Raw genomic sequence first — 57,671 nt, forward strand, 5'->3', positions numbered from 1 at the left:
ATATCGTATGCCGGAAAAAGGGAAACGGTGACTTCCATTATTTGTTCGGTTAGTATTTCTATTTCCGGCTTGTTGCCTCAGCCAACTCGCTCAGATAGGCCCACCGTTCCACTAATTCGTCCAGCCGCTGTTCCAACTGCCGCTGGGCTATAATGAGTTCCTGTAAAGCGGCAAAATCACTGCCGGCGGCGTTTATTTCGTTGCCGATACGTTCTAATTCCCGCTCAGCCCCGGCAATCACATCTTCAATCTGCTCATACTCCCGCTGTTCCTTAAAGGTGAGCCTGCGTTGGCGTTCCCGCGTCCTATCCCCGCCTGTCTCTTTGGGAATAACAGGGCTTTGTCTCTTTTCTTCCGCCGCCGCTTCCGCCAAGTAGGCTTTTTCACGGTAATCGGAATAGTTTCCGGCAAACTGTTTGATACTGCCATTCCCTGTAAACGCAAAAATTTTATCCACAACCCGGTCCAAAAAATATCGGTCATGGGACGCAGTGATAACCGCTCCGTGAAAATTATCCAAATAATCCTCCAGAACGGTTAGGGTTTGAAGGTCAAGATCGTTGGTAGGCTCGTCCAGCAGTAAGACATTCGGCGCTCCCATCAGCACTCTCAGCAGATATAGCCTTCGCTTCTCACCGCCGGACAGCTTGGCAACGGGCATCCACTGCAATGCCGGCGGGAACAGAAACCGTTCCAGCATTTGTGAGGCGCTGACCGTGCCGCCGTTATCGGTCGTTATAAACGGGGCCACTTCCTTAATCGAATCAATAACGCGCACATTCTCATCCAACGCTTGGTTTTCCTGCGAAAAATAACCGATCTTCACCGTCTGGCCCACTTCTACCTGACCGGCGTCCGGCGCCAACTGTCCGGCAATCAGATTCAGCAGGGTAGATTTACCACTGCCATTGGGTCCAACGATCCCCACCCGGTCATTTTTTAATACCAGATAACTGAAATCATTTATACAGTTACAGTCACCAAAACTCTTAACGAGATGCTGCAATTCAACAATTTTCCGTCCCAGCCGGCTGGCGCCGGCCGTCAGCTCCAGTTGTTTGCCGCCCGCCTCCGTTGGAACCGCGCTAAGTTCTTCAAACCGTTCAATCCGCGCCTTCTGTTTCGTCGACCGCGCCTTGGCTCCTCGCCGTATCCAGGCAAGTTCCTGACGCAAAAGATTTTGCCTTTTCTGTTCACTGGCCTCCTGCTGCGCTTCCCGCTCCGCTTTTAATTCCAGAAAGCTGCTATAATTGCCGGTATAAGTGTACAATTTTCCTTTATCCAGTTCGATTGTACGGGTTACCACCCGGTCAAGAAAATAACGGTCGTGAGTAACCATTAATAAGGCACCCTTATGGTTCATAAGATACTGCTCCAGCCAGGCTACCGTGTCATTGTCAATATGATTGGTAGGTTCATCCAAAATAAGCAAGTCCGCCGGATTAATCAGAGCCGCAGCTAACGCAACCCGCTTACGCTGTCCGCCGGAAAGAGAACTGACAACGGCAGTATAGTCCTGAATACCCAGCCTGGTCAGGATAATCTTCGCATCGCTTTCCAGCTTCCAGGCATTATAGACTTCCATCTGCTGGGTCAAGGCTATCAGTCTTTGCTGTAACTTAGCATCTTCCGGCTGACGGTATGTCTGGTATAAAACCGCTTCATATTCTCTAATAATTCGCATAACCGGCAAATCTCCCCGGAAGATGTGCTCCAATACGGTAGCTTTGCCGTCAAATTCGGGGTTCTGTGGTAAATATCCGGTTTGTACACTGCTGCCGATGGTAATCTTGCCGCTGTCGGTCGTTTCCAGACCGGCAACCGTTTTCAAAAATGTGGATTTTCCCGCTCCATTCACGCCGATCAAACCGATTTTATCGCCTTCATCAATACCAAATGTGACGTCGGCAAACAGCACCCGCTCGCCATAGCTTTTGGCAATGTTCTCTACGGACAGTAAATTCATAAATATAGCCCTTCTTTTAATAAATCTGTTTTAAAATTTAATTCTCTCCTTTTGTTTCACTATCCTGCCGTATTGGGGATAAAGCATAAGAGCCGCAGAGCTGCGACTCTTATGCTTTATTCCGGTTTACTTCGGACAAAATGGCCAATACTGCCTCATCCGGCGTCTGGGAAAAATCTTCGTAATACATGCCAACCGCCCGGAATAACTCCGGTTGAACAGGACAAATTACCGCATTAACCTCTTTTGCCAGCAACTTTACCACATCCGGCGGCGCTACCGGCACGGCAATGGTAATTTCCACCGGACTCAGTTTTTTTAACCACTGTACTGCAGCCCGGGCCGTATAGCCCGTAGCAATTCCGTCGTCAATAAGAATCACGCTTCGATTTTTTACTGCCGGCGGCTTATCGCTGCCCGTATAAGTCAACAGCCGGCGTTTAATTTCGGCATATTCCTCCCGCAGCACCGGACTGAGCTCTGTCTGATCAATTCCGGACCGGTCCAGGAGACTCTGGTCCCAAACCGCGCTGCCGTCCGGCATAACCGCACCGACGGCGACTTCCGGATTCAGCGGATGACCAATTTTTCTGGTGATTAATAGCCCCAGACTACAATTTAATCTCCGGGCTATGGGAGCCGCCACGACCACACCGCCGCGCGGCACTGCCAGCAAACGTACGTCTTCACCATAGCGGCCGGCAGCCAGCCTGTCCGCCAGCATTTGACCGGCATGATTACGGTCTTTAAACATGCTCTTCCCCCCTTAACCGTTCTGACCCGCACTTTTTGCTTATTCTTTCGCAAGGGAGAAGAAGTTATCCGCAACTTAGCAGCATGGCGCGGTATACGGTATCGTTAATCAGATTTCTGCCGGTATGGATGAACGAAACAAAGGAAAACCAGACAGGACCACTTAGCTCTGCAAAATAGTATCGATAACTTTCAGTTCTTCCGCGCTGAATTCCATACAATTCAGCGCACCGGCGCAATCGTCAATTTGACTAACCTTGCTGGCGCCGATCAATACGGACGTTACCGCCTTCTTGCGCAGCACCCAGGCTAAAGCCATCTGAGCCAAACTCTGACCGCGATTTCCGGCGACTTCACACAGCATTCTGACCTTTTCCATTAAATCTTCCTTTAAATCGGCCGGATTTAAAAATTTGCTTTCACCGGCCGCGCGCGAATCGGCCGGAATTCCATTTAAATACCGGTTGGTAAGCACACCTTTTCCTAGCGGTGAAAAGGCAATACACCCCACTCCTTCTGCCGCCAGAAGATCAAGCAATTCCGGTTCAACCCATCTGTCCAGCATGGAATACCGGGCCTGATGTATAATGCAAGGGGTACCCAGTTGCCTGAGAATGGCAATGGCCGCTTTGGCTTGTTCCGGCTTATAGTTTGAGATGCCTGCATATAATGCTTTTCCCTGCCGTACTGCCAGGTCGAGGGCGGTCATGGTTTCTTCCAGGGGAGTCTCCGGATCGGGACGATGATGATAGAGAATATCCACATACTCCAGTTTTAAGCGTTTTAAACTTTGATCAAGGCTGGCGGTAAGATACTTTTTTGAACCCCAATCGCCATAGGGACCCGGCCACATTGTATACCCCGCCTTGGTTGCAATAACCATTTCATCCCGATACCCTTTAAAATCGTCCTTTAAGATTCTCCCGAAAGTTTCCTCCGCTGCTCCCGGCGGAGGACCGTAATTATTGGCAAGATCAAAATGGGTAATCCCTAAATCAAAAGCCCGCCTGATCATCATCCGGCTATTCTCATAACAATTAACATCACCGTAATTATGCCAGAGTCCCAATGAAACCGCCGGCAACATTAACCCGCTTTGCCCGCAGCGGTTATATTTCATTCCGCTATATCTGCCGTCCTTTGGTATATATGCCATTCTTTTCTCCCCTTTCTTCTAATGCAGTATTGGAACCCACAGAAATCTACTTTTATTATAAATTAGCTTGGCTTTATCTTTCTATGCTAAAATAAAATAAATAGTCAAACGTCTCCTGAAAGGATAAGGACATGCTAATTTTCTTTACAATGTTCGGCTTAGGCTTACTGCTCGGCTTTATCGGCGCCGGGGGCGCCGGTACCGTTATCGCTCTTTTAGTTACCGTATTCGGTGTTCCAATCCATACGGCGCTGGGAACCTCCCTCAGCGGAATGATCTTTACTACCCTGTCCGGCGCTTTCAGCCATTTTCGCGAAGGCAATATTGTAACCCGCATTGGGACGGCCGTGGGAATTTTCGGAGCGGCCGGAGCATTCACAGGCGCCAAAATCGCGGTTTTTTTGCCGTCAAACGACCTCAAATGTCTGACAGCCGGTATGCTGTTCCTCTGTGGCATTTTGTTTTTCATCCGTTTTTATTTTGCCTCTACAGGCATTTTTTCCCGGTTGGAACCGGATTCCCCGCCGGCTGGATTCCGGTTCTGGACCGCTGCCTGCGGCTTGGGAATTGTTACCGGCATTTTATCCGGCACTTTCGGCATTGGCGCTACCCCGTTCATCCAAATCGGTCTATTGGTCTTCTTTGGGATGTCGATTCAGCAAGCAGCCGGAACGACCATGCTTATCATTTTGCCAATTGCTTTGCTTGGCGGTTTAGGTTATTTAACAGAGGGGTATCTGGATGCCGGATTGTTTCTTAAGGTGACGGCGGGATTAATGTCCGGGAGTTATATGGGCGCTAAATTTACCAACCGTCTTCCTTTGCCGTTTCTAAAAGCAGCGATGGTCTCCGTCCCCATCCTGGGTGGCTTTTTGCTGTTGTGGGGATCTTGAAAAAGAGACTCGCCTGATTAACCAGGCGAGTCTCTTTTTCAGGACCTGATTTGATTCCAGAAATCGTCGGCAAATACCCCTTTACTGACCGGCGTAACCGGACCGGTCATAAATACATGTCCGTCTTGCCGGATATCAATTTTAATTATGCCGCCGGGCATATGCACAGTGATCTCATTATCAACCAGGCCCAGTTTATAAGCGGCGCTGGCGGCGGCACAACTGCTGCTGCCGGAAGCCAGGGTATAGCCCGCTCCCCGTTCCCATATCTCAATCCGAATATTTTTCCTGTCGATTACTTTCAGAAATTGAACATTAATCCGGTTGGGAAACTGCGGATGCGTCTCAATAACCGGTCCCAGTTCCACCGCCGTCTCACGGGATGGTTCGTCCGCCATTACCACGCAATGAGGATTGCCGATAGACAGGCATGTTACGGCCAGCCGGCGGTTGTGAATGAGCATTGTCTCATTCACGACTTCCCGGGGCGCTCCGGTTACGGGAATCTGCCCGCTTGCAAAGGTCACCGTTCCCATATCCACGCGAATTTGGTCCCCCTTGTCGTCCAGCAATTCCACTTGAACGGCGCCGCCCAGGGTTTTTAGCGTAAATTCTTTTTGCGTAACATAGTTTGCATCAACAAGATAACGGGAGAACATACGGATTCCGTTGCCGCTCTTTTCAGCTTCGCTGCCATCGGGATTCAATATTTTCAGAGAAAAAGTATGATCCTCCTCCAACACCGGCCCATACAAAATGCCGTCGGAACCGACCCCGAAATTACGGTGGCAGATTAGCCGGATGTTTTCGGCCGATAAATTGACCTTTGTTTTATTAGGGTCAATCACAATATAATCATTTCCCAGGGCATGGTATTTATAGAATTGAAATTCCATGCAAAATCCCTCCTTTAGTTTCTTCGTCTCTCCGCCAACTAGCGGAACAGGCAATTTACAAGTATTTTTTAAATCCCTGAACAAGGCCCGGCTTGTAGCCGACGGACTCATAAAAAGCATGAGCCTCTTTCCGCTTGGCCAGGGATACCAGCATGGTATAACTACAATTCCGCTCTTTGGCGCAATTTTCAATATACCGGACCAGTTTACCGCCAATGCCCTGCCGACGGCTTTTTTCGCCGACAATGACGTTTTCAATTACCATAAAGGGGCGGCATTTTCCCACCAGATCGGTGCAAACAATTCCCGTTACCGATCCCAGCAAGCGCTGTTTCTCATCCTTTACACCGACTAAAATATAATTTGCGTTGCCGGCAACTTTTTTAAATAAATTTTTCATCAGATTTTTATCTGTTTTAATCCCGGTCAGTTCTTCATAAAGCAGGGCCAGTTCCCCTAAATCGGCAAAGGTTACGGGTGATATGGTTAACACTTCACTCCCCCCAAGGTGCTAAATTCAACTTAATTATAATAAAAATGTACTATCCGTACATTGCCGAACCTGCCAAAAAAGGTTGCAAAAGGTGCTATAGCGAATACCTCATTTAGGTATCACGGATGTTTAACCGGGCAAACAAATTTTTTGGGGGCTCCCGCAATGGACAATCATAATACGCATCTTTCCCATATAAAACGGGGTTATCTAAATACGGACTTTAGTTTTTTTAGCCTGGAAGATACACAGGCAATGCAAATTGAATCCCACTATCACGATTTTAATAAGATTGTCATATTTATTTCCGGCCAGGTTACTTATTGTATTGAAGGCACTGCCTACAAGCTGAGACCCTGGGATATACTGCTGATTAACCGGAATACCATTCATAAGCCGGTCATTGATGCAACATCGCCTTATCGGCGGATGATCATATGGTTTCAGCCTTCCTTTCTGCAAAAGTATACCAATCCAAACTATGATTTATTGACTTGTTTTGAATTGGCCGACCGACACAAATGCAATTTACTGCGAATGACACCGGAAATGCTGACAATGATACAGTCCCTCCTCTTTCAGATCAACGGCGCCTGCCAAAACCGGAGCTTTGGCGACGAACTGTTGCGCAGCTCGTTATTTTTGCAATTTCTTGTCTATCTGAACAGAATGGCTTTGGAGATAAAAAAAGATGCCGCTCCTGCCGGCATGGAATCAGACGAAACAATTGGCAAAATACTGTATTATATTGATAATCACGTTGCCGAAGACTTAAGTATTGAACGCTTAGCTTCCCTTTTTTTCCTCAGTAAATATCACCTTATGCGTAAATTCAAACACCATACCGGTTATAGCATTCACAATTATGTTCTGCAGAAAAGACTGATCAATGCCAGTCAATTTCTGCGGGCAGGACAGTCGGCCACGGCAGCGTGCCTGGAAAGCGGCTTTCACGACTATGCTAATTTCACCCGTGCCTTCAAAAAAACGTATGGATTAACTCCCACTCAATATCAGAAATTACCGGAATACGAATAGTCGTTTTTTGCCTCGCATATCACCGGAAAAATAGGATAAAGGGGAGTATCATCAAATGCCAAGAAAGACGTTGTTTATTGTCGCTTGTATTTTTATCGGTCTCCTTTTCTCCGCTCTTTGCACGGCGCAGGAGCGCAAAGAGGAATGGAAAAACCCCATGTTCGATTTTAATCAGATAAAAACAGTAGCAGTCCGGCTTTCGCTTGATAAGTCAATTTGCCCCGATGAAATTGAGCAGCGTAAATTGAATGATTTAATCAAAAATCAAGTTCTTAAAGCGGCAAATACACGGCTTAGACTTATCTCTAATGAGCAATTTGAAACAGCAATCGAAAAGTATTCCGGCCTAAACCTCAACCAACTGCGGGTTGATGACGTCAAGCAATATGAAGCCGCTATGCGGGAGTGGGCTCCGCTCATAACCGACGCCTTCTTAAACGTAGATATTAAACAGTGGGGCTATACTAAGGTCTTTGTCCCGGAAAGTACGTATACATACACTGATTATGTAACAAATTATATTACCGTACCGTATTATGATCCCCATGGGAATTTGCTTTATAGAACCCAGCCAATTCAGGTCCCTGTCGAACGGACGCAGACCATACCGGCCCATTACGACTCGGTAGCTCACGCCGGAGCACAATTTTCCCTTATCACGGCCAAAGGCAGGCAAAAAGTATGGATGCTGCTTGATCTGAGAGATGCCGGCGGCAGTAAAGAGCCAATTGAAATGACCGGGCGCATCGTTACCCGGGCTATGGAGCGGCTGCGGGAAGTAACTAAGAAAGACCGCTAACGCGGTCTTTCGGTCCATGGCGCAGGGCTCGGGGCGCAAGGAAACCCTTTGGAAATCATTTTGGGCGAACAATCCAGGCAGAAGGATCGTCTTGTCATAAGTCGTTAACGGCTTCACTCAAGACCCCTTAGCCGCCAGAATCAGCGGGAGGCCGGCTGATAGTACTGCAATAGTTCGCTCACTGTTACAAATTCATACCCCCGGGACTTCAGACTGTCAATTATACAATCCACCGCTTCCGGCGTCGGTGACGGATATTTGCCGTCATGCAGCAAAATAATGCTGCCCGGCTTAACATTCTTCAGCACGGAATCCACAATGTCTCCTACGGGGGGGCACCGCCAGTCCTTTGTGTCAATCGACCAAAGCACAATAATATATCCCCGTTCCCTGGCATCTTCCAGAACTGTCTTGCTATACTTGCCTTCGGGCGGCCGGAAAAGGGTCGGCCGGGGCGCAACTTGCGAAATTAATGTTTCATTCTTTTCTATTTCCTTATCAATTTCTTGTCGGTTCAATCCTCGCAATTTAGGATGACTGTAGGTATGATTGCCCACTTCATGGCCTTCGGCTGCTTCCTGACGCACCAGCATGGGATATTTCTCCACCCGTTCCCCTACTACAAAAAAAGTGGCTTTTACTCCTTTTTCCCGCAAGATCTGTAAAATTTTCGGCGTAGAAGTATTAAGCGGACCATCATCAAAGGTAAGGGCGACAACTTTACGGGAAGTCGGCACTTCCCGGATAGCCGGCTCGGTATCTATAATATGGTCCTCGACCTTTAATCCCACAAAGGCAACAATTAAGCAGAAAACGCCAAAAACGCTTTTCTTTGCTTTCATAGGCACCTCCCGACATGGATCCCACATTTCGCACCCTGAATTTGCGCCAACAATATTGGGACTGCAAAAAAATAATGCTTTTACGTTTCTTTTAAGATTTACTCATTTCATCTTTCTTTAGGAGAATTATTGACGAGTAACTGCAAAAGTGGGATTATTGCATCTCTTGAAAGAATATGCCACCGCCAAAAACCATATCACCTAAAAATTAAACCCTGTACACCAGTTGTACAGGGTTTAGCACTTTCTTGATCGGGTCACCAAGCAAGATTCCGGTTAAGTAAACAGTTTTAGCGAAAAACTTTAATTCGCTGCTCCAGTGGCGCAAATTGCTTAGGATCGGGCGTAACGGTCGGTTTGCCGAAAGGCATTTCTGCAATCAGCTTCCAAGTATCCGGTATTTGCCATTGCTTTTTTACGACGGCGTCTATAAGCGGGTTATAATGCTGCAGCGATGCGCCAAAACCCTCCCCTTCCAGGGCGGTCCAGACAACAAATTGCAGCATGCCGGAAGAATGCTGGGACCAAAGGGGAAAATTATCTTTATATAAAGCAAATTTATGCTGCAACCCCTCAATTACGCTCTCATCCTCAAAGAATAAGACTGATCCATAGCCATTTTTAAAGCCGTTGATTTTTTCTTCTGTGGCAGCAAATTGTTCAGTTGGAACAAGCTGACGTAAAATTTCCTTGGTTGTCTCCCATAATTTATCATGGTGCTCGCCTAATAAAAGCAGCACTCGTCCGCTTTGTGAATTAAACGAGGACGGAACGTGCGTAACGGCATTCTCGACGATTGCCCTAATTCTTTCATCAGAAACGACTCTTTCTTTACTGATGCCATATATGGACCGCCTTTCTTTAATGGCCGTATAAAAATCTTTTAACATAAATAATCCCTCACTTTTCATGATTTTACTTATAATCTATGTAATTCCATTCCAACTGCAACTGAATCAGTTACAACTGGAATAAAAATTTATTCCCCATTGATTTTTTCCACTAAACAGGCAACTAATTCCTGCATCGTAACTTGAGCCAATACTTCTTCCATGGCTGCCTGGGCCCGCAAGAATGTCAATTGCAGGATCATGTTAATATTGGCTCCGACCGGGCATTTCGGATTGGGCTGCTCATGCAAGTGAAATAGTTCTTTTTCTTTTACCACTTCCACAGCATGGTATACATCCAGTAAGGTAATCTGAGCCAAATCCTTAATCAGATAAGCTCCACCACTGCCAGGGCGAACCTTCAGGAATCCGGCTTTTTTCAATTTGCCAATTACCCTGCGGATAATAACGGGATTGGTATTGACACTGCCCGCTATCCATTCGGAAGTATTATGAGCGCTTTTTTCCACCGCCAGTAAGGATAGTATATGAACAGCAACAGCGAAACGACTGCTAATTTTCATTGTCTTCAGCTCCCGTTGTAACCATTATAGTTCCAACAAAAAATTAAGTCAAGGTTTTTCTGTTTAGAAGGATCGTCTTGTCATAAGCGGAGGTTGTCCCACATTTCGCAACCTGAACTTATAACGACAATATTTCTCCCCATCCGTAGCCACAAAGTAAATAATGATCTTATATTTCGCTTAAAATTCACTAAGTTTATCTTTTCCTGGGAGAATCATTGTCGAGTGACAGAGGACTGCGAAAAATGGGATTAGTGGTAACGGCGGAGCGTTGATAAGGCGCTTGCCGTTAATGGCTATTAAACTTATCCTTTCTAGTGCTTCAAGAAAGACCCAAAGGGTCTTTAAGTGGAAAGAAAGTATTTTACTTCTCGGCTTTCTTAAGAAGAATGTGTTATTTTTAGAAATAACCCGAAAAGTTATAATTTCTGATCCCATAAGAAAAACTGCTGCGCGGTCTTTCGGCTCGTGGATCATAGCAAAAAAAAGACCGCTAACCGCGGTCTTCCGGTAACAGTGATTATTCCTACTTTATAACTGTATTAAATGTCTCATCCCGGATTTCAATGTGGTTCTGACAAGAATGACAGGTAATCATGCCGTCTTCCGGCATTTCCACCACCCAGGCCCCGCAGTAAGGGCAAATCCCTTTGACAAAAGCGGAAGCGCCCAGCCAGGGCCCCATAAAAATGAACATGGCCCCGAAAGCCAGGAAAACCCATCCGACCAGTCCGAACTGGATATATAAGAAAAACGCTCCGCCGATGCAAAGCAGTCCCCCAATCAAAATTCCCTGCATCAATGCTTGCGAAAAACTCATTAGAGGACTTTTTACACATTTAGTACTATGATTCTTGGGCTCTACAGGGGTTGCACATTGAGGATACCGTTCCCCGTTGGTAAACCGTTCCTGACCAATTTGCGGACAGAACATAACGACCCCTCCCGAAGATAACATATTTTTGCGGGTTCTTTCACCTTGGTCTACGCCAAAGTATGAATAACAGGACCGTCTCTTTACTATTATTATATTACAAATTAGCATAAAAATAAACATAATCTTCTGATAATTATCATTGCCAATCACCCTTCACTTAGCACGGTTTTTAAATAGGCTGCAAAATGGTATAATTATTTAATAGAGACTCTTAAAGAAAAATTTAAAGGAGGGTGAATACGGGGCAATTTGCCCTGTACGTATATGAAACATAACTTACAGCTAAAAGTGCTTAAACTTGACGCAAACATGTTGAATGCACCAATGAGCATATACCCTGTTCTTATCTGGGATGATAAGGAAGCCACCCTTATTGATACCGGTTTTCCCGGCCAGTTTGAACAACTAAGGCAATCTATTGAAGAAGCGGGGGCTTCCTGGGAAAAAATTAAGCATATCATTATCACCCACCAGGACTGGGACCATATTGGTACCATACCCGATATACTTACCGCCCGTGACGGAAAAGTAACCATTTATGCCCACATTCAGGAAAAGCCGTATTTGGAAGGGAAAATTCCTTATATAAAAATGACTCCCGAACGAATCGCCTCGCGGCTCGCGTCATTGCCTGCAACAATACGGCCGCAAGCCGCCGCCCTTTTTGCGAAAATTCCTACCTTCCAGGTGAACCGGACACTGCAGGACCGGGAAACAATTCCTCTTCACGGCGGCCTTGAGATTATTCATACCCCCGGGCACACACCGGGACATATCTGTATTCTTGTAAAGTCCCTTTCCTTACTTATTGCCGGCGATCAATTACGCATTGAGAAGGGTACCTTGGTAGGTCCCGCCCCGGAATTTACTCCTGATATGCCTGCCGCCTTACAATCGATGAAAAAATTGGCTGACCACCCGATTGATCAGGTAATTTGCTACCATGGCGGTTGGTTCGGCCCTAATGCTTCCTGCCGGATTAAGGAAATCGCTCAAGAAAAACGCTGACACGGTTTTCGGTAATTGGTAAAAGATAGGGCACGAAAAAGAGCTGCAAAGCTCTTTTTAATTTTGGAAGTCTCTTCTTTGGCTCCCCCCCCTCTCCAGATAACTGGATGGGCTGCACGGGGTCGAAAAATGTCCCAAAAAATTTAGCAAAGCGTAAAAAACAAAAGGATTTTTCAACTTTCTGTCGAAGAATGTTAAAAACTGATAAAGGAGGGAATTTTGTACAACGTATTTTCAGTCACATCTTCATACCTTGTATGACAATATGTTAATTAAGGAGAGGATGGATATGAAATCAAAAGAATTCATTCGCGCCGAAATCGAAAAATTGCGTTCTAAAATGCATTCTGTGGCTTTATTGTATGGTCTCTCACACCCGAATGTTCTTAAAGCAAGTAGGCGTTTAGATAAAAAAATAAATCAATATATTAAAATATGTCAAAATTAAAAAGAGCCGTAAGGCTCTTTTTTTAATGGACGGGAAATATCCGGTTCAACTGTTTCAGGGGTTGGGCATCATTGGCGGCATAGGTCCAAAAGGGCCATGGTGCGGCTGTAGCGCGTCGGCCACAGCTTTTGCCTGAGTATCGGACAAATCGGCGGCCTTCTTTAATTCACCGATAAAGTCGGGCCGCCTTTCCCCGTGCTGCTGAAAATAGGCCTGACGTTCCTCAGGGCTCATACTCCGGACCTTTTCCATTTCCGCCCGGCGTTGGCTCTCCTTTTCCCGGAAGAAGCTCAATACCTTGTCGGCCTGATCCTGCGTAATCGTTCCTGTCTTGACCAGTTTAGCCAGATCTTCGCCAATTCTTTGCTCCGGCCGTGGCGGACGCACCGCTTCGGCCACAGCCTCCGCCTGGTTTGCTGACAAACCGGCAGCCGTCTTTAATTCACCAACAAAGTCGGGCCGCTTTTTCTCGTGCTGCTGAAAATAGGCCTGACGTTCCTCAGGGCTCATACTCCGGACCTTTTCCATTTCCGCCCGGCGTTGGCTCTCCTTTTCCCGGAAGAAACTCAGTACCTTGTCGGCCTGATCCTGCGTAATCGTTCCTGTCTTGACCAGTTTAGCCAGATCTTCGCTAATCCTTTGTTCCGGCCGTGGCGGACGCACCGCTTCGGCCACAGCCTCCGCCTGGCTTGCCGATAAACCGGCAGCCGTTTTTAATTCACCGACGAAGTCGGGCCGTTTCTTCTCGTGTTGCTGAAAATAGGCCTGCCGTTCTTCCGGACTCATGCTCATGACTTTTTCCATCTCCGCTTCGCGTTGACGGTCTTTTTCCTGTAAGAAGTTAAGTACCTTGTCGGCCTGATCCTGCGTAATCGTTCCTGCCTTGACTAACCGGGCCAGACCATCACTGATATGTTGTCTGATTATCTGCAGATCAGGCCGGCCGGCTTCCATAAAACCAGGCCCTCCGGGTCCCGGTCCTTCCTGCCTGTCTGCGGCCAGTGCCAAAGCACCTAATGATATTAAAAAACAGCCTATAGCCAAGCCACTGGTAACTTTTTTTATGAGTTTTATTTTCATGTAAATTCTCCTTCCTTAGGTCCCCTGTTGATTGTCATTATGAAGGAGAATTGTTACAGCCCTGTTACAAAAATTTATACATATATTATACGTTTTGGACCCGGTCCAATTCGAACCAGAAAATCACCCCGTCCGGCACATTTTCAACTCCATAGCGGTTGCCGTGCAATTCCTGAATGGCGCGGACAATTGACAAGCCCAGGCCATAACCGCCATATTCCCGGGTACGGGCCTCATCTACTTTGTAAAAGCTCGTCCATATTTTTTCCAGACTCTCCGTGGGAATCGGCCGGCCTGAATTATAAACATAAATACGGCTTTTCTCATTGTAATTCTCGACATATATTTTAATCTTTCTGGCAAATTCAGTGTGGTCAATGGCATTATTGATTAAATTGAGCAAAACCTGTTCCGACCGCAGTATATCTCCGTTAACGAGGCAACTTTCTTCCGTATCCAGCTCAAGGGTAATTCCTTTTTCCGCCAAAACAGTCCTGTATTTTAAAACAATCTCCTTCAGCAGTATGGAAAGGTCGAAATCGGCGCGACTCAGTTTAAAGAAGCCCGAATCAAACTGAGACAGATTGAGTAAATCCCTTACTAATTTATCCATCTTTTCCGCTTCATCAATGATGATTGAACAATAATAGTTTCTACTGTCTTCATCCTGCGCGATATTTTCCTTTAATCCCTCGGCGTACCCCAATATAAGTGCGAGAGGGGTTTTCAGTTCATGCGATACATTGGAAACAAACTCCTTGCGCATCTTATCCAGTTTTCTTTCTTTCTCCACATCCGCCATAAGCTGCTGGTTTTTCCGGTTCAGTTCCGAGATAGCTGTATCCAGTTGATCGGACAAGTGATTAATACTGTTGCCGAGTTCGCCGATCTCATCACGGCGGTTGATTGTACATTTTTGCGAAAAGTCAAGCTTCGACATACTTTGGGCAATCCGGTTCAGTTCCCGCACCGGCCGGGTAAAATTCCCGGCAAAAAAGAAGGCCCAAATACCTCCCGCCAGGATTGCCAGTACGCCTGTCAATGCCATAAACTGGGCAGCCACAGTAGCACTCTCCGAAATCGGTGCCAGCGGCAGCCTTATAACCAGAGCGTCATTATTCTTTAATTGGCGCCGTAAAACCATAAAGTCGATTTTCAGATCCGTGTCACGCTGCATTTCTAAAACGGAGTTATTGTCAATGGTCTCTTTCGAAAGTGTCTGGTTATGATGGGGTGGATCAGGAAACGGATGGGGCCGTGGAACCGGCTCATCTGCTTTATGGTCCGGAAAAGGCAAAAACGGCGGCGGCATCCGGTCGGAAATTTTATCGTTAATAACCGGGAAGAAAGAACTGTATTTGATGCGGCCGTCCGCGGAGAAGATCAATATTCCCGCTCCCATCGTATTGCCTAGCCGCTCCAGTTCCAAAGACATTGCCTCCGGATTGCCTTCATAGAGGTCATAAATCTTCTTGCTGCTGGAAATCAGAATTTCCTTCTTCTGCCAAATATAAAACTTCTCCAGTCCTAGCAGGGTCATTCCCAGCGAGATAAATACAAAAAAAAGCATCAGGGCGCTTAAGCCCAAGAAAAGTTTTGTTCTAATTGACCGTTTCATCATTCACCCTCAAACCGGTAGCCATAACCCCGGATTGTCTGAACAAGACTGCTCTTGTTTCCCAATTTCGTTCGCAATCTGTTAATATGAGTATCCACCGTTCGTAAATCGCCAAAATAGTCATAGTTCCATACCTGGTTCAAAATTTGCTGTCGGCTTAAAGCCTTACCCTTATTTTCCGTTAAGTAAATAAGCAGTTCATATTCTTTGGGACTTAAATCAAGCAGGCACCCGTCCACTAATACCTGACGGGCATTTGCATCAATTTCCAGGCCGCCGTATGCAGCCGTTTTTTCCCGTTCCAGGCGGCGGAAGAGCGCATTCACCCGGGCGGTTAGGATTTTGGGACTAAAGGGCTTCGTAATATATTCGTCGGCCCCGATCTCGAAAGCAAACAACTGGTCTATTTCCTCTCCCTTGGCCGTAAGCATGATAACCGGAATATTCATTTCCTTGCGAATTTCCCGGCATACGGTCCAGCCATCGTGGCCCGGCATCATGACATCCAAAATGGCCATATCCACCTTTTCCCGGGATAGAATATCCAAAGCAGCCTTGCCATTTTCCGCTTCTTTGATGGTATACCCCTCCCGCATCAGAAAGTCGGCAACCAACTTTCTGATGCGCATTTCATCGTCAACAATTAAAACGGTTTTATTCATTCTTCCGTCCCCTTATCAAAAATAATTTCAACTGCAAAATGTGGCTGTATATACAAATTTCTGTAACAGAACTGTAACAATTCCCCTTCATAATGAGCATAAAAGGCAGAAAGAGCATTATCATCGGCCGGACCTGCCGGAACTCTTCCGGGATATCTCCTCTCTAAGGCATCTTATAGGCAATTGTCAGTCAGGGATGTTCTCTGCTGTTTGTCACTAACATCTCATCAGCAGGGGCTTTCATAAATAGTCATTTACTAATAAATACATATTTACCGTAAATATGTATTTATTTTATTATAAATAACTATTTGTACATAGTCTAGCGAATAGCCAAAATCAATCAAAATCCAAGCTTTTTTCTCAGTAACAGAAAGTATAACTTTTCGGGTTATTCTTATACAAGCTGTTTTTTGTGTACCGAAAAGTAAAATACTTTCTTCCTGCTTAAAGACCTTTTGGGTCTTTCTTGGTACTAAATGTTTAGGAGGTTCTGTTCATGCAAAAAAATAAGCGGCTTATTATCAAACTGATGCTGCCAATTGTCACTCTGGTGATGCTCAGTTGTCCGGCACTGGCAGCGCCCGTTGAATTATCGCTGGCCGACAGTATTGCGCTGGCCTTAAAAAATAACCGGAATATAGCCATAGCCAATTCCGAGAAAGAAAATGCCTATTGGGCCGTAAAACAGGCCGAGGCAGGCAAAGGTTTTACCCTCAACCTCACTCACACCGACGAACGTTATAATACGCCGCCTTCCTATCTGACCAATTACAAGTATGTATGGACCACTAAATTTGACAATGAGCTTGCCGCCAGTTTCCCTGTTTACTCCGGCGGCAAGCTGGAAAGTCAAATTGATCAGGCCAAACTGAATCTTAAAGTATCCGATCTCAGCCTGGACGCCACCAAACAGCAATTAAGACAACAGGTCACTAGCGCTTATTTCAATTTATTGCAATACCGCAATGAATTGCAGGTAAATCAGGAGACGGTGGATAACTATACGGCTCATCTTAAGAATGTTCAGGCTCAATATCAGGCCGGCACTGTAGCCAAATCGGATGTGCTCGCAAGTAAAGTTTCCTTGGCCGACGCCCAGGACAACCTGATTAAAGCCCAAAACAATTGCGATCTAGCCGTAGCTACTCTCAATAATCTGATAGGCCTGCCTCTGGACAGCGAATCAACGCCAAAGGAAAGCCTCCGGTATGAAAAATATTCTCTCACCCTCGCAGAATGCAATCAGTACGCTTTGGCCCACCGGCCGGAAATAGCCCAATATCAGGCCCAAATCGCCAGTGCGCAGGATGATATCAAAATTGCTGAAAGCGGTTATCGCCCGAGTGTGGATCTTTTTGCCACCGAAGACTGGTATGACAAGGATCTTCCCGGTGCTGACAATAACAACTGGTCAATAGGTCTTACCGCCTCTTTCAACGTATTCGACTCGGGTCTTACCGGTTCCAAACTTAAACAAGCCCAGGCAAATTTGAAAAAGGTGCAGGAACAATCCAGTCAGGAGAGCGAATCTATATTATTGGAGGTGCGTCAGTACTATCTGAGCCTGCGGGAAGCGGAGAAACGGATTGAAACGAATCAGGTCGCGGTAGAACAGGCACAGGATAATTTTAGAATTGCCGAAGTCCGTTATCGTGCCGGCGTCGGTACCAATCTGGACGTCCTCGATGCCGTTTTATCGTTAAGCCAGGCTAAAATCAACGATATTCAAGCTTTGTACGATTACAATACCAGCAAAGCCCAGCTGGATACAGCGATGGGTATAGCCGTGGAATAAGTTTTGTTACAACCGTTCCTCCCAAGTAAAAAATAAGCGAGGTTATGTTATGCAATTTTGGAAAAAAGTTGCGCAGTACAAGAATTGGATTATCTTTCTGCTCCTTGTGGCGTTAGCGGCTGCTGGAGGAACGTTTTATTTTAAACACAAAAATAATTCGGCCGTTGTGAAAGAAACGACGGTTACTGTAGAACAGGGCGACATTCAGTCGACAGTGTCGGCTACCGGAACAATTCAAGCAGTCAATTCGGTTGATATTGCCTCCCGGGTGACAGGTCTTATCACAGATGTGAGGGTAAAAGAAAATGACCATGTAAAAGCCGGTCAGGTTTTGGTCGTCCTTGACGACACCAGTGTAAAAGCCCAGGTTGCCCAGTATCACGCCGAAGTGGAGAATTACGCCGCCGTATATGAACGCAGCAAAAAATTAGCGGCCATTGGCGGCGAATCACAGCAGCAGCTGGATTCGGACCGTACGAATTACCTGACGGCCAAATCGCAATATGACAATTACGTTACGCAGCTCGACTACTATGTTATTAAATCGCCCATTGACGGCGTGGTAATCGGCAAACCCACTCCAGCCGGCGAGACGGTAGTGCAGGGCATCTCTTCGGCGCAAACCTTGATGTCGATTGCTGACATGTCCAAAATGCAGATTAAAGTGTTGGTGGACGAGACCGATATCGGCAAAGTCCAAATAGGGCAAGCGGTTTCTTTCACCGTGGATGCCTATACGGACAAAACTTTTACTGGTAAAGTAACCGGCATTTCCAAGAGTGCCACTACTTCTTCCAATGTAGTGTATTATCCCGTATATGTCGATGTTGATTCACCACAGGGTCTATTGTATCCAACCATGACTGCCCGGGTTACGATTACTGTCGGGGAACGCAAGAATGTGCTCGTTGTCCCGCTGGCCGCCATCAAGGATAACAAAGGTCAGCAGTATGTCCAGGTGATGGTTAATGGAAAACCGCAGGATACCCCGGTTACGCTTGGTTTGCGGGATGACGAAAAAGTGGAAATCCTGAACGGTCTCAGTGAAGGCAGCAGCGTAGTAGTGCCCGATGTTAAGCCAAAAACGTCTACGGGTAACCAGCGTCAGGGCCCGCCGCCTCCCATTTAAACCTGGGAAAAAAGGGAGGAAATAACCATGGCAATTATTGATTTGACCAATATTACGAAAATATATACGATGGGCGACACTACCGTCCATGCCCTGGCCGGTGTGACGTTAGCCATTCATAACGGCGAATTTGCCGCCATCATTGGCCCGTCGGGATCCGGTAAATCAACGCTCATGAATATTCTGGGCTGTCTTGACCAGCCGACGGGAGGTTCCTACCGTTTGGACGGAGCCGAGGTGGCAACTCTGAACGATACCCAGTTGGCTGCTACCCGCAACCAGAAAATCGGCTTTGTCTTTCAAAACTTCAATCTGCTGCCGCGGATGTCTGCTTTACAGAATGTTGCCCTGCCGCTTATCTATGCCGGGGTAAATAAAAAAAGCCGGCTGGAAAAAGCCGCCCGGAATCTGGCCGCAGTCGGCCTTGCCGACCGCAAGGATCACCGTCCCACCGAACTCTCCGGCGGGCAGCGGCAGCGGGTAGCCATTGCCCGTGCCTTAATCAACGCCCCCCCCATTATTATTGCCGATGAACCAACAGGCAACCTCGATACCAAATCGAGTAATGAGATCATGGAAATCTTCTGCCGCTTAAATCAGCAAGGGCGGACGGTCATTATGGTCACGCACGAACCGGATATTGCCGCCTATGCCCGCCGGGTCATCCATGTACGGGACGGCAAAATTACGCAAGATGAAATGAAACAGGAGGTGGACGGATGTTCTGGGAAAGTATCCTCATTGCTTTAGAAGGCTTAAAGGCCAACAAACTCCGTTCCGCTCTCACGATGCTGGGAATTATCATTGGCGTTGGCGCCGTTATCACCATGGTTTCCCTTGGCTTAGGCGTACAGCAAAAAGTACAGAACTCCATTGCCAGTCTCGGCAGCAATCTTATCATCGTCATGCCGGGGGCCTCCAAATCGGTCGGCGGCGTACGCTCTGAGGCGGGAACCAATATTACGCTGACCAATCAGGATGCCGAGGCCATTGCCAAAATTGACGGTGTCCTCTATGTAGCACCGGATGTCAGCAGCTCCTATCAGGTCGTTTATGGTCATCAGAACTGGAACACTAAGGTTGAAGGAACCACCACGGATTTTTTGACAATTCGCAATTATAGTGTTGATATTGGGTCCTTTTTTACGAATAGCGACGACCAGACCCGCTCCCGGGTGGCAGTGATCGGTCAAACCGTAGCAACGAATTTATTTGGCGGCATCAGTCCGCTTGGTCAAACCATCCGCATTGGCACGGCTCCTTTCCGGGTGATCGGGGTGCTGGCCAGCAAAGGACAATCCTCTATGGGCCAGGACCAGGACGACCTGATCCTGGTGCCGCTTCATACCGCGCAAGACCGGCTTCTCGGTCAGACTTACGTAAACAGTATCACCGTCCAGGCGGAAAATGACCAGGTGATTGATAAGGTTCAGCAAAACATTGTCACCTTACTCAGGACGCGCCACCATCTGCCGGCCAAAGCCGACGACGATTTCACCGTACGCAATCTCACCGCCATTATGGAAACAATGAAAGAAACGACCGGCACCTTAACCTTGTTTTTGGGTGGTGTGGCCGCCATTTCGCTGTTAGTTGGCGGTATCGGGATTATGAATATTATGCTGGTCTCTGTAACCGAGCGTACACGGGAAATCGGGGTCAGAAAAGCATTAGGAGCCACTTTCAATAATATTCTTATGCAGTTTTTGATTGAGGCGGTGGTCGTCAGCGTAACCGGCGGCTTAATCGGAATCCTCCTGGGTGTGGCCGGCGCTCATATTATATCCCTTATAGCCGGCTGGAAAACGGTAATCTCTTTCCTGGCTATTCTGGCAGCCTTCGGAGTATCCGTATCAATCGGCTTATTTTTCGGCATTTATCCGGCCCGTAAGGCGGCGTTGCTTGACCCCATCGACGCTCTCAGGTATGAATAGAAAAACCGCTTAGGCGGTTTTTCGGCTCATGGCGCAGGGCTCGGGGCGCAGGAAAGCCATGAAAATTATTTCGGACGAACAATCCAGGCAGAAGGATCGTCTTGTCATAAGCGGAGGTTGTCCCACATTTCGCAACCTGAACTTATAGCGACAATATTTCTCCCCATCCGTAGCCACAAAGTAAATAATGACCTTATATTTCGCTTAAAATTCACTAAGTTTATCTTTTCCTGGGAGAATCATTGTCGAGTGACAGAAGACCGCGAAAAATGGGATTAGTGGCAACGGCGCAGCGTTGATAAGGCGATTCTTCTGCCGTTATCGGCTATCTAAAACTTATATTTTCTATAACTTATAAGAAAGACTGCGTTCTTGGCGCGGTCTTTCGGCTTCTGTAGCAATGCTCAGAAAGAAACAGCGATTGCACCTGATCGAGGTGCAACCGCTGTTTCTTTCCCCCGCTTTCAGCCAGGAAGAAAGGTTTCAAACATAGAGGAACCAACCCGGCCCAGATAGACGGCACAACCGGTGGACGCCAGACTAAGGCCGACGATAATCCAAAGCGTATTCCCCGTAAAACCGTGGGTCAAATACAAAACAAATACGGCGATGGATAAGACCTGAAAGAAAAGGCCCACAATTATTTTTTTGATCAAGAGCGGGGTAGTCACCTTTTTAAATTTTAATTTTCCATCTACGAGTCCCGTCAAAAAACCGGCAAATACAACAAATGGCAATGCTAGAATGGCTAATTTGGTCACAATCAAAAATTCCGAACACCAAGGTTCACTTACCAGCAGAGACATAACCGGCATAACAACGATGAGAATGATAAAGACTTGGGGAAAGTGAACCATAATCGGATGCAGATGCTGGTCCAGAATCAATTTGCGGCGGGGTGAAATTTTCCTGGTATACGGCTCAAACACCGTTTTGGGCAAACCGCAGGCCGGACAAACTTCGCCTAAATGGGCCGCATCCATTATATACCCGCAGGCCTTGCAACGAATATACGTCTTCACCATAACGACCTCCTTAGTTCAGCATATTATCATTTTTAGTTTTCCTTATAAAGACCAGTTACAACGGTCTTGCTGTAACTTCCACATCTCATAAAATAATCCCTGCCTGGACAACAGCTCCCTCATATTGCCCTGTTCCACCAGTTTTCCTCGCGAAAGGACCAAAATTTTATCCATGCCGGCAAGGCCGGTAAGTTGGTGGGTAACTAAAAGTGTCGTCCGGCCGGCCATTAATTTGTCAATCCCGGCCATGACCTCTCTGGCGGTTAACGGGTCCAGACCGGCTGTGGGTTCGTCCAGGAACAAAAGAGGCGCATCCTTTAAGAGCGCCCGGGCAATGGCAATGCGCTGGCGTTCACCGCCCGACAAAGCTCTTCCATTTAAACCGGTTAAAGTATCATATCCGGCTGGCAGCCGTTCGATCAGCTCCGTCAATGCCGCATCCTCGGCCGCCTGCTCCAGTTCGTTCCATCCGGCTTCGGGGCGGGCTAAAAGAATATTGTCCCTGATGGTTGTATTAAATATATGAGTATGCTGAGTAACCACTGCTATGTGCCGGCGGATTTCCCCGGGGTCGCAGTCTTTCAGTTCAAAATTCCCCAGCCGCAGCGATCCGGACTGGTACGGCCAAAAACCCAGCAGCAGGGACACCATCGTACTCTTGCCGGCACCGCTCGGACCAACAAGGGCTACCCTTTCCCCCGGAGCTAAAGTAAAAGACAGATTTTCTAACGTCCAAATCCGGCTATCCCTATAAGAAAAACACAAAGAACGAGCCTCTACCGGCACCGGATAACGGGGTTTCAACCCAGGCTTGCGGCTAGCTGCGGGTGCCGTCCAGGCCTGCACCGCTTCCAGACGCCGGGCCGCCGTCCGGCTTTCCGCCAGGGAATATAGGGCATTGCCCAGCGGCAGTACGGCTTCAAAGCTGCTCTGAACGACCAGTAAAATGACGGCTAAATCAATGCCGCTTATTTTTTTTGCATACACCAGGGGAACGGCAAGGAATAAAATAGCCCATAAAGTATAAGATGTAATAACTTGACTCCCCGCATCAGCCAATCCGGTAAGCCGGACTTTTTTCTTTTGCAGGCGCGCCAGATTACCGCCGGCGGCGGCAATCTGTTCCTGCTGCCGGCCGGCGGCATCATAGGCCGTCAGTTCCGTAATTCCCCGTATTGTATCCACCAGCAGACAATGAAACCGGCCCCGGGCCCTGTCCCGCCGGCTAACTGTACTTCCCGCCAAATAACGGATCAGGACCGGCCAGCAGATACCAGCCGCAACAAAGCCCACTATCAGGGCATAGACCATAGGGGATGAAAACAGGGCCAGAAACAGGGCGGCGGCAATCAGGACAAGGGCGGCAACGCTATAAGGATTAAGCACTCTAAGATAGACATACTTTAATTCTTCCACGGCACTAACCAGCCCGTAAAGCATTTCCCCGCTTTTTCCCCGGCCGGCAGCGGGAATTTGCGGTTCCACGGCGGCATACAGGAAAACCCGGATACGGCTAAGCAGCCGGAAGGTGGCATCATGGGAAATATAGCGCTCCGCATAACGAAAAACGGCCCGGGACAAGCCGAAAAACCGCACCCCCACAATGGCTACCGATAACGCTTCCATCGAAGGATGCAGCGCCGCCGCGGCAATGATATAAGCTGCCGTTCCCATCAGTCCGGCACCAGAAAATACCGTAAAAAAAGCGAGTAGAATACCGGCGGCCATCGTTTTCCAGGCAGGCAGCACCCAGGAAAATAGTTTCCGGCTCATAGTTCATCCTCCCCCCGGTAAGCCCCCACCATGCGGCTGTACAATCCCTTTTGCCGCACCAGTTGAGCATGGCTCCCCCATTCAGCTACCCGGCCTTCATTCAGCACAATAATCCGGTCGGAGCGGAATACCGTGCTTAGCCGGTGAGCAATCACCAGCACCGTTCTTCCTGCCATCAGACGTTTCATGGCCTGCTCTACGGCTGCTTCATTAGCCGGATCCAGTCCGGTTGTCGCCTCGTCAAAAATCAGCAAGGGGGCATCCTGCAAAAAGGCCCGTGCTATGGCAAGGCGCTGCGTCTCTCCGCCGCTTAACGGGCGGTTGCCTTCACCGACCAGCGTATCATAACCCTCCGGCAGTTGCCGGATAAATTCATGGGCACCCGCCAGCCGGGCCGCCGCCGCCACTTTTTCTAAGGATGCGCCGGGACGTCCCAAAGCAATATTGTCACGGACCGAAGCGGCAAATAAATAAGGCTGCTGCGGCACAAATGCCAAATGGCGCCGCCAACTGGCCATATCCAGATTTCGCAGATCCATTCCGTTCACAACAACCTTACCACTGCCGGCGGCAATGAATCCCAGCAGCAGCCCGGCGACAGTACTTTTACCGGCACCGCTGGGACCAACCAGCGCCGTTATTTTGCCCTGCTCAATAACAAATGAAACTCCGTCCAGAGCGGGGCTCCGGCCGCCAGGATAGGTAAAAGACACTTGCTGCAACTCGATCTCGATATCCGAAAAAGCAACGGACCTGCCGCCGGCTGCCGGTCCGGTTATTTGCGGCAGCCGGTTTAGCAGGGCATAAATGGCATCGCCGGCTGCCTTGGCATTCATACCGGCATGAAAATGGCTTCCCAGCTGGCGGAGGGGCAAATAAAACTCAGGCGCCAGCAATAGCACGAAAAAGGCTTGATAAAAAGACAGGTGACCATACAAAAGCCGGATTCCGACGGCAACAGCCACCAGGGCCGTACTGATCGTTGCAAATAGTTCCAGTACCAGGGAGGACAAAAAGGCAATCTTCAATACGTCCAGGGTGGCATCCCGGAATTCGGCGCTCATTCGGGCGATTACTGTAATTTGTTCCTTACTGCGGCCAAATAGCTTAAGCGTTGTCAGACCCTGCATGACATCCAGAAAATGAGCGGACAACCGGGCCAGCGCCTGCCACTGACGGCTGTTCTTCTCATCGGCCAGACGGCCGATGAGAATCATAAAAAGGGGAATCAGGGGCGCCGTAGCCAGCAAAATCAGGCTGGAAACCACATCCAGCGGAAAAATAAACCCGGCAATCAGCACCGGCACAAGGGCGGCAGCGATTAGCTGCGGTAAATAGCGGGCAAAATAGGGTTCCAGATTTTCGACGCCCTCGGTCAGCAGATTGACTGTTTGTCCGGCTTCTTCCCCGGCCAGATACGGCGGCCCCAGAGCCAGCAGGTGCGCAACCAGACGGTTTCTAATTTTCTCTTCCAGGGATATGGCGAGCGTTTGGGCTATAAACTCGCCAAGCCAGAGGAATAATCCTCTGGCCAGCGTGATGATAAACAGCAGCGTCAACCACTGTCTTACCCCGTATAAATCCATGCCCGCAAGAAATACGGCGTCTATAATCCGGGCCAAAAAATGCGCCTGCAGTACGATTAAAAAACCGCTCCCCAGACTTAAGACTGCCAGTAACAGCAAAAGCGGCCGCCTGCTTAACGCTTCCCTGACCAGATTTTTATTCAGCATAGCCATGAAAAAACCTCAATATTCCAGTTGTTTGGCACTAACCCGCTTCCGGAATATCCAATAGGTCCAGCCCTGATAAATGAGCACTACCGGCACCAGTGTCAGGGCGGCCATCGTCATAATCTTAAGCGTATAAGGCGTGGAAGAAGCGTTATATACCGTCAAATTCCAGGCCGGATTCAGACTGGACACCATCAGATTGGGAAATAAACCGGCAAAAAACGCTGCCGTGGTTAAAAGAATCGTAAAGCCACTAAAAGCAAAGCCCCAGCCAAATTTTTGTTTCCAGGTCAGAAGATAAGATAAAACAAAGGTAACGACGGCTCCCAGTAAGGCCGAACCGCCTAAAGCACTGTCAAACAGTCTGGTATTTGTATAAGTCAGACCTACCATAGACAGGCAGAAAATAGCGGCCAAAACCCCGGCCTTCAGGGCCGCACTGCGGGCTCGCTCAATCAGTTCGCCTTCCACTTTCAATGTTAAAAACAAAGCCCCATGAAAAATAAAAACGAAGAGAAAGGTCAGTCCCCCGCTCAAAGTATAGGGGCTTAGCAAATCAAAAAAACCACCCGTATAATGCTTCCCGGCATCAATGGGTACGCCCTGGATCAAATTCGTAACGGCGACGCCCCATAGCAACGCCGGAATCAGACTGCCGGCAAACAGCGTCCAGTCCCAGGACCGGCGCCATCCCGGCCCGGTGTCTTTGCTGCGGAATTCCATGGCTACGCCGCGCAAAATCAGGGCCATAAGAATTAAAAACAGAGCCATGTAAAACCCGCTGAACAACGTGGCATACACATGAGGAAAGGCGGCAAACAGGGCACCTCCGGCCGTAATCATCCATACTTCATTCCCGTCCCATACAGGACCGATGGAATTGATGATCATCCGCCGTTCCAGATCATTTTTACCCAGAAAGGGCAGTAAAATACCTACACCGTAGTCAAATCCTTCCAGGAAAAAGAATCCCGTAAATAATACGGCCACCAGGATAAACCACAACACATTCAGCTCCATAATGTCGCCTCCTTAGCCGGTTTGGCCGGTACCGGACCCGGTCCGGCAGCTACGGTTTGCACGTGCTTTTTCATTAAATAAACGGCAACCACGGCCAGAATCCCGTAAATCAGGGTAAATCCCGTCAAAGACGTCCAGATATTCAGAGCGGATACATTCGGCGACGCCGCTTGCGACACCTTTTGCAAACCGAAAACAATCCACGGCTGTCGACCGGCCTCAGCCATAAACCAGCCGCAGGAGTTGGCGATGTACGGCACCGGCAGACTATAGAGGGCGGCTTTCAGAATCCAGCGGTGCTGCTCCAGCTTTTTCCTGGCCAGCAAATAGGCCGAAAGCGCGCAAAGCACTACCATCCACATACCGGCCAGAACCATCAGCCGGAAACTCCAAAATACGGGTGTTACCGGTGGAACATAATTGCCCGGACCGTACTTGGCCGTATACTCCGACTCTAAATCCTTAATGCCCATAACTTTTCCATGTAAAGAATCATGCGCCAGCAGGCTGAGCAGACCGGGAATCTCAAGTTCCGCCGTATTTTGCTGGTGTTTCTCGTCAATCACCGCCGCTACGGCGAAAGGCGCCGGATCGGCTGTATTCCATAATGCTTCGGCCGCAGCAATCTTCATCGGCTGCGCTTTAATAATAAACTGGGTTTGCAAATGACCACTGAGCGTGCTTAGCAAAACAGCAATCAACGCACAGCTGACACCGATACGGAAAGAAGAACGGAACAGTTCCGCCTGGCTGTGCCGCAGCAAATAATATGCGCTGACCGCCATGATAAAGATTCCCGCCGTAACCAGACCGGACAAAACCGTATGCGGAAACTGGAACATTACGTATTTATTGGTAATTAGGGCTAAAAAGCTGGTCATTTCCGCCCGGCCGTTGTGCAGCGTATATCCCACCGGCGACTGCATAAAGGAATTGGCCACTAAAATCCAGAAGGCGGATAGATTGCTGGCAAAGGCAACAATCCATATGCAAGCGGCGTGAAGCTTCCCGGGAAGCTTATCCCAGCCAAAAACCCATAAGCCAAGAAAGGTGGATTCCAGAAAAAAGGCGGTAAGAGCTTCCAGGGCCAGGGGCGCGCCAAAAATGTCACCCATGAACCGCGAATACTCCGACCAGTTCATACCGAAGTGAAATTCCTGCACGATTCCGGTTACCACCCCCATAGCGAAGTTAATCAAAAAAAGGTGGCCCCAAAATTTGGTCATTTCTTTATATTTTTCGTTGCCTGTCCGCACATACAGTGTTTCCATTACCGCCACCAGGACCGATAAACCCAGCGTAAGCGGCACGAACAAAAAGTGATACACTGAAGTAATTCCGAACTGCCAACGGGCTAACAACACTTCACCCATGCTTTTTCTTTCCCTCCTGCCTTTGTATTTTCACTTTCCCCGGCCAGAGTTGCAAAATGAATCTTGCTTAGAGAAGCCGTAAACTCTTCTTGGATCTTTCCCAGCGCCTGGTGCACAGGACACTCCGGCACACAACCCCGGCTGCATGCGCTTTTCTCCGCCAGACAGCGGTGGATTGCAATCTCGCCTTCCATCGCTTGAATTACATCGAGCAGGGAAATTTCTTGGGCCGGTCTGGCCAAACTAAATCCCCCTTCCACTCCCCGCCAGGATTGAAGTAAACCGGCCTGAACCAGCGGACGGGTGACCTTTTGCAAAAAACCCTGAGGAATGCATTGCTCTTCCGCCAGTCTCTGACCACTTATCACTTCTCCGGCCGGTTGGGCCGCTAAAAATAATATAACCCGGAAAGCATAGTCCGTTGCCTGGTTTAGCTGCATTCATACGCCTCCTTCCTTTAATTTATACCAAACCGGTATAGTATTAATTTCATTATAGTCATCCATTCTAAACTTTGTCAATCCATTTTTCGGCTCTTGGCGCAGAGCGCCTTTCGTAAGTAAATCCTGCGCTATAAAATAAATGCAAAAAAGTGCCGCATCCGCCTCTTAGCGGCAGCTTTCCCGCAGCGCAGGCAATACCTTATTATAGAGCATCAGTACAAACAGGGAGAGTACGACTCCTTTGAGGATGTTGAACGGCACAATGGCCATAACAATAAAACTTTTCAGGTCCACAATTCGCGGATTCGCAGCCGTACCCAAAGCGACCATCCGGTCCGGAGGAAAGTGGAGAACAGTCTGATAGAGCGGTATAAGCGCATAATAGTCGAGTACGGCTGCCGCCAGCATCATCGAAACAGTGCCGGCAACCAGCCCCAGAACAGCGCCGGAACGGCATAACCGGTGGCGGTATACATAGGCCGCCGGCAAAACAAAGGCTGCGCCAACCAAAAAATTAGCCACTTCGCCGATCATCATCGTCTGGGAATTAAACGCATGAATCAGATTTTTTATTAGTTCAATCGCCACACCAGCCCACGGACTAAGCAGAAATGCCCCCACTACGGCGGGCAGATCGCTGATATCCAACTTTAAAAATACAGGCATCAACGGCACGGGAACTTCAAAAAACATGAGCAGCGCAGCGATGGCGGCAAGAATACTTACTTTTGCCAAATAATGAATTTGAGAACCCATGGAAAATTCCTCCCTAAAAACACAAAATCCCGAATTGCTTCGGGATGAGACTAAACAAATCAAATTTATCTTCTCACATCCAGACTGTCACTGTCGGCTTTGGAATCTCACCAAATCTGCCTTACGGCTCGTGGGCTTACAGCTTACTCAGGCTATTTACCACCGGCGGGGAATTACACCCCATCCCGAAGATATACATTTTCTGTTACTAATTTAATTTTATTGTAGTAGAAAGACGCTTTTAACGCAAGTTAAATTTTTATTTACTTGACCACAACGGGTTTGACGTTCCAAATACCGATGGCATACTCCATAATGGTCTTATCACTGGAAAACTGACCCGAATGGGCAATATTGGCGGCCGCCATCCGGCCCCATGCCTCCTCATTCTGGTAGAGCTTGCTCACCCGGTTTTGGGCTTCCACATAGGAGGCAAAATCCTGCAGCACGAAAAATTCATCGTTGCTGTGCAGCAGCGTATCGTAAAAAGTCCGGAATTCCTCCTTGGCCACGGGAAAGAAAAGATTAACAAGCTGATCCATAATGACCTGGATGCGCTCGTCACTGTTATATACATCCCAGGCGTTGTACCCGCCGTGAGCATAATAACTCAGCACTTGCTCCGCCGTGAGACCAAAAGAAATGAAATTCTCCGCTCCCACCGCATTCCGGATTTCAATGTTGGCGCCGTCCAGCGTGCCCAAAGTTATGGCTCCGTTCATCATGAACTTCATATTGCCCGTACCCGATGCTTCTTTGCTGGCTGTGGAAATCTGTTCGCTGATATCGGCAGCCGGAATAATCATTTCAGCCAGGGAAACACCGTAGTTTTCCATAAATACGACTTTAAGCTTATCACCAATACTCTGATCCTGATTTACCATTTCCGCCAGCGTGTTAATCAGCTTGATTGTCCGCTTGGCCATAAAATAGCCCGGCGCCGATTTGCCGCCAAAGATAAACGTCCGGGGCATTACATCCAGATCCGGATTGACGCGCAGCCGGTTATACAGGTCCATGATATGAAACACGTTCAGCAGTTGCCGTTTATAGGCATGAATCCGTTTCACATGCACATCAAATATAGAAGCAGGATTGATGGTTATATCATATTTACGCTTGATATACTGCGCCAGCCGGTTCTTATTCGCCAGTTTCACCTTACGGACATTGTCCCGCCATGCCGCGTCCCCGGCATAATGTTCCAGACGCACCAGATCACCGGGGAACGTAATCCAGCTGGCGCCAATGGTATCGGTAATCAGTTTGGCCAGGAGGGGATTGGCTTTCAATAGCCAGCGCCGGTGAGTAATCCCATTGGTTTTATTACTGAATTTGTGCGGTGATAGTTCATAGAAATTGCGCATAACTTGCTTCTTTAGAATTTCTGTATGAATATGCGCTACTCCGTTGACATGGTCGCTGCCGACAATAGCCAGGTGTGCCATATGTACGTAGCCATTGGCAACAATAGCCATTCTGGCGATACGGTCCCAGTCTCCGGGATACTTATCCCATAATTCCCGGCAAAATCGCTCGTTAATTTCGTGGACAATCATATAAATGCGGGGCAGGAGCTCCTTAAACATCTCAACCGGCCATTTTTCCAGCGCTTCCGGTAAAACAGTATGGTTGGTATAGGAAATCGTATTGGAAGTGATCCGCCACGCCTCGTCCCAGCCCAGCCCCTCATCATCCATAAGAATGCGCATAAGTTCCGGCACGGCCAGCGCCGGATGCGTATCGTTGATATGAATGGCAATTTTATCTTCAAAATCATACACCGAACCGTTTTTGCGCTTATAACGGCGGACAATGCTTTGAATGCCGGCGGAAACAAAGAAATACTGCTGTTTCAGGCGCAGTTTTTGTCCTTCCTGATAGCTGTCGTCAGGATACAGGATTTCCGAAATGGCCTCAACAGAATATTTATATTCAATGGCCTTTAAATATTCGCCGCGGTTGAAAGAAGAGAAATCAAAGTCCTGCGGGGCCGCCTCAGCGCTCCACAAGCGCAGCGTATTTACCGTTTTATTTTGATAGCCGACTACAGGCATATCATAGGGAACAGCCCGTATGGCTTCATACCCCTCATGGATAAACAGCCGTACACCCTCTGCAACCGCTTCCCTGACATAACCGCCAAACCGTACTTCCACCGACTTTTCCGGCTTTCTGTATTCCCAGACGTTGCCGTCCTGCAGCCAGTTATCAGGCAGCTCCACTTGATATCCATTAACAATTTTCTGTTCAAACAGACCATACTTATAGCGAATGCCGCAGCCATGCCCCGGCAGATTGAGCGAGGCCATGGAATCCAGAAAACAGGCCGCCAGCCTGCCCAGGCCGCCGTTACCCAGTCCGGCATCGGGCTCCTTTTCCTCCAGCCGCGCCAAATCAATATCAAGTTCCTGCAGTGCATCCCGCACCACATGATTCTGGTCGATATTCAGCAGATTGGAATGTAACAGCCGGCCCAGTAAAAATTCAATGGAGAAATAATAAATCTGCTTTTCCCCGCGCTCGAGATAGGTATTATTGGTGGCGGCCCAGTTTTTACTGATGTATTCCCGCACCAGATTGCTTAAAGCAATATATTTATCCGAATCGGAAGCCCCTTCTAAAGTAACCCCCCGCAAAGTTTGCAGCTTCTCCAAAAAGGCCTGTTTAAATCGTTCCTTGCTTTGAAACATCGAACCCTCCAAAATTCATATATTTTCGCTATGAATCACCGGTAAATTATTCTACTTCTTTCGCCAAAATCTCCGCGGAATCCTGCTCAGTTAATAATAAATCTTTTTTAACTGTCAGTTGTTCATAAAGGTCCCGGTACTGCATGACCGATTGCCGCCAGCTATAATCGCTGAGCATGGCATTTTTCATGATGTTGTGCCACAATTTTTTGTCGGCATAAAGGCCTACAGCCCGCTGAACAGTATACAGAAGCTCATGGGCATTATAATTGGCAAAACGAAACCCGGTTCCTTCCCCGGTAATTTCATTGTACGGCTGAACGGTGTCCTTCAGCCCGCCCGTTTCCCGCACCACGGGCAGGCTGCCATACCGCATGGCTATGATCTGCCCGATGCCGCAAGGTTCAAACTTAGACGGCATGAGGAACAAATCGGAAGCGGCATAGATTTGATGCGCCAATGTATTATCAAACTTAAGATTGGCTGATACTTTATCAGGATACTTGGATTGGGCCCAGGAAAATAAATGATGATACCGTTCTTCCCCTGTACCCAGCACAACCAGTTGCAAGTCCATTGACAGAATTTCTTCCAGCACCCGCTCAATCAAGTCAAGCCCTTTTGCACTGACCAGGCGGGAAACCATGGCCAGCATTGGTACATCCCGGCGTACGGGCAAACCAAGAAATTCCTGCAGTTTTAGCTTGTTTTCCTGCCGCTTGCGTGTCGCCCGCCAACTATAGGGGCTGGCAATCAAGGGGTCGGTGGCCGGGTCATATTCATTATAGTCGATCCCGTTTACAATCCCATAAAGACTGTTATTACGGGCCCGTAAGAGTCCATCCAGGTTTTCTCCGAAATAGGGCCGCTGAATTTCTTCGGCATAGGTCTTGCTGACAGTCGTTACGATATCGGAATAAATGATGCCGCCCTTCATAAAGTTAACATTGCCGTTGAACTCCAGTTTATCATTAGTAAAATAGTCCATTCCCAGTCCCAAAATGTCCTCCAGCACCACGGCGGGAAAAATGCCCTGATAAGCGAGATTATGAATGGTAAAAACCGTCTTTATATTTTGATAGAAGGGAATATGCTGATAATGGGTATTCAGAAAGACGCTCACCATTCCGGCATGCCAATCATGGGCATGAATGATATCGGGACGGAAGTCCAACTTCGGCAAGGCTTCCAATACAGCCCGCGTAAAATAGGCGTACCGTTCCGCTTCATCATAAAAACCGTAGATTCCGGGGCGCTTGAAGTAGTATTCGTTATCAACGAAATAAAAGGTTACACCGTCATGCACCAGTTCCTGCACCGCACAAAACTGCTTGCGCCAGCCTACATAAACATCAAAATCCCGGATAAAAATCATTTGCTCCCGAAACCGGGCAGGGATATCGGCATACTTCGGCAGGATGACCCGTACATCTACGCCCTGCCGTTTCAGCTCTTTTGGCAAAGAACCCGCCACATCTCCCAGTCCGCCCGTTTTAATAAAGGGTACCGCCTCAGCGGCTACAAATAAAATTTTCATCTTAGATCACTGTTCCTTTCGCAATCACAAAGGGATAACTTTTTTCGCCTTTCAGATTTTTCCCGCCGGTGATATGAACGTCTTTGTCGCAAATAACATTTTCCACCACGGCGTTTTCGCAGATCTCACTCTTCTGCATGATAATACAATCTTTTATATAGGCTCCCCTATGTACCTTAACGCCGCGGAAGAGAATACTGTTTTCCACCTGACCTTCAATAATACAACTACTGGCCACCAGGGAATTGACCACCCGGGAGCTTTCCTTATATTGAGTCGGCGCTCCATCCTTGACTTTGGTATAGATGATACCGGAACGGAGAAACAAATCCCGCCACACTTCGGGAGCCAAAAGATTCATACTGTGCCGGTAGTAGTCCTGGGTAGAATGAATCCTCGCCAAATATCCCTGGAAAGCATACCCGTAAATTTTCAGGCGGCCGATATTTCTCATAATTCCATCCTGCACCATACTGTGTTCTCCCCGGGAAGCGCAAGACTCAATGAGCTCGATCAGCAGGTCTCTCTGCATTAGATACATCTCCAGGCACGACTTGGTTTGCCGGGAAGTGGCCGGATTGATCTGCATGTCCGTTACCCGGCCGGTACCATCCGTTTTGATGACATTACACAGCCGGCAATCCTCCTCCGGTGATTCCCATTCTTTATACACCAGCGTAATGTCGGCATCTTGCTGCTGATGAAACGCAAGCACTCGATTAAAGTCAATATTACAAACCATGGCGGTGCCGGTAACCAATACATATTTTTGCCGGCTGTTGCGAATATAATCCAGATTGCTGTAAAAATTGCCCATTTCCCCTTTAACCGACTGCATGGCCAGCGAGTTTTGAAACGGCGGCAAAATGTAAAGGCCTTCCCATTTACGGTCAAGATCCCACTCTTTACCCGACCGCAAATGGTCCATAAGCGCCCGGTATTTATCCTGTACCAGAATCCCCACATTGCGGATGCCGGCGTTCACCATATTAGACAGGGCAAAATCGATCAGGCGGTACCTGCCGGCGAACGGCATAGCGGCCAGCGGCCGGTGCAGGGTTAGTTTTTCCATATACATTTCATTTTCATTGAGATTGATAATTCCCATTACATCTTTCATCGACCATTCCCCCCTTCTCTTTTACAGCGAACCGGCTTCCCGCTCAATCACCGTATTGCGGGCAAGCAGCCGGTTGTCCCCGACTACCGCTACCTTAGCATTACTGCGGCATCCGACCCGGCAACCCTCCTCCAACACCGTTTTACGGCCGATAATGGCCTTTTCCACTACGGCGCCGGGCCCGACGCGCACCCCGGCCATAATGACCGAATCCTTTACACTGGCTGTAGCATCAATATACACATTAGGAAACAGTACGGAGTGGTCCACTTCACCGAACACCTGGCAGCCTTCGCCGATGAGTGAACTTACCACTTTGGCCTCTTTGCCGATATAGTGCGGCGGCTGCGTGGGATTCACGGAATAAATGCGCCATGTTTGGTCCGCCAGGTCCAGTTCCGGCTCATCTTTTAAAAGGTCCATATTAGCTTGCCAAAGACTCTCAATCAGGCCAACATCCTTCCAATAGCCTTTAAAGGGATAGGCATACAGGGAAAGTCCGGCCTGCAGCATTTTGGGAATGATGTTCTTGCCGAAATCCTTACTGGACTCCGGGTCTTGCTCATCCTCTATGAGAAACTGCCGCAACCGGTCCCAGTTAAAAATATAGATACCCATAGAAGCCAAATTGCTCTTGGCTTGTTTTGGTTTTTCCTCAAACGTTTCAATCCGGTTTCCCTCGCCGGTATTCATAATGCCAAAATGGCTGGTGTCCTTCCAGGGCACTTCAATCACGGCGATGGTAGTGTCGGCCTGCTTTTCCTTATGATAATCCAGCATAATGGAATAATCCATCTTATAAATGTGGTCGCCGGACAAAACAAGTACGTATTCCGGCCGGAACTGATCAATAAAATTCATATTCTGATAAATAGCGTTGGCTGTACCGGTATACCATTGCCCGCCTTTTTCCTTAACGAACGGCGGCAGAACAAAAACACCGCCGTTTTTCCGGTCCAGGTCCCACGAACTGCCGATACCAATGTAAGTATGTAAATACAATGGCTGATACTGTGTCAATACGCCAACCGTGTCCAGACCGGAATTGTAGCAGTTGCTGAGCGTAAAATCAATAATCCGGTATTTGCCGCCAAAGGGAACTGCCGGTTTGGCAATATTTTTGGTCAGTACCCCCAGCCGGCTGCCTTGTCCGCCTGCCAAAATCATCGCAATGCATTCTTTCTTAAGCATGAAACCACCTCCCGTATTTAATCTGATTCTTCCTGCAGCCGTTGCCAGTAAATCGTCGCCAGCGGTGGAATGCGAAGAACTAAAGAATAGGCCTGATTCTGCCAGGGTATGGGTTCGGCGGTAAATACGCCCTCGTTTTTCTGTCCGGAACCGCCGTACTCTTCCCGGTCGCTGTTAAAAACTTCCCGATACCGGCCCGGCCCCGGTACACCAATGCGGTATCCTTCATGCACCGCCGGCGTGAAATTGGCCAGAATAATCACCGTATCCGCAGCCGCCCGTCCCCGGCGCATAAAGGTTACAATGCTGTGCAAATAATCGTTGCAATCGATCCACTCAAAACCTTGCCAATTGGTATCCTCCTGCCAAAAAGCCCTGGCTGAAAGGTAAAAGTGATTCAGTTCCTTCACATAATGATGCAGTTTGCGGTGCATGTCATACTCAAGCAAGTGCCAGTCCAGGCTGTCATACTCCTTCCATTCAATGAACTGCCCGAACTCGCCTCCCATAAACAGGAGCTTTTTGCCCGGATGCGCCATCATATAACCGTAAAAAGAGCGCAGGCCGGCAAACTTTTGCCAGTAGTCACCGGGCATTTTGTTAAGAAGGGAACGCTTGCCGTGCACCACTTCATCATGGGACAACGGCAGAATAAAATTTTCCGAGAAAGCATACATCAAAGAAAATGTCAGTAACTGGTGCTCCCACTTGCGATGAATGGAATCCATCTCCATATACCGCAGCATATCATTCATCCAGCCCATATTCCATTTATAATTGAAGCCGAGTCCGCCAAGATAGGCAGGGCGGCTGACCAGCGGCCAGGCCGTCGATTCTTCGGCGATCATCAGCACCTGGGGATGCTGCTTGAATACGGTCTCGTTCAATTTCCGGAGAAATTGAATGGCCTCCAGATTTTCCCGGCCGCCATACTGATTGGGAAGCCATTCCCCGCCTTCTTTGCCGTAATCAAGATATAACATGTTGGCTACGGCGTCCACCCGGAGACCGTCCACATGATAGACATCGAGCCAAAACATGGCGTTGGAAATCAGAAAACTCAACACTTCCGGCTTGCCGAAATCAAAGTTGGCAGTTCCCCAGCCCGGATTTTCACTGCGGGCCGACCAGCCGCATTCGTAAAGAGGCGTACCGTCAAACATTCTCAGCCCATGATCGTCTTTGCAAAAATGTCCCGGAACCCAGTCGAGAATAACGCCAATCCCGTATTGATGACAGGTATCCACCAGAAACATGAAATCTTCCGGTGTCCCATAACGGCTGGTGGCGGCAAAAAAGCCCGTAACCTGATAGCCCCAGGATGCATCCAGCGGATGCTCCATTACCGGTAAAAGCTCAATATGGGTATAGCCCATGCCGGCCGCATACTTTGCTAATTCTTCGGCCGTTTCCCGATATGAAAGGAACGTCCCCTGCCCGGTGTGTCTCCACGATCCGAGATGCACCTCATAGATGAGCATAGGACGTTCATAACTCGATTCCTTCTGTTTTTGGGCTGTCCAAAACTGATCATGCCAAACATATTTCTCCAGGCTGGCGACCCGCGAAGCCGTACCCGGCCGGCATTCGGCACTAAAGGCGAACGGGTCGGCCTTTAAGAACACTTGACCTTCCGGGGTATGAATTTCGAATTTATATAATTCCCCTTCCTGTACGCCCGGAACAAACAACAACCAGATTCCCGACTCAGCCACCCGACTCATACCGTGGTCTTGTCCCCGCCAGCCGTTAAAATCGCCGGTTACATAAACAGCCTGGGCATGTGGCGCCCAAACGGAAAATTGCACTCCCGGCGTTCCCTCCGCTTCCGTCAAATGAGCGCCTAACATTTTGTAGCTGTAATAATGGCTTCCCTCATGAAACAGGTAGGTATCAAAGGCGCTAATCGTCATATGCATGTCCTCCTGTCCTGCTTGGATCACATTGATTTTTGTTTTGAAAATTCGGTAACAAAAAGGAAAATCCTGCATAACTACCGATAAATTCAGCGTAATTATTTCGTATCCACCTTACTAATCCGAAAAACAGAAAACTTTGATTTCGGCCGGGAAAAATTTATTCTTCCTCCGGAAAGGATGTCGTTTTCTTTTGTCGAAGTGATAGGAAATTATTTACACTCTCTATTCATTTTTTAGTTGAACGGAAAAGGGGGCTTTGCCATGAGTGTCACCAAAACGTATGAAGAGATTAATGCCAAAATCAGGCAGGGAAAAGCCGTTGTCGTAACTGCCGAGGAAATTATTCCCATGGTGGAGGAGATGGGGCCGGAAAAAGCGGCCCAAACGGTGGACGTCGTCACCACCGGCACCTTCGGCCCCATGTGTTCGTCCGGTGTCTTTCTTAACCTGGGTCACAGCGACCCGCCGATTCGCATCAAGAAACTATGGCTTAACGATGTGCCGGCTTATGCCGGGATCGCGGCCGTAGACGCTTACCTCGGCGCTACCGAAGAGGCGGAGCATTGCGGGGAGCGCCTGTATGGCGGCGCTCATGTCATTGAAGAACTGCTTATGGGAAAAGCCGTCCGGATGAAGGCAATCGGCACCGGCACGGATTGTTATCCCTGCAAAGAAATAGAAGGCTTCATTACCCTCAACGACATCAATGAAGCGGTGATGATGAATCCCCGCAACGCTTATCAGAATTACGCCGCCGCCGTCAATTCCACCGACCGGCCTCTATATACCTACATGGGCATCCTGTTGCCCCGGCTGGGTAATATCACTTACTCCACCGCCGGTGCGCTCAGTCCGCTGCTGAATGATCCCGAATACCGGACTATCGGCGTCGGCACCCGGATTTTCCTCGGCGGGGCGGCCGGCTACGTAGCCTGGCACGGCACCCAGCATAATCCCAACCGGGACCGCAGTGAAAACGGCGTGCCCGTTGGCCCTGCCGGTACGTTAAGTGTCATTGGCAATCTAAAAGAGATGAGTCCGGAATATATTAAAGCCGCTGTTTACGAACGGTACGGTGTCAGCATGTTTGTCGGCATAGGCCTCCCCATTCCCGTCCTGGATGCGGACATGGCGGCCAGACTGGCCGTAAAAGACGAGGACATCCATACATGGTTAATTGACTACGGCGTACCCGCCCGCAACCGCCCGGCCCTGGCCAAAGTCAGTTACGCCCAGTTGAAGTCAGGCTATATTGAATTAAACGGACGCAAAGTTCCTACCGCTCCACTCTCCAGCCTTAAAACGGCCCGTAAAATTGCCACCCTATTAAAAGAACGGATTCAGCAGGGCCGTTTTTTCTTGCAGGAGCCGGCCGAACCGCTGCCGCGCCATACCCAGGGAGTTCATCCTATGAATGTAAGGGGGTCCGTCGAATGAAACGGCGTTTCACCATTAAATTCCGGTCCGAAGCGGCAACCAAGCCGCTTACCTATCACTTGATTAAAGATTATAACCTGAAAGTTAATATTTTACGGGCCCTGATTAACGAAGGCCAGGAGGGCATGCTGCTTATGGAAGTGGATGCCGATCCGGCCGACCTGGAAAAAGGTCTGGCTTTCATGCAGGCGGAAGGAATTACCATTATTCCCGTCGGACAGCAGGTGAAACTGGACAAAGAACGATGCATCCATTGCGGAGCATGTACCGCCGTCTGTTTTTCCGGCGCCCTGCAACTGGACCGGACGGCCTGGGAAGTCACCATGGACTCGGATAAATGCGTCATGTGCGGTCTGTGTGTCTCGGCTTGCCCGCTTAAAATCATCACGGTAGAATTCAAATGACCTTCCAGCCGCGTACTTACCGCCGCTTGATGAAGACCAAAGGACTGACGTCTTTTGCCGTGACTTATAAGGAAACCGACCTTTGGCTTAGTCTGGACAATGAAGCGGATTCCCCCCAACTGGCGCTGGAAATTTTCTACTGGCTAAAAGAATGGCGGCAAGCACTGGAAGCCTATATTGCGGAAAATCCGGCTTTTCTGACTAGCCTCGAACCTCTTCCCCCGGACCCGGAAGCCCCGGAGCTCGCGCAAAAAATGCTGGAAGCCGCGGTTTCCGCCGGTGTCGGTCCCATGGCCGCCGTCGCCGGCGCTTTTGCCCAGGCAGTCGGCGAGCGGCTGCTGCAAACCAAAAAGGTAACGGAAGTGCTGGTTGAGAATGGCGGCGATATCTATCTGAATGCCAACCGGGAATTGACGGTGGGCATCTACGCCGGCGCCTCTCCCTTGTCGCAGAAAGTCGGCCTGAAACTTCATCCCGCCGGGCATCCGCTGGGAGTCTGCACCTCCGCCGGAACGGTAGGTCCCTCGCTCAGTCTGGGCAACGCCGATGCGGTGGTTATACTATCCTCTTCCCCGGTTTACGCCGACGCCTATGCTACCACCCTCGGCAATCTGGTCGGGACTCCGGCGGACATCCCCCGGGCTTTGGAACTGGCCCCCACCCTACCCCAGCTGACCGGCGCCGTTATCATCGCCGGGGATCAACTAGGGGCCTGGGGCGATGTCCATTTGGTGCCACTGCAATGAGAAAGACCGCACCAGCGGTCTTTCGGCTCATAGCGCAGGGCTCAAGGGCGCGGAAAACCCGTCTGAAAATCACTTTGGGCGGCCGCCCAGGCAGGAGAATCGTCTTGTCATAAGCGGAGGTTAAGTGGCAACGGCTATCTATGTAGTCCTTAAAACTTATACTTCAAGTAATTTGAAACCGGGGATAAGGAGGTTTTATGGATAAAACGGAAACAACCGTCAAGGCATACAATGCCTGCGCGGCTGATTTTACAGCCAAATTCATGGATTTAGCATTATATAAAGATAGTCTGAATCATTTTATTAACTTAGTGCCCGCGGGAGCAAAGATATTGGACGCGGGTTGCGGCCCCGGCAATATTGCCCGTTTATTGCTGGAAAAACAGAAAGGCTTTCGCGTATCGGGCTTTGATCTGTCACCGGAAATGGTTAAACTGGCGATAAACAATGTTCCCGGCGCTTCCTTTCAGATTGGCGATATACGAAATCTCTCCTCCTGGGAACCCGGTTACGACGCGATCATTGCCGCATTTTCCATCGTGCATCTGTCCAATGACGAGACGTTGCAGTTCATCAGGAATGTCTCCTGCCTGTTAAAAGCAGAAGGTCTTTTCTATTTAAGCTGCATTCAGGGGGACCATGCCGGTTACGCAACCACCAGCTTCAGCCGGAAAGAAATTTATTTCAACCGTTTTTCCCGGAATTTTATTCTTACGGCCTTAACCGGCCACAATTTCAATATCGTAAATACCTTTAGCCAGGCTTACCCGGAGCCGGATGGAACAACCTCAACGGAGCTCTTCTTTTATGCCCGCAAAATGCCGTTATAACCTAATTTGCTTCTTTCTTCCTGGCTTTTTCCTCCAAACAGCCAAGCTCCGCCCAAGCGGAGCTTTTTCTCGCTTCTAGGGGGAATATTCCCCGGCCGGCAACAGTACATATTAATAAAGATTAAATAAGGGAAGCAGGTTGAAAACATATGGTAACCAGACACCAAAAGGAAAGCCATCACCAGCCAAATTGGTGTTCCGCCCCTGAGCCATATCCCGTGCCCAGGGCGGAACGACCGAATCTATATTATGCAATGCTGCTGCTGGAAGACTATACCGGCGTTATCAGCGAGTTTACTGCTGCAACTCAATATTTTCATCATTCCCTCCGCTTTCAGGAAGGTTATGATGATTTAGCAGAGTTACTGGAGTGCATTTCCATTACCGAAATGCTGCACATGCAGTTGCTGGGAGAAACCATCCAACTGCTTGGTTCAGACCCCAAGTTTCGAACAATTACGGAAAATCGCCCCGATTACTGGCAGGCTACTTATGTCTATTACGGAGAAGGTCTTTATGACCGGCTGTCGGCCGATATCGCCGCCGAGATATCGGCGATAAAGCAATACCGCCACCATCAGCAGATCATAAATGATTGTCATGTTAAAGAATTACTTGGCAGAATCATTCTTGACGAAGAATGCCATTTACAATTATTCCGGGAAGCAGCTAAGAAATATTGCGGCCAAACAGAAGAGGAATCTCCATAAGAAAGACCGCCCTAAGAGCTTAGGGCGGTCTTTCGGCTCGTGGCGCAGGGCTCAGCGCGCGGAGCAACACACTACCTGGTCAGGTAGTGTGTTTGTATTCTTTTATTCCGGGTCCCAGTCTGTCAGTACCAGGGGAAGGTTCCCCTGCATTGCTAAAATCAGCCGATTTTCAACCTCAAACCAGTTTATTAAATTAAGCCAGCATTTAACGTATTTTTCCCGTTCGTTTTGATAATCAAGATAATAGGCATGTTCCCATACATCTAAAACAAGTATGGGAATCACTCCCCACTGCGTAAGGTTCTGATGCTTTTCGGCGGTTAAAATTTCCAGGCGGTTCCAGGCCGGATTCCAGGCGAGAATGCCCCAGCCGGATGCCTCTACTTTGGTAGTGGCCGTAACAAATTGTTCGAGAAACGCGCTGAAACAGCCAAAGTATTTATTGATTTCCTCCATAGTGCAACGGCCCGGTTCGCCGCCGCATCCTTCCGGCGCCATGACCGTCCAGTAAATGCTATGCAAAATATGGCCTGAGCCGTTAAAAGCCAGTTCATTTTCCCAATACTTAACCAATGTAAAGTTATTCTGCCGTCTTGCTTCCACCAGGGCTGATTCCGCCTTGTTCAACCCTTCTACATAAGCTTTATGATGACGGTCGTGATGAAGTCTCAGTGTAGTGGCACTAATAATCGGTTCCAAGGCATCATACGGGTAAGGCAATGGCGGCAGTTTATGTTTACCCGCCGGAATATAACAGTCTAACGTTTGGATTGGCAATTTTTTAACCTCCCTGCTTATTGTCTTTGGTTTAGTATATTTCGGCAATAAAAGGAAGGTGACAAAAAGAGTTTACGCAATAGAAAACGGCCCAAGGCACAGGGCTCAGGGCGCGGAACAACCCGCCCGAAAGGCAATCTTCTACTAACACAGTCGTTTTTCTGCAGACTGGTTCCATTAAAAAAGGACTGTCTCAATACTAAAATTGAGGCAGCCCCCTCGAATCATTGCACAGGGCTCAGGACGCAGGATAAACCCTGGATTTCTAATTTTCGCTGCGTTAACCGTCTTGCTGCCTTTTAGCAAGGTCGCTTGGCGCCAGCGGCGGCGGTGGTGTTTCTTCAAGTGTTTCCCTGGAATTGGCAATTGCGTTGAGTCCTTCCATAGCAGCCTCTCTAAAGGAATGTTCATTAGCCATTTCCTTAGAAACAATCGACCGGTTGATTTCTTTACGAGACGCCGCATTATCCCCGGCACTCATGCAATATTCCGACGTATACGATTCAATACGGGTTTTATCCAACCCTATCACCTCCTCAAAAATAGTGTTTCCATTCGTCACAATCGTTCATCAGGAATATGCTACCAAAAAAAGACCGCTTAGAGCGGTCTTTTTTCTGGTAATTGGTAATTGATAATTGGGAAAAAACAGGGAACGGAAAAACGCGGGAAAGATACGCAGCCGGTGCTCCTTATAGGCTGGAAACCTGGGGATAGTTATTCTCAATAAGACGTGACAGCAATAAGGGATCAATATTACCGCCGCTGACAACGACGGCCACCTTCTGTACGGGAAGACGTACTTTTCCGGCCAGCAATCCGGCTACACCGGCTACACCGGCCCCTTCGGTAATCATCTTACCCCGTTCGAGCATAAACAAAATTCCTTGCGTAATTTCTTCCTCATCGACCAGGACGAGATCGTCCACATACTTCTCCACATACCGGTACGTTAACTCGCCCGGGCTTTTTACGGCAATTCCGTCGGCAATAGTCTGGACGGAAGGCAGGCAGCAGCGGCAACCTTCTTCCAGGGAACGAACCATCGACGGCGCTCCTGCTGCCTGTACACCGATGACCTTCACCTTGGGATTGTGCTCCTTCACAGCCACCGCCAGTCCGCTCAAAAGCCCGCCCCCGCCAACCGGCGCAATCACCGCCTCGACATCAAACATTTGAGACATAATTTCAATGGCAATCGTACCCTGACCGGCAATGACCGCCTGATCATCAAAGGCATGAATAAACGTCCGCCCCTCCTGCCGCTGCAGTTCGCAAGCATATTGGTAAGCTTCGTCATAATTACGCCCTTTTAAATGCACAGTCGCTCCATAGGCCTGCGTGGCCCGCACTTTGGCCACCGGAGCCTTCTCGGGCATAACCACCGTCGCCGTTACGCCGCAGGCACGCGCGGCCAGCGCCACCCCCTGGGCGTGATTGCCCGCCGATGCGGTAATAATGCCGCAAGCCGCTTCCGCCGGTGTCAGACTGTATATTTTATTGGCTGCGCCCCGGACCTTGAAAGAACCGGTTTTTTGCATATTTTCCAGCTTCAAATGAATTTCTCTGCCGGTAATTTCGCTTAACGTCCGGGAAGGCTGTAACGGTGTCTGGTGCACAAACGGCGCAATTCGCCGGCTGGCCTCTTTAATATTTTCCAGGGTTACTTCCGGACTGTTGCCAGACGTGCTCATAAACTACCTCCTTGTAGCAAAAAATATAAAACCTCCGCCCCACAAGGGACGGAGGTTAATCCGCGATACCACCCTACTTACTGCGGCTAAGCCGCAGTCACTCATAAAGTACGGAGCAAAAAGCTCGATACCCCAGCACAATAACGGGTGCTGTTACCCTCCGGAGAGGTCCCGGCAAGACTTACTATCATTCAGCCTGCAACTCACAGATGATTTTTGGTCATAAAGGCTATTACTGGCTCACACCGGCCCCAGCTCGCTGAAATACCCTGGTTATGCCTACTCTTCTGCTCATCGTCTTTTCATTTCAATATGATGTTGTATACAGTATAAAGAATAAACCCCCAAATGTCAATCCATTTTCTTTCATCAATTTCTCTCACCACGTCCTTTTGTCCACCCCAAAAATCATCATAATCTTTTGGGCCCGCCCCAGTTCCTCCGGCAAGTTGTAATTTACCCCTCCGGTCCCGTCTCCGGGGAAGGACTGCTCCTGCGGACAGAGAATATACTAAATTATAACAACCTGCTTATTATCGAACCCGAAGGAGGCCGCAAATAACATTATGTTTCCTTTTGAAGCCTTTCCCGACGGGGTTGATGTCACTGGCAGCAATCACACTTCTCCTCTCCAGCACCCTTCCTTGCCACAACCGAAAAACCGACATCATTTCCCGGATATTCCCCTTGATATAAAAGAGCTCCTGGACGCTTTGCTCACAATGACAAGCGACGGTGTATGCCTGTTGGATTCTCAGGGCTATATTGTTTATGGCAATCCCATTTTTGAAAAAATGACCGGTCTGTCCATTGATTTGTCTGAATCATCTGAATACCAATTTTCTTCGCTCTCCCCCGATCCAATTCTCCGGACGGCACTCACATCCCGTCAACCGGCGAACGGCTTTCTTTTCATACAGGGTCAGGAGCAGCCGGCTGCCGTAAGGCCCTTAACCGCCAGCCAACAATTTAACGGAGCCATATTACTGCTGCAGGCCCATCAGGAATGGATGGCACTGCACGACAAGCTCCGGTTAACTGCTAAAAAAAATGAATACCTGGAAAGAAAACTGCAGCAGAATAAAAATTTGAGCTGGGTTGCCGCCCAATACGGCAGTGAATCTTCCGAACAACGGACCCTCCGGCTGTTAAAAATCACACCGGCCTTTGAAAAATTTATCGGTGTTCACCCTACCGTGCTGGAGGCCCTTTCGCTGGCTGCCAAAGCCGCCAGGGTTCCCTCCACCGTCCTGATTCGCGGCAAAAGCGGCACCGGCAAAGAACTGGTTGCGGAAGGCATCCACAACTCCAGTCCCCGCGCTCAGGGACCCTTTATTAAGGTCAATTGCGCCGCCATTCCCGCCGGTTTATTGGAAAGTGAATTATTTGGTCACGAAAAAGGGGCTTTTACCGGTGCCTATAAAAAAAAGCTGGGGAAATTTGAACTGGCCGACCAAGGGACAATCCTGCTTGATGAGATTGGCGAAATGGATATCAATAATCAGACAAAACTGCTGCGGGTCCTGCAAAGCAACTCGTTTGAACGGGTAGGCGGCGAACAAACGTTGTCGGTCAACGTGCGCGTCATCGCGGCGACCAACCGGGATATGGAAAAAATGGTGGAGGACGGCACCTTTCGGGAGGACTTATATTATCGTCTTAACGTCATCCCCATTTGTCTCCCTTCTCTAAAAGACCGGTGTGAAGATATTCCCATTCTTGCGGATTATTTTTTGAAGAAATTCAACGCTGAATTCGGCCGTGACCTCAAGGGAATTGAAAAAACAGTTATCAACGCCATGACAGCCTATAGTTGGCCCGGTAACGTACGGGAACTGAAAAACATTATGGAACGCATGGTCGTTCTGACAGACGGTCCGGTCATCCGTCTGGCCGATTTACCCCCTGTTGTGCGGGAAAAGCCGATAGCCGCCGTCAACGAGGAACTGCCCGCCGGCTCATGGGAACAAGGAAAAATTTTTCCCCTGGAGGATTATGAAAAGGTTATTATCAAAGCCGCCTTAGAGCAGCATAAGAGTTATACCGCGGCGGCTAAGGCGCTGGGAATCACTCATAAGACGGTAGCCGCCAAAGCGCAAAAATACGGACTTGGCGATTGGCTCAATAAATGGATAAACAAATAGTTTACCGCATAGTTTTTGGCCTTGCCCAGATCAGGAAAGCAGCGCAACTAACGCTTTCTCATCTAGTATAATGATGGTATGGCCGTTAAAATCAATCATCTTATCCTTTTTTAGTGCGCTTAGCGTCCTGGTCACCGTTTCCCGGGTAGTACCTACCAGGCTAGCCAGCTCTTGCCGGGAGAGTTTAAGGGCAACGGCAATTTTATCCCCCTGTTGCTGCCCTTGTTCCCGGCCCAACCGGAGTATTACTTCCGCCGTTCGGGCGGTGACATCATGCAGGGCCAGATTGGTAATCTTATGCTGCGCATACAAAAGACGCTGATTAATCGCTTTAATCAGCTGCATCACTAGCTGGTTATTACTAGAAGCCAGCTGCTCCATATCCGAATTCCGAATGATGCCAATGAGAGAGTCCTCCAGCGTCACGGCGGTAGCCGGATAAGGCTGTTGGTTAAATAGTACGACACCGGCAAAAATATCGCCCGGACCTAAAATATGAATAATGTGTTCGCGTCCGTCATCCGAGATCTTAACGATTTTAACCTTGCCGCTTTTAATATAATGAAACCCCTCCCCGGTATCGCCTTCCATAAAAATAACCATTCCCTTGCGGTATATCCGCTCGATGGCATGTTTATGAACCTGGGCAAGCTGTTCATCGGACAAAGCCGCAAACACCGGTATTGACTTTAGTGATTGCCAATCTACTATACTCATATTTTAATATTACCCTGGAATTGGCTTGATTGTCGATACCCCGGCAAAAGAATCTATCTAACCGTTGAAAAAATAGTGCCGCTTACGGCGCATCCTGTATTTTTCAACTCCCTCGGCCATTGCCCGGGCCGCCTGCTGTTGTCTTTCACTGTCGGTTAAAAGCGCCCGCTCGGCCGGATTGGAAAGAAAGCCAACCGAAATGAGCACCACCGGGCAGCGGACAGCCGTCAATACGGACAGCTCTTTTTCCCGGATGCCGCAATTCGTTGTCCCCAATGCCGCAACCAGGCACTCCTGTATCGCATCGGCCAACTGCCGGCTCTCCGGACTGCCGGCGGGATAATAGCTTGTTGTCCCGCTCACTTCTTCCGAGACCGCAACATTGGTGTGAATGCTGACCAAAGCATCGACCCGGTTGGCATTAGCCAATTCCACCCGGACTTGCGGCGTAATGCCGGGTACATTGCCCGAACGGGTCAATAGTGTTTCATAGCCTCTTTCATACAGCTCTTTACAAAGATATTTGGCAATCGAAATGACCACATCGCATTCCCGCACCCCGCCGGCACATTTTCCCGGGTCGGTGTAACCGTCATGGCCCGGGTCTACAACGATTTTCATATTTTAACACCTTCCAATAACAAGACTGGTTTTTTCGCCGGTCTTGTTTTACTCTAACCGCCCCCTTGCCATACCGTTGGTCTGTTGTAGCAAGAGGAAACCAGGGAAAAAATAATATGCATTGAGCCACTCCCGTTAGTACGTTATAATAAAATTAGTCAAACTGTTAGCCGGTGCTCTGTCAGGCCGCATGGTACGGCCAAATTTCTTTTGCTTTTTTACCAATTACCCTGGCGATTTCGCGCTGAATACGCCCGGAAGTGGTTATGCCGTAAATCACCTGGGTGATTGCTCCGTCGGTAACTTTCAAACGTCTGGCGATCCGTCGCTGGCTCTCTCCGGCCAGAATAATCGCAGCCTTAATTTGTCGCGGCGTCATGCTTTCCGCTCCTTTCCCGGTTGAACCGGCATTTTCCTGCTGCCGCTTTTTGGTAATCCCGTTTTTTACCGCCAAAACTAAACTTTTTTAGCAGTTCTTTTATTACCTTTATTATAAGTCACTCATAAGTAGCCAGTCAAGCTAAAAAGCCACCCATCAGTGACTAAATTTCTTTACTATCCATAAACCCGCATTTCACACTCTGAACTTATGGCAACCATATCTTTCTCAATTTATTGTGAATGACAGAGGACTGCGAAAAGTGGGACAAAAGGAGAACCATTATGATATTAGACTATAAAAAAACCGGCAAACGTCTGCGCCATGCCAGAGGGAACCTGACACAGGCAGTCTTTGCCAAGAGCCTTGGGGTCTCGGCTTCCTACGTCAAGAAAACGGAACTTGGCGGTAAACCAAGCCTGGAATACCTCGCCAATATTGCCGTATCCTATCAGGTTTCCCTGGATTGGCTGCTCCTTGACGACGGATTTCAGCCGGCTGCGGCTTTTTCTTTGGCGGAAGCTGCCGCCGACTATCGTACCGCTATAGCCGACTCCGAGTTAAAAGACATGATTACAGTGCTGTCCGCTTTAATGAGCAGTCCGGATCCGGACCTGCGCGCCTGGGCTAAAATTCAGTTTCGTCATGCCTTTCAAGCCTATACGGAAACAGGGAAAGACCGCTAACGTTCTTTCGGTTTATGGCGTAGGCCTCAGGGCGCGAGAAAATCGCTTGATTTCGGCTCAATATAAAAGGACTGCCTCCTATGTTATGGGAAGCAGTCCTTTTTGCGTTTTTTTCTTTTTACCGTTGGTATTGCTTGGTAAGTTCCGCCAATTTAGCAGCCAGCTCTCGGGGCAAAGCCTTGGCCGCAAACCGCCACCGCCAGTTGGAGCCGACCGTTCCCGGAAAATTCATCCGGGCCTCAGTATCCAGGCTCAGTATATCCTGCAACGGAATGACCACCTGGGCGGCACGGGAAGAGAAAGCAAATGCAATAAACCGCCAGTTGATTTCCGCGTCGTTCATGGCGGGACTAATACCGAGACATTCGTTAATCCGCCGCATATTGTCCGGATCAGCCAGCATTCCCTTTCTATACCAGCCCAGAGTCGTATCATTATCGTGGGTCCCGGTATAAACCACCACATTGCGCTGGTAATAGCGGGGCAGATACTGGCTCTTTGCTCCGCCGGGAAGGGCAAAATGAAGGACTTTCATTCCCGGAAAACCAAATTGGTTTTTAAGATCCCGCACACCGGGAGTAATAATGCCCAAATCCTCGGCAATCACCGGCATTTTTCCCAGGTGTTTTTCCATGGTCAGGAAAAACTGCGCTCCGGGACCTTCCACCCAGCGTCCGTTCACCGCCGTCCGTTCCCCCGCCGGAATTTCCCAGTACGCTTCGAAACCACGGAAATGGTCAATACGGATGCGGTCGACCATCTGTAAAAGGGCTCTAAACCGGTCCCGCCACCAATGGTAGTCGTCCCGGGCCATTTCGTTCCATTTATAGTGGGGGTTACCCCATAACTGGCCGGTCTCGCTGAAGTAGTCCGGCGGCACACCGGCCACTTTAACCGGATTGCCGCACGGATCCAGCTCGAACAAATGCTGGTTACTCCACACATCGCTGCTGTCGTGCGCCACAAAAATGGGTAAATCACCGATGATATGAATCCCGCGCCTGTTGGCATAGGCCTTCAATTCCTGCCATTGCCGGAAAAACTCATACTGTAAAAAGTAATGATATTCCACTTCGTCCGCCAATAAATCACGGTAATAGTCCATGGCGTCCTGCCGCCGCAGGCGAATGGCTTCGGGCCATTCATTCCAGGGCCGGAATTCAAAATGTTCCCTCAGGGCCATAAATAAAGCGTAATCGGCCAGCCAGTATTTATTTTCCGTAACAAAGGCCGTATAGGCCGCCGGCCGTTCGCGGTCATAAAAAACCTCATAGGCCTGTAAAAACAGGTTCTCCTTATAAGGCTTAACCAAATCAAAATCGACGTTCTCGTCCGGAAACTGATGCGGCTGTGCGTCTTGCACCGCCTTTTCGCTAAGAAGCCCCTCCTCAATCAGCCGGTCCGGTGAAATCAACAGGGGATTGCCGGCAAAAGCAGACAAACACTGATAAGGAGATTCGCCAAACCCTACCGGATTAAGCGGTAGAATTTGCCATAATTTTTGTTCCGCCGCCGCTAAAAAATCCACAAAACGGTAGGCTTCCGGCCCGAAGTCGCCAATTCCGTGAGCCGAAGGCAGGGAGGTCGGGTGTAATAAAATACCGCTTTCGCCCGGTTCCCGCGGTTTGTTTATCTCCTGCAGCAACACCATTCCTGTCGCAGGTGCCAGCGTAACGGTCAGTTTTCCGTCTTCGGCAATCACTTCCCGCTGTCCGTTTAGCGCATCATATAAAGTTTCGCCGCACCAGGCGCCGATATCTACCGTGACCGTTCTGGCCTCAACAGCATTGCGGTTTAAGAGGACAATAGCGGTGTTATTTTCCTTAGCCCGGCCAAATACATCCCGCCCGTTGTCGATGAGACGCAGATATACATATACATCCCCCTCCGCCAATAGGGGCAACCATTGTCCCGTCTTGAATACATCGTACTGATTACGCAAGGCAATGATTTGTTTATACCAGGCCAGCAATTCCTGATTTTCCCTGCCCCAGGGATAGGGCCCGCGGTTATAGGGATCGCTGTACCCTTCCAACCCGGCCTCGTCACCATAATAGATGCAGGGAATACCGGGGAAAGTCATTTGCCAGAGCGCCAAAAGCTTTAGCCGTTTAACGGCCCGGTCTTTTTGCTCCGGTGACAGCCGGTATCTGCGCTGCTGCCCTTTCGTAAGTGTATTTTCCAAAGGAGCGTCTCCCAGCAGCGTCAGTACCCTTGGCACATCATGACTGCCAATTAGATTCATCAGCGCATAAAAATGCTGCAGCGGATAATTTTCATACAGGCTCATAAGGGCCCGGTTGGTATCACGGGCGTCTTTATTACCCCACATAAAATTGAGTAATATCATCCGGAAAGGATAATTCATTACCGAATCCAGTTCCCGGCCCCATAAATATTCGCGCAAAACACCATAACTGGTCTTATGGGAGGCATCTTCCCAGACTTCGCCGATTAAAACGGCTTCCGGATCCGACTCTTTTAATACTTTATAAAATTCCTTAACAAACTCGTCGGGCAATTCGTCGACAACATCGAGCCGCCACCCTTTGGCTCCCAATTTCAACCAGGTTTTCAGCACACTATCCTGGTTATGAATAATAAAGTCCCGGTAGGAAGGTTCCATTTCCTCCACATTGGGCAGTGTGTCAATTCCCCACCAGCTTTCATAGCGGTGCGGAAACTGTTCAAACCGGTACCATTTGTGATAGGGCGACTTTTGTGACTGGTAAGCGCCAAGGCTGTCATAGGTGCCATATTTGTTGAAATAAATACTGTCACTGCCGGTATGGCTGAATACTCCGTCTAAAATAACGGCGATGCCGGCTTCCCTGGCTTTTTCACACAAGAGCCGGAATGTTTCACTGTCGCCAAACATCGGGTCAATCCGCAGATAATTGCCGGTATCGTATTTATGATTACTGGGAGCTTCAAAAACCGGGTTGAGATACAGCACATTGATTCCCAGCTTTTTAAGATAGGGCAGCTTGGCAATAATGCCGGCCAGGTTGCCGCCGAAGAAGTCAAAAGACAAGATTTCCCCTGTGTCCCGGTCCTGTACATACACCGGCACATCATTCCAGCTGGCATGCAAAAGACTTCCCGGGCGGGGGTTAAGAATCTTGCCGTCTTCCTGTCCGTTATAAAACCGGTCGACAAAAATCTGATACATCACACTTTCTTTAAACCAGTGCGGCGTTGTCATATCCGTTTCATAAACACTGATTTGATAAGGTGGCGGCGGCGTATCGCTGCTGTCGCCTACGCCGCCCCACCGCTCCTGATTATTGCCGTAAAAGTGGGTTTTGCCATACTGTTGGACGATGAAATAATACCACATCGGTCCCGGTTCGCCCGGCGCTGTAATTTCACTCCGGTATAGGGAACTTGCACCTTGCCCGCTCCACTGCATGGGAATGGTCTCCTCGCCCCGAGAATTGGTCCATAAACGGAGCCACACATTGGAAACAGGCTCACGGGACTGAACTTTTAAATTCAAAGTTACTTTTTGATTACAAGAAACAGCCCCAAAGGGGCTGCGATACAACAAAGAATGCGAATCATGAAAAACCCAATCGCGATTCACGGAAACCACCATCCTATTGTTATACGTTCGCCCGGAGGTTTATTGTTATACCCTGTCAGTGTTGAACATAAGGCATTTCCGGGTACCGGCCGGCGACAAACAGGCTTTCCGGTGAAAAAACCGGCAAAGCTTCGCCGATTATGTTCGGTTTAACATTCCAGATTTCCAGAGCATACTCGGAAAAAGTACGATCACTGGAAAACAGTCCGGAGGAAGCGACATTATGCACACACATGCTGAACCATTTCGCTTTATCGCGATATTTTTCCTGCACCTGCTTCTGAGCATCTACATAAGAAGCAAAATCACGCAAGACAAAAAATTCATCATAATGCCGGAAGGCTTCATAGAAGTTACGGAATTCCTCCCGGACAACCGGAAAAAAACCATTGACCAATTGTTCAAGCACGGTTTTGACCCTGACATCATTATGAATTACTTCCCAGGAACTATAACCGCCATGACGGTAAAAGTTTATCACTTCCCGGGCATTAAGGCCAAAAATAATAATATTCTCGTCGCCGACGGCCTTGCTGATCTCGATATTGCCGCCATCTAAAGTGCCGATGGTTACCGCGCCGTTCAACATAAATTTCATATTGCCCGTACCGCATGCTTCTTTGCTGGCGGTGGGGATTTGTTCACTTACGTCAGCTGCCGGGATCAATAGTTCGGCAAAAGATACATTATAATTTTCGGCAAAAACAACTTTGATTTTATCCCGGATATCCGGGTCGCGATTAACAACCTCGGCTAAGGTATTAATCAGTTTAATAGTCTTTTTGGCGTCATAATAACCGGGAGCGGCTTTACCGCCGAAAATAAACGTGCGGGGCGTCACATCAAGGTTGGGATTTTCTTTTAACCGGTTATATAAATGCATAATATGCAGCACATTCAGCGTTTGTCTCTTATAAGCGTGAATCCGTTTTATTTGGATATCGAAAATTGAATGCGGATCAATTTTTACCACATAGTTATCCTGCAGCCACTTGGCCAGTTTTTCCTTATTTTTCTGCTTAATTGCGGCAAACTGCTCCTGGAAGGAAGGGTCCTCGGCGAATTTATGCAAATTTTCCAGTTCCGAAGGACAATGTACCCATGTATGGCCGATTGTCGACGTTACCAGACGGGCCAGGTCCGGATTGGCCAGCAACAGCCAGCGGCGATGGGTAATTCCATTGGTTTTATTATTAAATTTGTGAGGAGAAAAGTCATAAAATTTATGCATCGTCTCTTTCTCTAGAATTTTGGTGTGTAATTCCGCCACTCCGTTGACGCTGTGGCTGCCGGCAATGGCTAAATGCGCCATGTGCACAAAACCGTCCGCCGTTATGGCCACATCCCGGATGCGCTGCCATTCGCCCGGATATTGATCCCACATGCAGGCGCAGAACCGCTCATTAATTTCGTGTACCAAAATAAAGATACGGGGCAGTAACTTTTTAAACATGTCGATCGGCCATTTTTCCAGTGCTTCCGGCAGAACGGTGTGGTTGGTATAAGACATTGTGCGGGTGGTAATTTGCCAGGCCTCTTCCCAGAACAATCCTTCTTCATCGATCAACAGCCGCATCAATTCAGGAATCACCAGCGCCGGGTGGGTGTCGTTGATATGAATGGCCACTTTTTCCGCCAGATTATGCACCGAGCCGAATTTCCGCTTATGACGGTTGACAATGCTTTGCACGCCGGCAGAGGCAAAAAAGTATTCCTGTTTGAGCCGCAGAATCTGACCGGCTTCGAAATTATCATTAGGATATAAAACACGGGAAATGGCCGCGACGGAATTCTTATAATCCGTTGCCTTCAGATATTCTCCCCGGTTAAAGGCGTTAAAATCAAAATCACTGCGCGCCGGTTCGGCTTTCCACAGCCGCAGCGTGTTAACCGTATGGTTTTTAAAACCGATCATCGGCATGTCATAGGGCACGGCTTTCACAGCATCATAGTCTTCCAGACGATATACCGTTTTTCCGTCTTGATTCTCCGTACAGACTTTACCGCCGAATTTAACTTCCACGGTCCGGTCATCCCGCCGGACTTCCCAGGGGTTGCCGTGCTTGAGCCAGTCATCGGGCAGTTCCACCTGATAGCCGTCAATAATTTTTTGTTCGAACAGCCCATAATCGTAGCGGATGCCGCAGCCATGCCCCGGCAAATGCAACGAGGCCATAGAGTCCAGATAACATGCCGCCAGACGGCCTAAACCGCCGTTACCGAGACCGGCGTCCGGTTCTTCTCCCTGCAGAGCTGCAAAATTGATTCCCAGTTCGGCCAGCGCTTCTTCACACAGGTCTTTTATTCCCATATTGAGCAGGTTGGACCCCAGCATCCGGCCCAGCAAAAATTCAATACAAAAGTAATATATTTGTTTATCGCCATTTTCTGTGTACTCCTGATTCGTCTTAAGCCATTGCCGGTTAATATGCTCCATAAGCAAACTGGCCAAGGCCTGGTACTTTTCCAGATTCGTCGCCTCCAACAAGTCTTTGCCGCATAGGGTCATGAGCTTTTCGGCAAAAGAGGCCTTGAATTTTTCTTTATTGGTAAACATGGGCGCCCACCTCCAACACTGATTTTGTCTTATTCATATCGTGCAGCCTTTGGCAATCACCAGTGGTGCTTTCTCCGTACCCCGCACCTTTTTCCCCGCCGTTACCGACACATCTTTGTCGCATATGGCGAACTCCACGGCGGCGTTCTCGGCAATATCTCCTTTTTGCATGATAATGCTGTTTTTAACGCAGGCCCCTTTACGAACCCGGACTCCCCGGAATAAAATGCTGTTTTCCACTTGCCCTTCAATAATACAGCCATTGGCGATTAAAGCGTTTTTAACGGAGGCCGTTTCCCGGTATTTGACCGGCGCCTCGTCTTTAATTTTGGTATAAATAAGTCCGGAGCGGTAAAACAATTCCTGCCAGATTTCCGGCTGCAGGAGGCCCATGTTCTGCCGGTAATAACTGCTCAGCGAGCGGATTCGCGCCGTATACCCGTTATGAGGATAGGCAAAAATCTTTAATCGTTCCCGGTTTTTGAGAATCACATCACAGCCAAAATCACTGTAACCCTTAGTCCTGCCTTCTTGAATCAGGTCGGCAAATAAATCCTTTTGTAAAATATACATCTCCAGGGAAGACCCTTGCAGACCGCCGGCAACGCTGGTCTCATCTCCAGCCAGCAAGCGGCCGTTCTGGCCGATATTAATTTTTATACCCGGTGCATCGGGGTGATTGCCCGGCGCCGATGTATACAGCAGCGTCACCTCCGCCTGTTTACTCCGGTGAAAAGCGAAGGGTTCGCGGTAATTGACATTACAAATGGTATCGCCGGCAGTGATAAGGACATACTTCTGCCGGCTTTTACGAATATAATCCAGGTGGTACTGGAAGTTATGGAGATCCCCACAGGCAGTTGGAACCGCTTCAGGCGGCGGTAAAATAAACAAACCGTCCCGCTTGCGAGCCAGGTCCCATTCCTTGCCGGAACGCAAATGGTCCAACAGGGACCGGCATTTCTGTTCCACCATAATTCCCACATTCCGAATTCCCGAATTAACCATACTTGACAATACAAAATCAATCAGCCGGTACCGGCCGCCAAAAGGAACGGCGGCCAGCGGCCGGTGCTGGGTAATCGCCGCCAGATTCGTGGGAGGTTCATACAAATTAATCAAACCCAAAACATCATCCATAGCCCTTCCTCCTGCTTTATACCACATACAAATGGACAAACTGATCCTGTTCCCAGTTTTCCGGACTGACAACAGTATTTTTCTGTATTTTACAATTCTGAGGAATCAGGATATTCTCGCCGATAATCGTTAATCCTGTGGCGACATCGCTTTGATGGGGCCGGGAATCGGCATATTCTTCGCAACCGATTTGACAACCGTCCTCCACAATACTTTCTTCACCGATAATAGCCCTTTCAAGGTGTACCCCCGCCCCGATGCGGGCATTGGGCATAATCACGCAATCCCTTATTTTAGATCCCTCACCAATGCTCACACCGGGGAACAACACGGAATGGTCCACTTCGCCGTACACTAAGCAGCCGCCGCCAATCATGGAGCGGCAAACCCTGCCCGTCGCATTGACATAATGGGGAGGTTGCACAGGATTAACACAATAAATGGGCCAGGCCTCATTGTACATGTCAAGCAGCGGTTCCTCGCACAGGAGGTCCATATTAGCCTCCCACAAACTCTCCACCGTTCCTACGTCTTTCCAATATCCCTTGAACGGATAGGCCAGCATCCGCTGTCCATTGTGCAGCATTTTGGGAATGATATTCTTGCCGAAGTCATGACTGGAATGCGGATCCTGCTCATCTTCCTGCAGGTACCGCTTCAAAAGATTCCAGTTAAACACATAGACCCCCATAGAGGCTAAATTCGTCTTGGGCTTTTTGGGCTTCTCCTCAAATTCGGCAATCTTTCCGTCCCGGTCGGCATTCATAATCCCAAACCGGCCGGCCTCTTCCCACGGGACTTCAATTACCGAGATGGTGGCCTCGGCCTGTTTTTGCTTATGATAAGACAGCATTGCCGAATAGTCCATAGTATATACATGATCGCCCGACAACACCAGAACATAGTCGGGATCATATTGTTCGATGAAGCGGATATTCTGGTACACCGCATTGGCCGTTCCCTTGTACCATTCACCGCCCTTCTCCTTCATATACGGCGGCAAAAGAAAGAGACCTCCATCCAGTCTTTCCAGGTCCCAGGGACTGCCTACCCCGATGTAACTGTTGAGCGCCAGCGGCTGATACTGGGTCAAAACCCCGACTGTATCGATTCGCGAGTTATAGCAGTTACTCAATGTAAAGTCAATGATCCGGTACTTGCCGCCAAATGGTACGGCTGGTTTCGCCAGGTTCTTAGTCAGTATTCCTAAGCGGCTGCCTTGTCCGCCCGCCAGCACCATGGCAATATACTCCTTTTTGGGCATATCCTTTCCCTCCATTGAACTTCTTTAGTCGCCAAGATGGCTGCAGCTTTAAATATACAGTCGCCAGCGGCGGAATTTTCAGCACAAGCGAAAAAGGCTGATTATGCCAGCCTTTCTTTTTGGCTGGTAGAACGCCGGTGTTTTTCTGTCCGGAACCGCCGTAGATCGTATTGTCGCTATTAAAAATTTCCCGGTATTTTCCCGCCCGGGGAACGCCGATACGATACCCGTCCCGGACAACGGAGGTAAAATTGGCAACAATAACAAGAAAATCATGCTTATTTCTTCCCATCCGCAGAAAACTTACAATGCTCTGACTGGAATCGTCGCAATCAATCCAGGAAAAACCCGGCCAGTCATGATCCTGCTGCCAGAGAGATCTTTCACGGCGGTAAAAATGATTTAGCTCCTTCATATAGCGCCACAATTTCCGGTGTTTTTCATACTCCAGCAGATGCCAGTCCAAACTGTCATAATATTTCCATTCAATGAATTGCCCAAATTCACCGCCCATAAAAATAAGCTTCTTTCC

General features: G+C 48.8%; 51 protein-coding genes, 1 riboswitch and 1 other annotated feature (1 of these 53 running past the window's edge). Of the genes, 16 read left to right on the plus strand and 35 right to left on the minus strand.

The features are described 5' to 3' along the window. Window positions 1–58 precede the first annotated feature (58 nt). The 3 genes from LUCIF_RS00975 to LUCIF_RS00985 form a co-directional block, all read right to left on the minus strand. On the minus strand, window positions 59–1,966 hold the full coding sequence (locus tag LUCIF_RS00975; protein ID WP_122626009.1) for an ABC-F family ATP-binding cassette domain-containing protein: 1,908 nt from the start codon (window positions 1,964–1,966) through the stop codon (window positions 59–61). Between the two features lie 109 nt (window positions 1,967–2,075). Then, window positions 2,076–2,720: a phosphoribosyltransferase gene (locus LUCIF_RS00980; protein WP_122626010.1), complete on the minus strand. Its 645-nt coding sequence runs from the start codon at window positions 2,718–2,720 to the stop codon at window positions 2,076–2,078. Between the two features lie 162 nt (window positions 2,721–2,882). After that, on the minus strand, window positions 2,883–3,875 hold the full coding sequence (locus tag LUCIF_RS00985; protein ID WP_122626011.1) for an aldo/keto reductase: 993 nt from the start codon (window positions 3,873–3,875) through the stop codon (window positions 2,883–2,885). Window positions 3,876–4,006: 131 nt separating this feature from the next. On the opposite strand from LUCIF_RS00985, the gene LUCIF_RS00990 reads away from it, so the two are divergent. Next, on the plus strand, window positions 4,007–4,768 hold the full coding sequence (locus LUCIF_RS00990) for a sulfite exporter TauE/SafE family protein (protein WP_122626012.1): 762 nt from the start codon (window positions 4,007–4,009) through the stop codon (window positions 4,766–4,768). 38 nt (window positions 4,769–4,806) lie between these two features. Here LUCIF_RS00990 and dapF read toward each other — a convergent pair whose 3' ends face one another. Both dapF and LUCIF_RS01000 read right to left on the minus strand, forming a co-directional pair. Beyond that, window positions 4,807–5,664, minus strand: a complete 858-nt coding sequence (gene dapF / locus LUCIF_RS00995) for a diaminopimelate epimerase (protein WP_122626013.1) — start codon at window positions 5,662–5,664, stop codon at window positions 4,807–4,809. 55 nt (window positions 5,665–5,719) lie between these two features. Further along, the gene (locus LUCIF_RS01000; RefSeq protein WP_122626014.1) at window positions 5,720–6,157 is read right to left on the minus strand and encodes a GNAT family N-acetyltransferase; all 438 of its coding nucleotides are present in this window, start codon (window positions 6,155–6,157) and stop codon (window positions 5,720–5,722) included. 165 nt (window positions 6,158–6,322) lie between these two features. On the opposite strand from LUCIF_RS01000, the gene LUCIF_RS01005 reads away from it, so the two are divergent. Both LUCIF_RS01005 and LUCIF_RS01010 read left to right on the plus strand, forming a co-directional pair. Next, window positions 6,323–7,195, plus strand: coding sequence for an AraC family transcriptional regulator (locus LUCIF_RS01005; protein WP_122626015.1), 873 nt, complete (start codon window positions 6,323–6,325; stop codon window positions 7,193–7,195). Between the two features lie 55 nt (window positions 7,196–7,250). Further along, window positions 7,251–7,994, plus strand: coding sequence for a hypothetical protein (locus tag LUCIF_RS01010; protein ID WP_122626016.1), 744 nt, complete (start codon window positions 7,251–7,253; stop codon window positions 7,992–7,994). Between the two features lie 140 nt (window positions 7,995–8,134). Here LUCIF_RS01010 and LUCIF_RS01015 read toward each other — a convergent pair whose 3' ends face one another. From LUCIF_RS01015 to LUCIF_RS01035, 4 genes are all read right to left on the minus strand, one after another. Next, a complete protein-coding gene (locus LUCIF_RS01015) occupies window positions 8,135–8,836 on the minus strand; it encodes a polysaccharide deacetylase family protein (protein ID WP_122626017.1) in 702 nt (233 codons plus the stop codon). A 290-nt stretch (window positions 8,837–9,126) separates the two neighbouring features. After that, entirely contained in the window at window positions 9,127–9,726 is a 600-nt protein-coding gene (locus tag LUCIF_RS01020) for a nitroreductase family protein (protein ID WP_122626018.1), read from the minus strand. 89 nt (window positions 9,727–9,815) lie between these two features. Next, entirely contained in the window at window positions 9,816–10,250 is a 435-nt protein-coding gene (locus LUCIF_RS01025; RefSeq protein ID WP_122626019.1) for an Rrf2 family transcriptional regulator, read from the minus strand. A 526-nt stretch (window positions 10,251–10,776) separates the two neighbouring features. Further along, on the minus strand, window positions 10,777–11,184 hold the full coding sequence (locus LUCIF_RS01035) for a hypothetical protein (protein WP_122626021.1): 408 nt from the start codon (window positions 11,182–11,184) through the stop codon (window positions 10,777–10,779). A 312-nt stretch (window positions 11,185–11,496) separates the two neighbouring features. Here LUCIF_RS01035 and LUCIF_RS01040 point away from each other — a divergent pair, with 312 nt between their 5' ends. Further along, the gene (locus LUCIF_RS01040; protein ID WP_165865833.1) at window positions 11,497–12,195 is read left to right on the plus strand and encodes an MBL fold metallo-hydrolase; all 699 of its coding nucleotides are present in this window, start codon (window positions 11,497–11,499) and stop codon (window positions 12,193–12,195) included. Window positions 12,196–12,484: 289 nt separating this feature from the next. Beyond that, window positions 12,485–12,643, plus strand: a complete 159-nt coding sequence (locus LUCIF_RS01045) for an aspartyl-phosphate phosphatase Spo0E family protein (RefSeq protein ID WP_165865834.1) — start codon at window positions 12,485–12,487, stop codon at window positions 12,641–12,643. Window positions 12,644–12,697: 54 nt separating this feature from the next. On the opposite strand, the gene LUCIF_RS01050 is transcribed toward LUCIF_RS01045, so the two are convergent. From LUCIF_RS01050 to LUCIF_RS01060, 3 genes are all read right to left on the minus strand, one after another. After that, on the minus strand, window positions 12,698–13,723 hold the full coding sequence (locus LUCIF_RS01050) for a hypothetical protein (protein WP_122626024.1): 1,026 nt from the start codon (window positions 13,721–13,723) through the stop codon (window positions 12,698–12,700). 85 nt (window positions 13,724–13,808) lie between these two features. After that, window positions 13,809–15,293 (minus strand): sensor histidine kinase, encoded by a 1,485-nt coding sequence (locus LUCIF_RS01055; RefSeq protein ID WP_207856788.1) that lies wholly within the window; start codon window positions 15,291–15,293, stop codon window positions 13,809–13,811. Between the two features lie 47 nt (window positions 15,294–15,340). Then, window positions 15,341–16,003, minus strand: coding sequence for a response regulator transcription factor (locus LUCIF_RS01060; protein ID WP_122626026.1), 663 nt, complete (start codon window positions 16,001–16,003; stop codon window positions 15,341–15,343). 499 nt (window positions 16,004–16,502) lie between these two features. On the opposite strand from LUCIF_RS01060, the gene LUCIF_RS01065 reads away from it, so the two are divergent. The 4 genes from LUCIF_RS01065 to LUCIF_RS01080 are packed head-to-tail and all read left to right on the plus strand — an operon-like array spanning window position 16,503 to window position 20,864. Continuing rightward, a complete protein-coding gene (locus tag LUCIF_RS01065) occupies window positions 16,503–17,801 on the plus strand; it encodes a TolC family protein (protein ID WP_207856790.1) in 1,299 nt (432 codons plus the stop codon). 49 nt (window positions 17,802–17,850) lie between these two features. Beyond that, complete coding sequence (locus LUCIF_RS01070) at window positions 17,851–18,930, plus strand: efflux RND transporter periplasmic adaptor subunit (RefSeq protein ID WP_122626027.1); 1,080 nt, start codon at window positions 17,851–17,853, stop codon at window positions 18,928–18,930. 21 nt (window positions 18,931–18,951) lie between these two features. Then, window positions 18,952–19,680 carry an ABC transporter ATP-binding protein gene (locus tag LUCIF_RS01075; RefSeq protein ID WP_279386936.1) on the plus strand — a complete coding sequence of 243 codons (729 nt, stop codon included), beginning with the start codon at window positions 18,952–18,954 and terminating at the stop codon, window positions 19,678–19,680. Further along, window positions 19,650–20,864, plus strand: coding sequence for an ABC transporter permease (locus LUCIF_RS01080; RefSeq protein WP_122626029.1), 1,215 nt, complete (start codon window positions 19,650–19,652; stop codon window positions 20,862–20,864). The genes LUCIF_RS01075 and LUCIF_RS01080 overlap by 31 nt, the downstream gene beginning before the upstream one ends. A 464-nt stretch (window positions 20,865–21,328) precedes the next feature. On the opposite strand, the gene LUCIF_RS01085 is transcribed toward LUCIF_RS01080, so the two are convergent. The 12 genes from LUCIF_RS01085 to glgB (LUCIF_RS01140) form a co-directional block, all read right to left on the minus strand. After that, the gene (locus LUCIF_RS01085; RefSeq protein WP_207856792.1) at window positions 21,329–21,889 is read right to left on the minus strand and encodes a rubredoxin-like domain-containing protein; all 561 of its coding nucleotides are present in this window, start codon (window positions 21,887–21,889) and stop codon (window positions 21,329–21,331) included. A 42-nt stretch (window positions 21,890–21,931) separates the two neighbouring features. After that, entirely contained in the window at window positions 21,932–23,662 is a 1,731-nt protein-coding gene (gene cydC, locus LUCIF_RS01090; protein WP_122626030.1) for a thiol reductant ABC exporter subunit CydC, read from the minus strand. Then, window positions 23,659–25,401: a thiol reductant ABC exporter subunit CydD gene (gene cydD, locus LUCIF_RS01095; RefSeq protein ID WP_207856794.1), complete on the minus strand. Its 1,743-nt coding sequence runs from the start codon at window positions 25,399–25,401 to the stop codon at window positions 23,659–23,661. The genes cydC and cydD overlap by 4 nt, the downstream gene beginning before the upstream one ends. Window positions 25,402–25,410: 9 nt before the next feature. Next, entirely contained in the window at window positions 25,411–26,415 is a 1,005-nt protein-coding gene (gene cydB / locus LUCIF_RS01100; protein WP_122626031.1) for a cytochrome d ubiquinol oxidase subunit II, read from the minus strand. Further along, window positions 26,406–27,788 carry a cytochrome ubiquinol oxidase subunit I gene (locus tag LUCIF_RS01105; protein WP_122626032.1) on the minus strand — a complete coding sequence of 461 codons (1,383 nt, stop codon included), beginning with the start codon at window positions 27,786–27,788 and terminating at the stop codon, window positions 26,406–26,408. The genes cydB and LUCIF_RS01105 overlap by 10 nt, the downstream gene beginning before the upstream one ends. Next, the gene (locus LUCIF_RS01110; RefSeq protein ID WP_122626033.1) at window positions 27,770–28,228 is read right to left on the minus strand and encodes an RrF2 family transcriptional regulator; all 459 of its coding nucleotides are present in this window, start codon (window positions 28,226–28,228) and stop codon (window positions 27,770–27,772) included. The genes LUCIF_RS01105 and LUCIF_RS01110 overlap by 19 nt, the downstream gene beginning before the upstream one ends. Before the next feature lie 168 nt (window positions 28,229–28,396). After that, entirely contained in the window at window positions 28,397–28,987 is a 591-nt protein-coding gene (locus tag LUCIF_RS01115) for an ECF transporter S component (RefSeq protein ID WP_122626034.1), read from the minus strand. Window positions 28,988–29,050: 63 nt separating this feature from the next. Further along, window positions 29,051–29,184: riboswitch (FMN riboswitch) on the minus strand. A 66-nt stretch (window positions 29,185–29,250) separates the two neighbouring features. Next, window positions 29,251–31,680, minus strand: coding sequence for a glycogen/starch/alpha-glucan phosphorylase (locus tag LUCIF_RS01120; protein WP_122626035.1), 2,430 nt, complete (start codon window positions 31,678–31,680; stop codon window positions 29,251–29,253). Window positions 31,681–31,726: 46 nt separating this feature from the next. After that, complete coding sequence (gene glgA / locus LUCIF_RS01125) at window positions 31,727–33,217, minus strand: glycogen synthase GlgA (protein WP_122626036.1); 1,491 nt, start codon at window positions 33,215–33,217, stop codon at window positions 31,727–31,729. A gap of 1 nt (window position 33,218) precedes the next feature. Next, on the minus strand, window positions 33,219–34,337 hold the full coding sequence (glgD, locus tag LUCIF_RS01130) for a glucose-1-phosphate adenylyltransferase subunit GlgD (protein ID WP_122626037.1): 1,119 nt from the start codon (window positions 34,335–34,337) through the stop codon (window positions 33,219–33,221). A gap of 21 nt (window positions 34,338–34,358) precedes the next feature. Further along, window positions 34,359–35,528: a glucose-1-phosphate adenylyltransferase gene (locus tag LUCIF_RS01135; protein WP_122626038.1), complete on the minus strand. Its 1,170-nt coding sequence runs from the start codon at window positions 35,526–35,528 to the stop codon at window positions 34,359–34,361. Window positions 35,529–35,545: 17 nt separating this feature from the next. Beyond that, entirely contained in the window at window positions 35,546–37,441 is a 1,896-nt protein-coding gene (gene glgB, locus LUCIF_RS01140) for a 1,4-alpha-glucan branching protein GlgB (RefSeq protein WP_122626113.1), read from the minus strand. Between the two features lie 267 nt (window positions 37,442–37,708). On the opposite strand from glgB (LUCIF_RS01140), the gene LUCIF_RS01145 reads away from it, so the two are divergent. The 5 genes from LUCIF_RS01145 (at window position 37,709) to LUCIF_RS01165 (ending at window position 41,574) form a co-directional block, all read left to right on the plus strand. After that, window positions 37,709–38,884: a homocysteine biosynthesis protein gene (locus tag LUCIF_RS01145; protein ID WP_122626039.1), complete on the plus strand. Its 1,176-nt coding sequence runs from the start codon at window positions 37,709–37,711 to the stop codon at window positions 38,882–38,884. Then, window positions 38,881–39,288 carry a 4Fe-4S binding protein gene (locus LUCIF_RS01150; protein WP_122626040.1) on the plus strand — a complete coding sequence of 136 codons (408 nt, stop codon included), beginning with the start codon at window positions 38,881–38,883 and terminating at the stop codon, window positions 39,286–39,288. Before LUCIF_RS01145 ends, LUCIF_RS01150 begins: the two co-directional genes overlap by 4 nt. Then, window positions 39,285–40,034, plus strand: a complete 750-nt coding sequence (locus LUCIF_RS01155) for a UPF0280 family protein (RefSeq protein ID WP_122626041.1) — start codon at window positions 39,285–39,287, stop codon at window positions 40,032–40,034. Before LUCIF_RS01150 ends, LUCIF_RS01155 begins: the two co-directional genes overlap by 4 nt. A gap of 197 nt (window positions 40,035–40,231) precedes the next feature. After that, complete coding sequence (locus tag LUCIF_RS01160) at window positions 40,232–40,864, plus strand: class I SAM-dependent methyltransferase (RefSeq protein WP_122626042.1); 633 nt, start codon at window positions 40,232–40,234, stop codon at window positions 40,862–40,864. Between the two features lie 149 nt (window positions 40,865–41,013). Next, window positions 41,014–41,574 (plus strand): ferritin-like domain-containing protein, encoded by a 561-nt coding sequence (locus LUCIF_RS01165; protein WP_122626043.1) that lies wholly within the window; start codon window positions 41,014–41,016, stop codon window positions 41,572–41,574. Between the two features lie 102 nt (window positions 41,575–41,676). Here the strand turns inward: LUCIF_RS01165 and LUCIF_RS01170 are convergent, their stop codons facing one another. The 3 genes from LUCIF_RS01170 to ilvA form a co-directional block, all read right to left on the minus strand. Continuing rightward, window positions 41,677–42,351: a superoxide dismutase gene (locus tag LUCIF_RS01170; RefSeq protein WP_207856796.1), complete on the minus strand. Its 675-nt coding sequence runs from the start codon at window positions 42,349–42,351 to the stop codon at window positions 41,677–41,679. Window positions 42,352–42,631: 280 nt separating this feature from the next. Next, window positions 42,632–42,874 carry a hypothetical protein gene (locus LUCIF_RS01175; RefSeq protein WP_122626044.1) on the minus strand — a complete coding sequence of 81 codons (243 nt, stop codon included), beginning with the start codon at window positions 42,872–42,874 and terminating at the stop codon, window positions 42,632–42,634. Between the two features lie 169 nt (window positions 42,875–43,043). After that, window positions 43,044–44,045: a threonine ammonia-lyase gene (ilvA, locus tag LUCIF_RS01180; RefSeq protein WP_122626045.1), complete on the minus strand. Its 1,002-nt coding sequence runs from the start codon at window positions 44,043–44,045 to the stop codon at window positions 43,044–43,046. 41 nt (window positions 44,046–44,086) lie between these two features. Beyond that, window positions 44,087–44,349: a binding site (T-box leader), on the minus strand. A 262-nt stretch (window positions 44,350–44,611) separates the two neighbouring features. On the opposite strand from ilvA, the gene LUCIF_RS01185 reads away from it, so the two are divergent. Further along, complete coding sequence (locus LUCIF_RS01185; protein ID WP_122626046.1) at window positions 44,612–46,189, plus strand: sigma-54 interaction domain-containing protein; 1,578 nt, start codon at window positions 44,612–44,614, stop codon at window positions 46,187–46,189. Between the two features lie 30 nt (window positions 46,190–46,219). On the opposite strand, the gene LUCIF_RS01190 is transcribed toward LUCIF_RS01185, so the two are convergent. The 3 genes from LUCIF_RS01190 to LUCIF_RS01200 all read right to left on the minus strand — a co-directional run bounded on the left by LUCIF_RS01190 (window position 46,220) and on the right by LUCIF_RS01200 (window position 47,981). Next, window positions 46,220–46,906: a Crp/Fnr family transcriptional regulator gene (locus LUCIF_RS01190; protein ID WP_122626047.1), complete on the minus strand. Its 687-nt coding sequence runs from the start codon at window positions 46,904–46,906 to the stop codon at window positions 46,220–46,222. Between the two features lie 57 nt (window positions 46,907–46,963). Further along, complete coding sequence (locus tag LUCIF_RS01195; protein ID WP_122626048.1) at window positions 46,964–47,527, minus strand: N-acetylmuramoyl-L-alanine amidase family protein; 564 nt, start codon at window positions 47,525–47,527, stop codon at window positions 46,964–46,966. Between the two features lie 181 nt (window positions 47,528–47,708). Continuing rightward, complete coding sequence (locus LUCIF_RS01200) at window positions 47,709–47,981, minus strand: XRE family transcriptional regulator (protein ID WP_122626049.1); 273 nt, start codon at window positions 47,979–47,981, stop codon at window positions 47,709–47,711. 209 nt (window positions 47,982–48,190) lie between these two features. Here LUCIF_RS01200 and LUCIF_RS01205 point away from each other — a divergent pair, with 209 nt between their 5' ends. Continuing rightward, on the plus strand, window positions 48,191–48,592 hold the full coding sequence (locus LUCIF_RS01205; protein ID WP_165865835.1) for a helix-turn-helix domain-containing protein: 402 nt from the start codon (window positions 48,191–48,193) through the stop codon (window positions 48,590–48,592). A gap of 118 nt (window positions 48,593–48,710) precedes the next feature. On the opposite strand, the gene LUCIF_RS01210 is transcribed toward LUCIF_RS01205, so the two are convergent. The 5 genes in view from LUCIF_RS01210 to glgB (LUCIF_RS01230) are tightly spaced (at most 55 nt apart) and all read right to left on the minus strand, a layout consistent with a single transcriptional unit that may run on beyond the window. Further along, on the minus strand, window positions 48,711–52,178 hold the full coding sequence (locus LUCIF_RS01210; RefSeq protein ID WP_122626051.1) for a bifunctional glycogen debranching protein GlgX/4-alpha-glucanotransferase: 3,468 nt from the start codon (window positions 52,176–52,178) through the stop codon (window positions 48,711–48,713). Between the two features lie 55 nt (window positions 52,179–52,233). Further along, window positions 52,234–54,735, minus strand: coding sequence for a glycogen/starch/alpha-glucan phosphorylase (locus tag LUCIF_RS01215; RefSeq protein WP_122626052.1), 2,502 nt, complete (start codon window positions 54,733–54,735; stop codon window positions 52,234–52,236). 33 nt (window positions 54,736–54,768) lie between these two features. Continuing rightward, entirely contained in the window at window positions 54,769–55,875 is a 1,107-nt protein-coding gene (glgD, locus tag LUCIF_RS01220; protein WP_122626053.1) for a glucose-1-phosphate adenylyltransferase subunit GlgD, read from the minus strand. Window positions 55,876–55,891: 16 nt separating this feature from the next. Next, window positions 55,892–57,139 carry a glucose-1-phosphate adenylyltransferase gene (locus LUCIF_RS01225; RefSeq protein WP_122626054.1) on the minus strand — a complete coding sequence of 416 codons (1,248 nt, stop codon included), beginning with the start codon at window positions 57,137–57,139 and terminating at the stop codon, window positions 55,892–55,894. Continuing rightward, window positions 57,069–57,671: the final stretch of a 1,4-alpha-glucan branching protein GlgB gene (gene glgB / locus LUCIF_RS01230; RefSeq protein WP_122626055.1), read on the minus strand. The gene runs 1,383 nt beyond the window's last position; the window shows 603 of its 1,986 coding nt (coding positions 1,384–1,986); the start codon falls outside the window, past its right edge — the gene reads right to left on this strand; its stop codon occupies window positions 57,069–57,071. The genes LUCIF_RS01225 and glgB (LUCIF_RS01230) overlap by 71 nt, the downstream gene beginning before the upstream one ends.

The organism is Allolucifera butyrica (assembly GCF_900476375.1).
GTDB classification, from domain to species: Bacteria; Bacillota; Negativicutes; order Sporomusales; family UPPP01; genus Lucifera; species Lucifera butyrica.

Coding starts and splice junctions, on each gene's coding strand:
- cydC (WP_122626030.1), bottom strand. CDS start 23,662: ATGAGCCGGAAACTATTTTCCTGGGTGCTGCCTGCCTGGAAAACGATG.
- LUCIF_RS01205 (WP_165865835.1), top strand. CDS start 48,191: ATGATATTAGACTATAAAAAAACCGGCAAACGTCTGCGCCATGCCAGA.
- LUCIF_RS01110 (WP_122626033.1), bottom strand. CDS start 28,228: ATGCAGCTAAACCAGGCAACGGACTATGCTTTCCGGGTTATATTATTT.
- LUCIF_RS01035 (WP_122626021.1), bottom strand. CDS start 11,184: ATGTTCTGTCCGCAAATTGGTCAGGAACGGTTTACCAACGGGGAACGG.
- glgB (WP_122626113.1), bottom strand. CDS start 37,441: ATGACGATTAGCGCCTTTGATACCTACCTGTTTCATGAGGGAAGCCAT.
- LUCIF_RS01045 (WP_165865834.1), top strand. CDS start 12,485: ATGAAATCAAAAGAATTCATTCGCGCCGAAATCGAAAAATTGCGTTCT.
- LUCIF_RS01005 (WP_122626015.1), top strand. CDS start 6,323: ATGGACAATCATAATACGCATCTTTCCCATATAAAACGGGGTTATCTA.
- LUCIF_RS01150 (WP_122626040.1), top strand. CDS start 38,881: ATGAAACGGCGTTTCACCATTAAATTCCGGTCCGAAGCGGCAACCAAG.
- LUCIF_RS00975 (WP_122626009.1), bottom strand. CDS start 1,966: ATGAATTTACTGTCCGTAGAGAACATTGCCAAAAGCTATGGCGAGCGG.
- LUCIF_RS01105 (WP_122626032.1), bottom strand. CDS start 27,788: ATGGGTGAAGTGTTGTTAGCCCGTTGGCAGTTCGGAATTACTTCAGTG.
- LUCIF_RS01165 (WP_122626043.1), top strand. CDS start 41,014: ATGGTAACCAGACACCAAAAGGAAAGCCATCACCAGCCAAATTGGTGT.
- glgA (WP_122626036.1), bottom strand. CDS start 33,217: ATGAAAATTTTATTTGTAGCCGCTGAGGCGGTACCCTTTATTAAAACG.
- LUCIF_RS01195 (WP_122626048.1), bottom strand. CDS start 47,527: ATGAAAATCGTTGTAGACCCGGGCCATGACGGTTACACCGACCCGGGA.
- cydB (WP_122626031.1), bottom strand. CDS start 26,415: ATGGAGCTGAATGTGTTGTGGTTTATCCTGGTGGCCGTATTATTTACG.
- LUCIF_RS01010 (WP_122626016.1), top strand. CDS start 7,251: ATGCCAAGAAAGACGTTGTTTATTGTCGCTTGTATTTTTATCGGTCTC.
- LUCIF_RS01145 (WP_122626039.1), top strand. CDS start 37,709: ATGAGTGTCACCAAAACGTATGAAGAGATTAATGCCAAAATCAGGCAG.
- glgD (WP_122626037.1), bottom strand. CDS start 34,337: ATGAAAGATGTAATGGGAATTATCAATCTCAATGAAAATGAAATGTAT.
- cydD (WP_207856794.1), bottom strand. CDS start 25,401: ATGGCTATGCTGAATAAAAATCTGGTCAGGGAAGCGTTAAGCAGGCGG.
- LUCIF_RS01050 (WP_122626024.1), bottom strand. CDS start 13,723: ATGAAAATAAAACTCATAAAAAAAGTTACCAGTGGCTTGGCTATAGGC.
- dapF (WP_122626013.1), bottom strand. CDS start 5,664: ATGGAATTTCAATTCTATAAATACCATGCCCTGGGAAATGATTATATT.
- LUCIF_RS00990 (WP_122626012.1), top strand. CDS start 4,007: ATGCTAATTTTCTTTACAATGTTCGGCTTAGGCTTACTGCTCGGCTTT.
- LUCIF_RS01185 (WP_122626046.1), top strand. CDS start 44,612: ATGTTTCCTTTTGAAGCCTTTCCCGACGGGGTTGATGTCACTGGCAGC.
- LUCIF_RS01065 (WP_207856790.1), top strand. CDS start 16,503: ATGCAAAAAAATAAGCGGCTTATTATCAAACTGATGCTGCCAATTGTC.
- LUCIF_RS01020 (WP_122626018.1), bottom strand. CDS start 9,726: ATGTTAAAAGATTTTTATACGGCCATTAAAGAAAGGCGGTCCATATAT.
- LUCIF_RS01135 (WP_122626038.1), bottom strand. CDS start 35,528: ATGCTTAAGAAAGAATGCATTGCGATGATTTTGGCAGGCGGACAAGGC.
- LUCIF_RS01085 (WP_207856792.1), bottom strand. CDS start 21,889: ATGGTGAAGACGTATATTCGTTGCAAGGCCTGCGGGTATATAATGGAT.
- LUCIF_RS01080 (WP_122626029.1), top strand. CDS start 19,650: ATGTTCTGGGAAAGTATCCTCATTGCTTTAGAAGGCTTAAAGGCCAAC.
- LUCIF_RS01025 (WP_122626019.1), bottom strand. CDS start 10,250: ATGAAAATTAGCAGTCGTTTCGCTGTTGCTGTTCATATACTATCCTTA.
- LUCIF_RS00985 (WP_122626011.1), bottom strand. CDS start 3,875: ATGGCATATATACCAAAGGACGGCAGATATAGCGGAATGAAATATAAC.
- LUCIF_RS01160 (WP_122626042.1), top strand. CDS start 40,232: ATGGATAAAACGGAAACAACCGTCAAGGCATACAATGCCTGCGCGGCT.
- LUCIF_RS01070 (WP_122626027.1), top strand. CDS start 17,851: ATGCAATTTTGGAAAAAAGTTGCGCAGTACAAGAATTGGATTATCTTT.
- LUCIF_RS01055 (WP_207856788.1), bottom strand. CDS start 15,293: ATGCTTTTTTTTGTATTTATCTCGCTGGGAATGACCCTGCTAGGACTG.
- LUCIF_RS01155 (WP_122626041.1), top strand. CDS start 39,285: ATGACCTTCCAGCCGCGTACTTACCGCCGCTTGATGAAGACCAAAGGA.
- LUCIF_RS00980 (WP_122626010.1), bottom strand. CDS start 2,720: ATGTTTAAAGACCGTAATCATGCCGGTCAAATGCTGGCGGACAGGCTG.
- LUCIF_RS01120 (WP_122626035.1), bottom strand. CDS start 31,680: ATGTTTCAAAGCAAGGAACGATTTAAACAGGCCTTTTTGGAGAAGCTG.
- LUCIF_RS01040 (WP_165865833.1), top strand. CDS start 11,497: ATGTTGAATGCACCAATGAGCATATACCCTGTTCTTATCTGGGATGAT.
- LUCIF_RS01225 (WP_122626054.1), bottom strand. CDS start 57,139: ATGCCCAAAAAGGAGTATATTGCCATGGTGCTGGCGGGCGGACAAGGC.
- LUCIF_RS01060 (WP_122626026.1), bottom strand. CDS start 16,003: ATGAATAAAACCGTTTTAATTGTTGACGATGAAATGCGCATCAGAAAG.
- LUCIF_RS01015 (WP_122626017.1), bottom strand. CDS start 8,836: ATGAAAGCAAAGAAAAGCGTTTTTGGCGTTTTCTGCTTAATTGTTGCC.
- LUCIF_RS01190 (WP_122626047.1), bottom strand. CDS start 46,906: ATGAGTATAGTAGATTGGCAATCACTAAAGTCAATACCGGTGTTTGCG.
- ilvA (WP_122626045.1), bottom strand. CDS start 44,045: ATGAGCACGTCTGGCAACAGTCCGGAAGTAACCCTGGAAAATATTAAA.
- glgD (WP_122626053.1), bottom strand. CDS start 55,875: ATGGATGATGTTTTGGGTTTGATTAATTTGTATGAACCTCCCACGAAT.
- LUCIF_RS01215 (WP_122626052.1), bottom strand. CDS start 54,735: ATGTTTACCAATAAAGAAAAATTCAAGGCCTCTTTTGCCGAAAAGCTC.
- LUCIF_RS01115 (WP_122626034.1), bottom strand. CDS start 28,987: ATGGGTTCTCAAATTCATTATTTGGCAAAAGTAAGTATTCTTGCCGCC.